Source organism: Achromobacter sp. UBA2119 (genome assembly GCF_002331005.1).
In the GTDB taxonomy this organism is placed as follows: domain Bacteria; phylum Pseudomonadota; class Gammaproteobacteria; order Burkholderiales; family Burkholderiaceae_B; genus Achromobacter; species Achromobacter animicus.
Genome location: NZ_DCYD01000008.1, coordinates 225142 through 281237, shown reverse-complemented (window position 1 = coordinate 281237; position 56096 = coordinate 225142). Strand labels below are relative to the sequence as shown.

Annotated in this window: 58 protein-coding genes and 1 tRNA gene (2 of these 59 only partly in view); 22 read left to right on the top strand and 37 right to left on the bottom strand. The window is 64.8% G+C overall.

Annotated features, from left to right (window positions below; all coding sequences use genetic code 11):
• From B3098_RS05070 to B3098_RS04995, 16 genes are all read right to left on the bottom strand, one after another.
• On the bottom strand, positions 1-1552 hold the 5' portion of the coding sequence (locus tag B3098_RS05070; protein ID WP_175156557.1) for a DNA topoisomerase. The gene continues 992 nt to the left of window position 1, outside the view; only the first 1552 of its 2544 coding nucleotides appear in the window; the start codon lies at positions 1550-1552; the stop codon falls past the left edge of the window.
• 695 nt (positions 1553-2247) lie between these two features.
• Positions 2248-2655: a single-stranded DNA-binding protein gene (locus B3098_RS05065; RefSeq protein WP_254607200.1), complete on the bottom strand. Its 408-nt coding sequence runs from the start codon at positions 2653-2655 to the stop codon at positions 2248-2250.
• A 97-nt stretch (positions 2656-2752) separates the two neighbouring features.
• Positions 2753-3046 carry a hypothetical protein gene (locus B3098_RS05060; protein ID WP_175156559.1) on the bottom strand — a complete coding sequence of 98 codons (294 nt, stop codon included), beginning with the start codon at positions 3044-3046 and terminating at the stop codon, positions 2753-2755.
• Complete coding sequence (locus tag B3098_RS05055) at positions 3027-3602, bottom strand: hypothetical protein (RefSeq protein ID WP_175156560.1); 576 nt, start codon at positions 3600-3602, stop codon at positions 3027-3029. Before B3098_RS05055 ends, B3098_RS05060 begins: the two co-directional genes overlap by 20 nt.
• 12 nt (positions 3603-3614) lie before the next feature.
• Positions 3615-4667 carry a PFL_4669 family integrating conjugative element protein gene (locus tag B3098_RS05050; RefSeq protein ID WP_175156561.1) on the bottom strand — a complete coding sequence of 351 codons (1053 nt, stop codon included), beginning with the start codon at positions 4665-4667 and terminating at the stop codon, positions 3615-3617.
• Between the two features lie 130 nt (positions 4668-4797).
• Positions 4798-6255 carry a hypothetical protein gene (locus B3098_RS05045; protein WP_088588751.1) on the bottom strand — a complete coding sequence of 486 codons (1458 nt, stop codon included), beginning with the start codon at positions 6253-6255 and terminating at the stop codon, positions 4798-4800.
• A gap of 7 nt (positions 6256-6262) precedes the next feature.
• A complete protein-coding gene (locus B3098_RS05040; RefSeq protein ID WP_175156562.1) occupies positions 6263-6721 on the bottom strand; it encodes a hypothetical protein in 459 nt (152 codons plus the stop codon).
• Positions 6718-6903, bottom strand: a complete 186-nt coding sequence (locus B3098_RS05035; RefSeq protein WP_175156563.1) for a hypothetical protein — start codon at positions 6901-6903, stop codon at positions 6718-6720. Before B3098_RS05035 ends, B3098_RS05040 begins: the two co-directional genes overlap by 4 nt.
• A gap of 215 nt (positions 6904-7118) precedes the next feature.
• Positions 7119-7649 carry a hypothetical protein gene (locus B3098_RS05030; protein WP_175156564.1) on the bottom strand — a complete coding sequence of 177 codons (531 nt, stop codon included), beginning with the start codon at positions 7647-7649 and terminating at the stop codon, positions 7119-7121.
• Entirely contained in the window at positions 7646-9289 is a 1644-nt protein-coding gene (locus tag B3098_RS05025) for a hypothetical protein (protein ID WP_175156565.1), read from the bottom strand. Before B3098_RS05025 ends, B3098_RS05030 begins: the two co-directional genes overlap by 4 nt.
• Positions 9289-9513, bottom strand: a complete 225-nt coding sequence (locus B3098_RS05020) for a toxin-antitoxin system protein (RefSeq protein ID WP_175156566.1) — start codon at positions 9511-9513, stop codon at positions 9289-9291. Before B3098_RS05020 ends, B3098_RS05025 begins: the two co-directional genes overlap by 1 nt.
• Positions 9510-9908: a hypothetical protein gene (locus B3098_RS05015; protein WP_175156567.1), complete on the bottom strand. Its 399-nt coding sequence runs from the start codon at positions 9906-9908 to the stop codon at positions 9510-9512. Before B3098_RS05015 ends, B3098_RS05020 begins: the two co-directional genes overlap by 4 nt.
• Before the next feature lie 3 nt (positions 9909-9911).
• On the bottom strand, positions 9912-10763 hold the full coding sequence (locus B3098_RS05010; RefSeq protein ID WP_175156568.1) for a ParA family protein: 852 nt from the start codon (positions 10761-10763) through the stop codon (positions 9912-9914).
• Positions 10764-11210: 447 nt separating this feature from the next.
• Positions 11211-11287 (bottom strand) — tRNA-Pro (locus B3098_RS05005).
• 156 nt (positions 11288-11443) lie between these two features.
• Positions 11444-12409 (bottom strand): octaprenyl diphosphate synthase, encoded by a 966-nt coding sequence (gene ispB / locus B3098_RS05000; protein WP_063952160.1) that lies wholly within the window; start codon positions 12407-12409, stop codon positions 11444-11446.
• A 181-nt stretch (positions 12410-12590) separates the two neighbouring features.
• Complete coding sequence (locus B3098_RS04995; protein ID WP_286892136.1) at positions 12591-13760, bottom strand: fumarylacetoacetate hydrolase family protein; 1170 nt, start codon at positions 13758-13760, stop codon at positions 12591-12593.
• A gap of 239 nt (positions 13761-13999) precedes the next feature.
• Between B3098_RS04995 and B3098_RS04990 the strand changes: the two genes are divergently transcribed.
• The 5 genes from B3098_RS04990 (at position 14000) to proB (ending at position 18137) form a co-directional block, all read left to right on the top strand.
• Positions 14000-14758, top strand: coding sequence for an IclR family transcriptional regulator (locus tag B3098_RS04990; protein WP_286892134.1), 759 nt, complete (start codon positions 14000-14002; stop codon positions 14756-14758).
• A gap of 242 nt (positions 14759-15000) precedes the next feature.
• On the top strand, positions 15001-15312 hold the full coding sequence (gene rplU / locus B3098_RS04985; protein ID WP_006216228.1) for a 50S ribosomal protein L21: 312 nt from the start codon (positions 15001-15003) through the stop codon (positions 15310-15312).
• Positions 15313-15346: 34 nt separating this feature from the next.
• Positions 15347-15607, top strand: coding sequence for a 50S ribosomal protein L27 (rpmA, locus tag B3098_RS04980; RefSeq protein WP_006389959.1), 261 nt, complete (start codon positions 15347-15349; stop codon positions 15605-15607).
• 201 nt (positions 15608-15808) lie between these two features.
• Positions 15809-16945, top strand: coding sequence for a GTPase ObgE (gene obgE / locus B3098_RS04975; RefSeq protein WP_175122093.1), 1137 nt, complete (start codon positions 15809-15811; stop codon positions 16943-16945).
• 55 nt (positions 16946-17000) lie between these two features.
• Positions 17001-18137, top strand: coding sequence for a glutamate 5-kinase (proB, locus tag B3098_RS04970; protein WP_175122092.1), 1137 nt, complete (start codon positions 17001-17003; stop codon positions 18135-18137).
• Position 18138: 1 nt separating this feature from the next.
• Here the strand turns inward: proB and B3098_RS04965 are convergent, their stop codons facing one another.
• Positions 18139-18816 carry a helix-turn-helix domain-containing protein gene (locus tag B3098_RS04965; protein ID WP_286892111.1) on the bottom strand — a complete coding sequence of 226 codons (678 nt, stop codon included), beginning with the start codon at positions 18814-18816 and terminating at the stop codon, positions 18139-18141.
• A gap of 116 nt (positions 18817-18932) precedes the next feature.
• Here B3098_RS04965 and B3098_RS04960 point away from each other — a divergent pair, with 116 nt between their 5' ends.
• Positions 18933-19361, top strand: coding sequence for a helix-turn-helix transcriptional regulator (locus tag B3098_RS04960; protein ID WP_255595293.1), 429 nt, complete (start codon positions 18933-18935; stop codon positions 19359-19361).
• Between the two features lie 145 nt (positions 19362-19506).
• On the opposite strand, the gene B3098_RS04955 is transcribed toward B3098_RS04960, so the two are convergent.
• Positions 19507-20070 carry a SecDF P1 head subdomain-containing protein gene (locus B3098_RS04955; RefSeq protein ID WP_175139481.1) on the bottom strand — a complete coding sequence of 188 codons (564 nt, stop codon included), beginning with the start codon at positions 20068-20070 and terminating at the stop codon, positions 19507-19509.
• Positions 20071-20462: 392 nt separating this feature from the next.
• On the opposite strand from B3098_RS04955, the gene thiC reads away from it, so the two are divergent.
• Positions 20463-22376 (top strand): phosphomethylpyrimidine synthase ThiC, encoded by a 1914-nt coding sequence (thiC, locus tag B3098_RS04950; protein WP_175122088.1) that lies wholly within the window; start codon positions 20463-20465, stop codon positions 22374-22376.
• A gap of 1084 nt (positions 22377-23460) precedes the next feature.
• Here thiC and B3098_RS04945 read toward each other — a convergent pair.
• The 7 genes from B3098_RS04945 to gpmA all read right to left on the bottom strand — a co-directional run bounded on the left by B3098_RS04945 (position 23461) and on the right by gpmA (position 31814).
• On the bottom strand, positions 23461-24873 hold the full coding sequence (locus B3098_RS04945; RefSeq protein ID WP_286892108.1) for an FAD-binding oxidoreductase: 1413 nt from the start codon (positions 24871-24873) through the stop codon (positions 23461-23463).
• Positions 24870-25589 (bottom strand): FadR/GntR family transcriptional regulator, encoded by a 720-nt coding sequence (locus B3098_RS04940; RefSeq protein WP_175139017.1) that lies wholly within the window; start codon positions 25587-25589, stop codon positions 24870-24872. The genes B3098_RS04945 and B3098_RS04940 overlap by 4 nt, the downstream gene beginning before the upstream one ends.
• 235 nt (positions 25590-25824) lie before the next feature.
• Positions 25825-27015, bottom strand: a complete 1191-nt coding sequence (locus B3098_RS04935) for a GGDEF domain-containing protein (RefSeq protein WP_175122085.1) — start codon at positions 27013-27015, stop codon at positions 25825-25827.
• A gap of 104 nt (positions 27016-27119) precedes the next feature.
• A complete protein-coding gene (locus tag B3098_RS04930; RefSeq protein ID WP_286892104.1) occupies positions 27120-27878 on the bottom strand; it encodes a HesA/MoeB/ThiF family protein in 759 nt (252 codons plus the stop codon).
• Positions 27875-29320: a S41 family peptidase gene (locus B3098_RS04925; protein WP_175122084.1), complete on the bottom strand. Its 1446-nt coding sequence runs from the start codon at positions 29318-29320 to the stop codon at positions 27875-27877. Before B3098_RS04925 ends, B3098_RS04930 begins: the two co-directional genes overlap by 4 nt.
• Before the next feature lie 132 nt (positions 29321-29452).
• Entirely contained in the window at positions 29453-31054 is a 1602-nt protein-coding gene (locus B3098_RS04920) for a peptidoglycan DD-metalloendopeptidase family protein (RefSeq protein WP_286892102.1), read from the bottom strand.
• 7 nt (positions 31055-31061) lie between these two features.
• On the bottom strand, positions 31062-31814 hold the full coding sequence (gene gpmA, locus B3098_RS04915; protein ID WP_175122082.1) for a 2,3-diphosphoglycerate-dependent phosphoglycerate mutase: 753 nt from the start codon (positions 31812-31814) through the stop codon (positions 31062-31064).
• Between the two features lie 214 nt (positions 31815-32028).
• Between gpmA and B3098_RS04910 the strand changes: the two genes are divergently transcribed.
• From B3098_RS04910 to B3098_RS04890, 5 genes are all read left to right on the top strand, one after another.
• Positions 32029-32451 (top strand): rhodanese-like domain-containing protein, encoded by a 423-nt coding sequence (locus B3098_RS04910; protein WP_175122081.1) that lies wholly within the window; start codon positions 32029-32031, stop codon positions 32449-32451.
• A gap of 52 nt (positions 32452-32503) precedes the next feature.
• Positions 32504-32761, top strand: a complete 258-nt coding sequence (gene grxC, locus B3098_RS04905) for a glutaredoxin 3 (protein ID WP_175122080.1) — start codon at positions 32504-32506, stop codon at positions 32759-32761.
• Positions 32762-32798: 37 nt separating this feature from the next.
• The gene (gene secB / locus B3098_RS04900) at positions 32799-33329 is read left to right on the top strand and encodes a protein-export chaperone SecB (protein WP_175122079.1); all 531 of its coding nucleotides are present in this window, start codon (positions 32799-32801) and stop codon (positions 33327-33329) included.
• Between the two features lie 17 nt (positions 33330-33346).
• The gene (locus tag B3098_RS04895; RefSeq protein WP_175122078.1) at positions 33347-34420 is read left to right on the top strand and encodes an NAD(P)H-dependent glycerol-3-phosphate dehydrogenase; all 1074 of its coding nucleotides are present in this window, start codon (positions 33347-33349) and stop codon (positions 34418-34420) included.
• A 63-nt stretch (positions 34421-34483) separates the two neighbouring features.
• A complete protein-coding gene (locus tag B3098_RS04890; RefSeq protein WP_279973825.1) occupies positions 34484-35476 on the top strand; it encodes a Bug family tripartite tricarboxylate transporter substrate binding protein in 993 nt (330 codons plus the stop codon).
• Positions 35477-35498: 22 nt separating this feature from the next.
• On the opposite strand, the gene B3098_RS04885 is transcribed toward B3098_RS04890, so the two are convergent.
• Together B3098_RS04885 and B3098_RS04880 are read right to left on the bottom strand one after the other, a co-directional pair.
• Positions 35499-35969, bottom strand: coding sequence for a tRNA (cytidine(34)-2'-O)-methyltransferase (locus tag B3098_RS04885; RefSeq protein WP_056559971.1), 471 nt, complete (start codon positions 35967-35969; stop codon positions 35499-35501).
• Between the two features lie 224 nt (positions 35970-36193).
• On the bottom strand, positions 36194-36871 hold the full coding sequence (locus tag B3098_RS04880) for a ComF family protein (protein WP_349677714.1): 678 nt from the start codon (positions 36869-36871) through the stop codon (positions 36194-36196).
• Between the two features lie 203 nt (positions 36872-37074).
• Between B3098_RS04880 and B3098_RS04875 the strand changes: the two genes are divergently transcribed.
• Positions 37075-38010 carry a methyltransferase domain-containing protein gene (locus B3098_RS04875; RefSeq protein WP_286892193.1) on the top strand — a complete coding sequence of 312 codons (936 nt, stop codon included), beginning with the start codon at positions 37075-37077 and terminating at the stop codon, positions 38008-38010.
• Positions 38011-38121: 111 nt separating this feature from the next.
• Here the strand turns inward: B3098_RS04875 and B3098_RS04870 are convergent, their stop codons facing one another.
• The 7 genes from B3098_RS04870 to rsmB all read right to left on the bottom strand — a co-directional run bounded on the left by B3098_RS04870 (position 38122) and on the right by rsmB (position 47573).
• Positions 38122-39360: a YbdK family carboxylate-amine ligase gene (locus tag B3098_RS04870; protein WP_286892100.1), complete on the bottom strand. Its 1239-nt coding sequence runs from the start codon at positions 39358-39360 to the stop codon at positions 38122-38124.
• Positions 39361-39687: 327 nt separating this feature from the next.
• Positions 39688-41157 carry a TrkH family potassium uptake protein gene (locus B3098_RS04865; RefSeq protein ID WP_191578419.1) on the bottom strand — a complete coding sequence of 490 codons (1470 nt, stop codon included), beginning with the start codon at positions 41155-41157 and terminating at the stop codon, positions 39688-39690.
• Between the two features lie 53 nt (positions 41158-41210).
• Entirely contained in the window at positions 41211-42590 is a 1380-nt protein-coding gene (gene trkA, locus B3098_RS04860) for a Trk system potassium transporter TrkA (protein WP_279973822.1), read from the bottom strand.
• Positions 42587-43282 carry a response regulator gene (locus B3098_RS04855; RefSeq protein WP_175139011.1) on the bottom strand — a complete coding sequence of 232 codons (696 nt, stop codon included), beginning with the start codon at positions 43280-43282 and terminating at the stop codon, positions 42587-42589. Before B3098_RS04855 ends, trkA begins: the two co-directional genes overlap by 4 nt.
• A gap of 11 nt (positions 43283-43293) precedes the next feature.
• Entirely contained in the window at positions 43294-45609 is a 2316-nt protein-coding gene (locus B3098_RS04850) for a sensor histidine kinase (RefSeq protein WP_175122071.1), read from the bottom strand.
• Positions 45606-46196, bottom strand: coding sequence for a DUF4390 domain-containing protein (locus B3098_RS04845; RefSeq protein ID WP_286892098.1), 591 nt, complete (start codon positions 46194-46196; stop codon positions 45606-45608). The genes B3098_RS04850 and B3098_RS04845 overlap by 4 nt, the downstream gene beginning before the upstream one ends.
• A gap of 39 nt (positions 46197-46235) precedes the next feature.
• Positions 46236-47573: a 16S rRNA (cytosine(967)-C(5))-methyltransferase RsmB gene (gene rsmB / locus B3098_RS04840; RefSeq protein WP_286892096.1), complete on the bottom strand. Its 1338-nt coding sequence runs from the start codon at positions 47571-47573 to the stop codon at positions 46236-46238.
• Positions 47574-47668: 95 nt separating this feature from the next.
• On the opposite strand from rsmB, the gene B3098_RS04835 reads away from it, so the two are divergent.
• The 3 genes from B3098_RS04835 to rimO all read left to right on the top strand — a co-directional run bounded on the left by B3098_RS04835 (position 47669) and on the right by rimO (position 50232).
• Entirely contained in the window at positions 47669-48301 is a 633-nt protein-coding gene (locus B3098_RS04835) for a LysE family translocator (RefSeq protein ID WP_286892094.1), read from the top strand.
• 190 nt (positions 48302-48491) lie between these two features.
• Positions 48492-48743 (top strand): helix-turn-helix domain-containing protein, encoded by a 252-nt coding sequence (locus tag B3098_RS04830; protein ID WP_175122067.1) that lies wholly within the window; start codon positions 48492-48494, stop codon positions 48741-48743.
• Positions 48744-48885: 142 nt separating this feature from the next.
• On the top strand, positions 48886-50232 hold the full coding sequence (rimO, locus tag B3098_RS04825) for a 30S ribosomal protein S12 methylthiotransferase RimO (RefSeq protein WP_286892192.1): 1347 nt from the start codon (positions 48886-48888) through the stop codon (positions 50230-50232).
• Positions 50233-50311: 79 nt separating this feature from the next.
• Here the strand turns inward: rimO and B3098_RS04820 are convergent, their stop codons facing one another.
• Positions 50312-50869: a ferritin-like domain-containing protein gene (locus tag B3098_RS04820; protein ID WP_191578425.1), complete on the bottom strand. Its 558-nt coding sequence runs from the start codon at positions 50867-50869 to the stop codon at positions 50312-50314.
• A 234-nt stretch (positions 50870-51103) separates the two neighbouring features.
• Between B3098_RS04820 and B3098_RS04815 the strand changes: the two genes are divergently transcribed.
• The 5 genes from B3098_RS04815 (at position 51104) to B3098_RS04795 (ending at position 54163) form a co-directional block, all read left to right on the top strand.
• Positions 51104-51694, top strand: a complete 591-nt coding sequence (locus B3098_RS04815) for a TIGR00730 family Rossman fold protein (RefSeq protein ID WP_175122065.1) — start codon at positions 51104-51106, stop codon at positions 51692-51694.
• Between the two features lie 36 nt (positions 51695-51730).
• Positions 51731-52297, top strand: a complete 567-nt coding sequence (locus tag B3098_RS04810; RefSeq protein ID WP_175122064.1) for a hypothetical protein — start codon at positions 51731-51733, stop codon at positions 52295-52297.
• A gap of 64 nt (positions 52298-52361) precedes the next feature.
• Positions 52362-52988: an HAD hydrolase-like protein gene (locus tag B3098_RS04805; protein ID WP_175122063.1), complete on the top strand. Its 627-nt coding sequence runs from the start codon at positions 52362-52364 to the stop codon at positions 52986-52988.
• 12 nt (positions 52989-53000) lie between these two features.
• Positions 53001-53627: a pyridoxamine 5'-phosphate oxidase family protein gene (locus B3098_RS04800; protein ID WP_286892091.1), complete on the top strand. Its 627-nt coding sequence runs from the start codon at positions 53001-53003 to the stop codon at positions 53625-53627.
• Between the two features lie 14 nt (positions 53628-53641).
• Positions 53642-54163 carry a class IV adenylate cyclase gene (locus B3098_RS04795; protein WP_286892090.1) on the top strand — a complete coding sequence of 174 codons (522 nt, stop codon included), beginning with the start codon at positions 53642-53644 and terminating at the stop codon, positions 54161-54163.
• Positions 54164-54204: 41 nt separating this feature from the next.
• Here B3098_RS04795 and fmt read toward each other — a convergent pair whose 3' ends face one another.
• Entirely contained in the window at positions 54205-55146 is a 942-nt protein-coding gene (gene fmt / locus B3098_RS04790) for a methionyl-tRNA formyltransferase (protein ID WP_279973814.1), read from the bottom strand.
• A 67-nt stretch (positions 55147-55213) separates the two neighbouring features.
• The gene (gene def / locus B3098_RS04785; RefSeq protein WP_286892089.1) at positions 55214-55726 is read right to left on the bottom strand and encodes a peptide deformylase; all 513 of its coding nucleotides are present in this window, start codon (positions 55724-55726) and stop codon (positions 55214-55216) included.
• 237 nt (positions 55727-55963) lie between these two features.
• Between def and dprA the strand changes: the two genes are divergently transcribed.
• Positions 55964-56096: the beginning of a DNA-processing protein DprA gene (gene dprA / locus B3098_RS04780; RefSeq protein ID WP_286892190.1), read on the top strand. Its footprint extends 980 nt past the window's final position; only the first 133 of its 1113 coding nucleotides appear in the window; the start codon lies at positions 55964-55966; its stop codon lies beyond the right edge, outside the window.

The following is a 56096-nucleotide window of genomic DNA, read 5'->3' as shown; positions in this document are numbered from 1 at the left end:
CGAGACCACGATCGCGCATCGCGTCCCGCATTTCTTCGTCCTCCAGCAGTTTTCCCGCTGTCTCCATTGCACCAAGCAATGTCGCCTCGTTGAACCGAGTGGGCGGCTTCGTCTTTTGCGCTACCAGCTTCATGCCCGCGTTTGAAGCCTTCTCGCCGACCACAAGGGGACAAAGAGATGTGCCATCATCTTCCGAATCGTGTTCCTTGCCGTACACAGCCATCCAACCCGCCTCCTGAAGCACGCGGCCTGATGCAATGAATGCATCGCCGGCCACGACAGTTGTTCGCTCAGTCTTGGCGAAGACTGCTGAGGGATGGAAAGCCGCAAGAAACCTGCGCACGACCAGGTCGAAAACTTTCGCTTCGCCATCGCTCAGCCCTTCCGGAATTTTCCCTGTGGGGATGATCGCGAAGTGATCCGAGATCTTCGCGTTATTGAAGATTCTCTTATCCGGCCGCACCCAACTGTTGTCGACGATGCGCTTCGCGTGCTCAGCGTACGCGCTCGCGCCCAGCGCTTGCACTACAGCTTGTGCTTTGCCAAGGTAGTCTTCCGGCAGCGCGTTGGAATCCGTGCGCGGATAGGTAAGGACCTTATGCTTCTCGTACAGGGCCTGAGTCAGGTCCAACGTCTTTTTGGCGGAGAACTTGAAGCGCATATTCGCCTCCCGTTGGAGCGTGGTCAAGTCGAACAGCTTGGGCGGTGCGCTCGACACCTCCTTGAACTCGTCGCGCACCGATGTGGGCACCGCGCCCCGGCATCGGGTAAGGAGGGCATCAGCCTTAGATTTATCCCATATGCGGTGCGATATATCCGCTCCGTCCGCCCCTTCTACGGAGGCTCCCCGCCAGCGCGCAACATACTCGCCGCCTTGCACGGCGAACGTGCCATGCACTTCCCAGTATGGCCGCGCCACGAAGGCCCGGATGGCGAGCTCTTGGTGAACAACAATCGCGAGTGTAGGCGTCTGGACTCGTCCGACAGAACTACGTTCCCGCCGCTCTGTGAGCGCCTCGGACAATGCAGAAACAGCCCTCGTCCCATTGATGCCAACAAGCCAGTCGGCCTCCGACCGGCTACGTGCTGCATCGCCCAGCCTGGCGTAGGCGGAGGCCGGCCGCAGGCCTTTGTAGGCCTCGCGAATCGCGGTCGCAGTCATGGATTGGATCCACATCCGAAAGACTGGCTTTTGCCCGTTGTGAAACTCGTAAATCAAGTTGAATATCAGCTCGCCTTCCCGGCCAGCGTCGCAAGCGTTGACCACCCGCGCTACGTCCGGGCGAGCGATCAACTTCCCCAGGAGCTTGAGTTGTTCGATAGTTCCAGGGATCGGGCTGAGGGCAAACCGTTCCGGGATCCGGGGGAGCCCACCGAATCCCGCCACCATTGGGCCAGCTTCTGGATCGCCGAGCTGCACCAAGTGACCGATCCCAGAGCTCACGATGAACTGCTCCCCCTCCAACCAACTCCCCGCCTGCCGGCATCCACCAATCGCCGCAGCAATGTCGCGCGCGACTGAGGGCTTCTCAGCAATTATCAGCGTCTTCATTTTTACCCTCCTGAAGAATTTGACGCGGCCACCCGGGGCGCGTTCCAACGTTGCGTTGAAAGTGGGCTCTGGTCATCTCCTCGCGGCCGAGCCGCCGGACTGACGCAAGCGCGCGCCCTGCGAGCAACAAGGCCGCATATGCGATGAGGTATTTGGCGAGTCGTTCATACACGGTCTTACCTGCCGTCGAGGGATGGGCGGCCAAGGCACCCAGGACACCGCAAGACCATACGAGGCCACAAACCATCCACATGATGTGCGGAGGTCTCATCGTCGCATTGCGCGCCCTCCTTAACACGACCGCAATCCCCACGACGAGCTCAACAGCGGGCCTCCGCACCCAGCCCAAGCCTCCGAAAACGCGTTTAGTCATGATGACCCCTATGCTGCGCGAGCCACAGGGCCTGCCCCCACGCCCTTGAGTACGACCACACCACCGCTGAGCCTAAGCAAATCCTCGACCCGTCGCTTCGCGTCCTGGAGCGTGTAGGCCACATCCGTTTTATCGGCCGTCTGCCACCAGTACCCGACAGACCCGACAAGGTCCACTCTGCCCAGAACCCGTTGCTCTTTGCCAACGCGCAGGACGTGCGATTCCCGGAACTGTTCCCACTTCGGCCTTCTCGTGCTGATACGCATCTCTACTTTCTCCACGACAGAGGTGGCCTCGCCACCCCTGGGAATATGAAATTTGGTTAGACCGCGGCCGGCGCCGTATCGGGGGCCTTTTGTGCATCAACCTGCGCCTTGGAGCGATACAACACCGACTCCACCCGTTGAAGCCCCAAGCTCACGCGTTCGGCGTCCATGCACATACCGGCTTCAGCTTGATTAGTTTGCTCATTGACCCAGGGCCGCACGTAAGTAGCCCCGACAACCGTGACCGAGGCGCCGACCCGCACGACTTCATAAACGCGCTTGGCCGTTCCCTCGTGCCAAATCGTCGCCTGAACAGGAAACGTCCGCGCATCGTCCTGCACGTACCCGCCTTGTCCGTCGGATTTGTATTCGGAGCACATCACGCGAAGTTCGCAAACCTGACGGTCTTCGCCCTTCACTTTGACCGTCTTCAAAACGGGGTTCATCAGAACGTTGCCGCTCATTTCGCTTCTCATTGCCATATCACTGCTCCAAAAAAAGTTGGTCCTCGTTAGGTTTGTGAGACGCTGGGACAGGGTCAGTCGCCCCGCTTAAGCGGCATCAAGGTTGCTGGTTTCGTTCATAGGGTTTCGCGTTTTGCCGCAAAACAGTCGCGCGCGCGATCCGATCATCGAATGCGGTGTGGGCCCATGCCGCGAGAACAAGGCAGAGGCACGATCCGACAAAAGGTATGCCCCATATTTCCGCGTCCACCAGGAAAAGGAAGATTGCCCATACGAGCAAGCCGATCGCAGCTAGACCGTTCGCGAACATTGCCGCTGCGAGCAGAAGCAGGATCAGCCGATCCATTGCCGCCCCGCCACCGAGCGTCCCATTAAGCATCGGCTTCACCATTACCCGAGCTGTTTTGCAGCAAAACGGCAGAGGGCTCTCCAAAGCCGGTTCTTTGGCGCAGCGCTCCATTTCGTAAATACGACTCCACTTGGTCGACCGCATGGCGCAATACGTTTTCCAACACATTTAGCTCCGCCGCTCTGACTTCGCAGTTCCGAAAGTGCTCTACGACCGACGGGGGTAGGCCGGCCAGAACGTCGCGCAGTGCTTCGAAGCGCACGTACCGAGCTTGTCCTCGGATGCACCAGCGCAGTCGGGTGCGACCCAGCGCTCCACGTCCGCGCTCCTCGACCAAACGTAGGTAACACCCTGCCTCGAAACGGGTCGTGTCCAGCGCCAGAGCGTCCATGGCATCCCTTGTCTGCGCCACCGAGTTCGCAAACTGCCGCGACAGGGAGCGGAACGCTCCCTTACCCTTAAAGGCTTTTATGTCCACAGATACGGATGAGAACGAATAAGACGGCAGGCCGGCACCCGTTCTCGACACCAGCAACTCATGACGTGCCGAATAACCTGCTTTGGGGTCCCGCGCAGCATTTACAGAGGGTGATGACATGATCGCCTCCACCTAGGCCAGCAAGTTCTTATCTACGCCTGCCGTGACCTCGTCCGTCAACGGCACAGCATCCAATAGGCGCAGCTCTGCCGGCGAGAGGTTCAACCGACGCTTCGTGTGTCGAGGCGCGTCTTCGCCCATGAACACCGCCTTGGGCACGTCTCCGAAGATTTTCTTGACTGCCTGCACACGCTGCTGAGCGACGACATCGGCCCCGGCTACAAAATCGACGCGGCTAAGCGCTACGAGTTCATCCTTCATCAGGTACTTCTGCAAATACAAAACACGCTCGAATACGCTCCGACACTTGTGCTTTACGGATTGCAGCAACGCATGTCCTTGGCGGCCTGATACTAGATCGCGGCGCTGGGCGCTCTTGAGCACGCGGGTGAAATAGTCGACCTCCACGATGAGCAGCGCCACCATGTAGCCGTAAGGAGACGCAAACCCAAGCTGCATCTGCGCTGGCTCGCGCGACTGGAGAACCGAATATGTCAGGCCCTTGCTCTTCATCTCTTCCAGTTTCTGAAGAAGTTGCGCTTGCTCCGCCTTGATGTAAGCACGCACGTCTTCGATCCGAGCCTTCGTTTCAACCAATGCCCAATCAGCATAGGGATTGTCGTTAGACGACAGAGACCAAAGAGAGCGCAGCGCAGCCGCGACCCGCTTTCCGCCCGCGATGGGAGCCCCTTGCTTGCCCAGCTCAACTGCTTTGCCCATAAACAGCCGGAGCGCCTCCAACGTATGAAGGGACATTACGTCTTGGCTTTCCGCGACAAGGGAGGGCAGCGTTCGTATCTGTCGCGCCTCGAAGTTCCCTACCAAGGGATCGGCTCCTGCACGAGCTTCATGAGATTGGCGCATCCGCTTGAACTCCGCTTCTCGCTCGTAGAAGAGCTGCAGGCGCCCGAAGAACGGGTTAGAAGGGTCGGGGTCATCCTCGCCCAGCAAGGGGCCCAGGGTGCGACGTTCGCCATCCAGGTCGTAGCGGTCAGGAAAAGGGGAGGTGTCGGCCGTCGCGAACGCAGACAGGGACGAATCAACCGCCATTTTTTTGGGTGCCATCAGGCGCTTCTCCGTTGTTGAATTTGTTTATTTGGGTGATGCTGGCCCACTCCAAAAGAACGCTGCTCCACCTGACCGTGGTCAACTGAGGAGCGGATTCCTTGGATCGGCTTGTTTTGCTGCAAAACACTCATGCTCGGGCCCTCCGCTCTGCCATCGCTGCTCGCAGTTCTGCCAGGCGGGCGCGGCCTTCTTCTTTCGACGACGGCTGCAAAGCAGGTGCGACGTCACCCGTCACAGCGGCCTCCGCTTCCCTTACCGAGGCGGACACGGCTGCAAGGTTGCGCCGGCGTTGAGCTTCAAGGTGCGCAAGTTCGGGTACGAAACGCCCTTGTTGGGCCAGGAGCACAAGTCGCCGTAGGTACCCGAGAGGGTTAGCGACAGCCTGTCTCCTCGCCCTGGCACCGTACTCGTCCAACAACGTCTGCCGGACAGCGGCCGGGGCATAGCCAAGGATCGACGTCGCACCCTCTCGGCTTCCAGCTGGGAGAACGTCTGGCCACAGTAGGATGTCCACATCAACCACCACGGACGCGTTTTGCAGCAAAACAGCTTCTGGCGCGCGTGCGTGGGTTGTGGTCGTATCTGTTTTCGAAGATGTATTCGTACCCCTTATAGAAGTGGACGAATCCTGCAAACTGCTACGTACTTTTCCGTCTATCTGCAATGGATCTTTCGCGCAATCTGGCTTTCCCGAATGGGAATTCCCAGCTTGCTCGATTCGTACATTGGCCTGCGGAGATCTTTGATTTTGTTGGAGTTGCGCCCCAACACCTGTGGACATTTGAAATGCTTGGTGGCGACGGGTTGTCGCGATACCTGCCACCTCAGCCCTTTTAGCGGCCGTCGCTTGGGAAGCGAACTGCTCCTGCAGCAGCTCACATAACAACGCCGGATCCACCTGCGTGTAGACGCGTTTAGCGCCTCTATTAAGGTGGAATTCCTGGACCAGCCCAAGCTCTTTCAACCGAGCCTTCGCGTTTTCCAGGGACCGTCGATTCAAGGCCAAGTCTTCCTGCCAGTTGAGCGCGGTCAGACTGAACCAGGGATATCCCGATTCGATCGATCGACGTTGCAGCTGCAGCAAGCGAGACAGCAACAGGCCCGCGTTCACTCCACCAGTCAAATCGGCAAGGATCCGATGGTATGCAGTGGTGGGGCCAAGCAAATCGCGTACGGCACGTTCCGGTGCGCGCATGAATTCGAATGTCAGCTCGACCGGTAGAGCCTCCTTTCTGCAGACTTCTAGAGCCCGTGCGATGTTCGGCAGGTTCATTCGGTACCAGAGTGTCGCCGGCCGGCCGGCAAGCGTTTCCTCAACAAAACCTAAGGTGCGAAGACGGCGCCGCGCCGTGTCCAGCTCAGCGCGGGATAGCCCCGTCTCCATCCACCACTGCTGCTGAGTCTTGAAGATCCAGCCGTTGGTCTGGGCAACGTCGCGCCCCGTTCGCGTCCAGTGCGCGAGTTGGGACAGTACGATCGCCGCCTTTGGATTCCCGGTCATGCGTGCTAGAAACAGACCAAAGGCGATCGGCCGGCTTTGCTTCAATGCCAGCCACAGGCGGTCGTAGGCAATATTTGTCGACATACGACTTTCAGCTGCTCAAGACGGGCAAGGGCTGAGCCGAGGCGGCATTATTCGCCTGGATGCGCAATTCCTTGTCTACGGCGAGCCAATTCACGCGCACGGCGGTACGTGGAGGCATTCCTGTCCGAAGGGTCTCAAGGAATCCCTTTCGCTCCAGCAACTTTCTGGCAGTGAGCTGCTCTTTGTAGGACAGCCCAAGACGTGTATGCCAGTCGAGCGGGTCGAGATAGACCCAGTCTCCCGCTAATTCCGAGAGGTCTCCGCGCGCGGCAAGGTCGCTGAGGATCGCTGCGGCGTTTAGACTGCCGGCGAGCTCCACAAACGCCCGATGAATGGTAATTGGTGCGTCCAAGACCCTGAGAAGGTAGTGCTCATTGGCCTGGTCCCGATGAGGCGAGGGGGCAGCCTCCGCTCTAGCGACGAACTGTCTGCCGAATGGGTCAAGCGCGAAGTCCCAGCTAGTCATTGCGGGCTCCCTGTGGGCGATTCACTCCACTCGCCTGCACCGTACTGCGGGTCGTTCGCCGCACTTGTGCGCAGTCCATAGTGACCGAGAGGAAACCAATCGAGCGTCGTGCCGACATACTGGTCGGCAGCGCCTTTCGCCGGCATCACATAGCAGGCAGGTAGCAAGAAGAGCTTATCCACGACCGCTCCTACCCAAGCCCACTCGGCCCGCCATGGCCTTCATGCGCGGTTGGTCCGCTGCCCGCTCCACGACCCGTCGCATTGCGAGCGTGTACGTAAGAGGACGCATCGCCGGCGTGCCTTTGAGCACAGTGACAGGCACGGCGCCTTCATAGCCAGAGGCTTGAGAGACCGTGGAAACCGCAATTTTTTCCGAACTCATCGACCACCTCCGGTTAGCGTTGGTTAAGTGCGGCAAACAGCGTCAGCAGCGTGTGCTGAGGGAACGCATCGTGAAGCGCGAGATATCGTTCACGAACGTCTACAGTGGTGCTGTGCAGTTCTTTCCAGATGCTATGGACGCGCAGGTACTCGTCAGGATCTAGCTCCACGGCTGGTCCGGGCTGACTCAAACGCATTTGCGTGCGGATCTGCTCCACCTCCGCAGCTGGTATTGAGGGAAATAGCGCTCGGATCAGCGACCCGCTTGCTTGGGCGCGGACGAACTTCCGAAGCTGCTCCATATGCTGCTGGCGTTGCTGGTGTTCGCTTTGCTGCGCCACCAGCGCCTCCTGGTCGACGTAGATCCGCACAGTCACTGCCGGCAGCATGGCGTCGAGCCCGCGGTCGCGAAGGCCGGCCATGAGAAGCTCGGCCGTTTGCTCGGGTATTGCGCCGTCGGCATACGCGCGCCGACGAATTTGCTGATTCAGCTCGCGCAACGCTTTGCGCTTTAGCGTCGGATGGGTCAGTTCCAAGAAGTTCAAGACACACCTCCAATCAGCTCCAGAGGCACGCCAACCGAATGCCAAAATGCATCGCTGGATCGCTCGGGAAAGGCTTCATTGAACATGCGCACGGCCTGGATCACCCGGAGGTACAACGGGCCAGTGGCGTCGCTTGGATCGGTCATACGCCTCACGACGTGATAGGACCCATCCGCGTAGACGGGATCGCCGAGCAGCGCCTCGCAGGCTTCCTGCCAGGCGTCGGTACTATCGGCATGCCGTTTAAAGTCCGTGTCCGGAATGACCAGCAGTCCTGCTGGCGTGTTTTGTTGCGACAAGAGCACAAGCCACCACCACGCGTAGTAGCGTTCTGCCTTCTCCCCCCCCTGCAGAGCCTGCTCTTGCAGGGAGCCACGGTCCTGCCCTACGTCTGCGGGGACTTCCACCATGAAACGCAAGGGAAGTTCCTCGATGGCCATGAGGCACCCTTGAAGATGGCTGGCCGCGACAAGGTCCTCCAGGGAGTGCCAGAGCTCGCGCTCGGCCGCTTCGCGGCTATCTGCGCGTCGTTCTGTCGGCTCCGTGGGGGATTCGGAGGACGCACTACGACGGTCGCGTGGTCGGTCGGCGGATGGTGTCTTTACCTCGTCGCGCGCTATCGCCGGGGCGGTATCCGCATCGGTGCTGAGCGACGCCCCTAGCGATGAAACGTTTTCGCCTTGCGTAGTGCCATCCCCGATGGCTGAACCAGGTATGGTCGAACTTGGCCGCTTCGCATCGCGCATGAGGGTGATCGCGTCGATGTCCGAGTCAGCCTGGATGAGTAAAACCGCGCGTTGGAGCTCGTCAGTGGCGAGTTGGGTACGCTGCCCGAAGTTCTCTTCGAGGCGTGCATTGAATGCCGCAAAGTCCAGGGCTCTTGTCGCGACGTAGCGATCGCGCATGTGGTCGACTGCTAGCGTCCATGCCTGTTCCAGAGCGGCGTCGGCGCCGAGCTTGGCCGCAACGGTCGCCAGACGGCTGCGCGCCGGGATGAAGCGGTCCTGTACATCACGCCTAGAGAGATGCGTTGCAGCGCACGCAAGCTCCGAAAGGTGCTTCATGGTGAAGCCGTAGTGACTAAGAAGCGCCGGCGACGCCTGTATACCCTCCTCGGCCTTAAGCAGCTCAGAGAAATCCCGCAGGGAAAGTGGCGATCCTCGCTCGCGTTCCCATTCCTGCTTGAGGTCAAAAGTCGAGCGAGCAGCGTCCCAAAACAGGAGACCAGAACGTTGGTCGTTTTCAACCATGTGCGCGGCGAGCAAGGCGGCTTCGCTACGGTAAGGAACCATAACGAAGTCCATGTGCAGGAATTGGCTTTCGCCCTCGGCGACCAGTTCCTGCAAGATCTCCAGGCGGGTATTTCCGCCCTTGGCCGGGATGTAGTGCTTCTCTCCTGGCCTCTGCGTCACGGAGATCATCTGATCGAGGCCACGCTTGCGCACGGACTCCTTAATTTCGTCGTATTTCTCATTGCGGACCGTACGCGGGTTGCGCTCGTACAGCCGACAATCGTCCCGAACGTTCAGGGTTATGACGTTCGTCAGGGCCGAGTCGATGGCTGCGGGTTCGGGCGACCTCTCGCTCAACCGCGAAGCGATCATCTGGGTGAGGTCGATTCTCTTTGAGGCCGGCTTCATCAGTGCCCCCTCAGGATCGGAAGCTTGTCGTCTTCACCGGCAAGCGCGGTGGCCATGAAGACCAGATCATCTTCGCCAAGCACGCCCAGGTTTCTATACGCACTTACCGCGCCCAGAACGATCCCGAGGTGCAGGGCGCGCTCGGGTGATTCGGGCATTGCACGGTGCAGCAGGCCTAGTTCGGTATCCAAGTGCTGGAGAGCTAATTCCTTGTTTGTAGTCACGGCTCGATCCTCCCGGAGCTAATGGCCGACCACGCGTTCAGATACGGCACAGGGTCGGGCACGATGAATATGGGATGGGGGACGCAGCGGTGGAGGACGGGGTCCTCGAATATGCGAGCTGCTTCACTCTTCGACACGCCCATGCGGCGCATTTCGCTGAAACTGACGACTTCGGCCGGGGCCGTTGCTGCGGGTTCTAGGCCGATCGGTCGCATAGCGAGGAGGGCTGTTTGAACCACCGCAGCGGCGCGCGCGCGGCGCATTTCCAGCGGTGCGTGATCTGGTGACACCGCCACGTAAAAAGTGAGCGGCGGCTGCTCCCCTGCGGCGGGAGCGGTTGCCCGAAACAGGTCACCAATATCGGGCAGGTCGAGCATTCGAGTGGCGGTTTTCATAGCTCAGGCCTCCGCTTCTTCAGCCTGGCCTTGACCGTCCACATAAATGCCGTTCAATGCCGGGAATAGCTCCCAGGCAAGGCGGTGCATCACGTCCCACGGCGCCTTATCGACTTTTCGGCGGTCGTACTGGTGAACAGGGACCCGTGCGGTCGCCGCTGCGGTATAGGCAGCGGCATGCGGCACCACAGTGTTCAGAATTCCTTTGACCTGCTTATGGCCTGCGAAACTACGACGGATCTGATCCGCGACCTGACGTGCATTGTTATTGCGCTCCAAGGCGCTAATCACCACGTACAAGTCTCCGCTGCGGAAGTCGGTACCGAAGTCGGACAGGCTGTTTAACGAGTCCATCATCCTTAGCGTGCCGTCGGCGAATTCAGCCGCCGACAGCACGTCGGGTTTGATGGGCGACAGGATCACGTCCGCCGCCATAGCAGCAGTCTTCTGCAGTTCACCCGCCGCGCCCTGCGTGTCGATGATGATCACGTGGTACTTGTCGACGGCTGCGGAGCGTCGGACCGCTCGGCGCAAAATTAAAAGCCGGTCTTCGCGGTCCTTCAACCATGTCTGCAGATTGCCTGATACCGCGTCCGAGCAAACGATGTCGATACCTGGGATTGACGTCTTGCTGATGCAATCTTCAGTGACGAGGCCGCCACGAGTGACGACGCGCGTCAGGCCATGCTCGGCCCTGTGCTGGATGGGGTAGTACTTGGTCAAGCTGTTCTGTTCATCTGCATCGAACAGCAAGACCTGCATTCCAAAATCGGCAAATATTCCCGCGAGATTGGCGCAGGTTGTCGTTTTCGTGACTCCACCTTTGGTGGACGCGACAGCGATCACGTGTGGCATGGCGTTCCTCTATTTCGGCGTGGGGCCAACGGCCCAGTTGCATACCCGTTCAAGGGCGGTTATCGTTAGCTAAAACACAGTTCTGTGTTACACGATTTTGTGTAATTCAGGGCGACATTACCCGAATCCGTGTAATTCGGCAAGATAGGACTGGCGATGGAATATCAGGAATTCGTAGAAGCTGCGCTCAAGGGGCGCAGCGTGAACAGCATGGCGAAGGCGTGGGGTCTGAAACAACAGACCCTGGATCGCTATGTGAAGGGCACGCACCTGCCGGATTACCGGACTGCTATGCTGATGGCTCAGGAAGCCGGCGTCGCTATCGAGACGACGTTCATCCTGCTGGCGCAGGAAGAGAGCAAACGCAAAAAAGCCGGCGTCGCTTTCGCGATTCCGGCTCTTGCTGCTGGTGTCGAGAACACCACCAAAAATTCGACCACAAATCAGTGGTCGGGGCGAGAGGATTCGAACCTCCGACTCCTGCGTCCCGAACGCAGTACTCTACCAGGCTGAGCTACGCCCCGATCTTGACTACTCATTTAGCGGTGCTCAGACCCACTAAACGCTTCACTGCACTTTCTTCACCGCACTTTCTTCACCGCACTTTCTTCACTGCTTTTTTCACATCAGGCCGTCTGATATTCAGACCCCCTGGATGAATTTCCAACCGCCGTTTTTTGCTAGCGATCTCTATTCACCGCGAAAGCGCAGAATTCTAACAGAGAATTTTGAAAAGGGGAAATGGGGTAGATCGAAAGGGCTTCACGGGCCCGATCTGCCTCGGCCACGGCGGCCAGGCGGGCGTGTTCCAGCGCGTCCGTGGCCTGGATGGCGGCGGCCACGGCAGCGAAGTCGGCGTCGCCCGTCTTGATGGCGTCGCGGATCAGTTGCTGTTGTTCAGGCGTACCCACTTCCATGACACGGATCAGCGGCAGCGTGGGCTTGCCTTCGCGCAGGTCGTCGCCGACGTTCTTGCCCAGCGCGGCGGCGTCGCCGCTGTAGTCCAGGACGTCGTCGACCAGCTGGAACGCGGTGCCCACGTGGCGGCCATAGGCGGCCGCGGCGGCTTCCTGCTCGGGCGTGGCGCCCGCCAGCACGGCGCCCACCTGGGCAGCGGCTTCGAACAGCTTGGCGGTCTTGTAGCGCACCACCTGCAGGTAGCGCTCTTGCGAGACGTCCGGGTCATGCACGTTCAGAAGCTGCAGCACCTCGCCCTCGGCGATCACGGTGGTGGCTTCGGACAGGATGCTCATGATGCGCATCGAGTCGGCCTCGACCATCATCTCGAACGACCGCGAATACAGGTAGTCGCCCACCAGGACGCTGGCCGCGTTGCCGAACACGGCGTTGGCGGTTTCGCGCCCGCGGCGCAGGTCGGACTCGTCCACCACGTCGTCGTGCAGCAGCGTGGCGGTGTGGATGAATTCCACGACGGCTGCCAGCAGTTGGTGATGGGTGCCTTCGTAGCCCAGGGCGCGCGCCACCATCAGCACCATGGCCGGGCGCATGCGCTTGCCGCCCGCTCCAATGATGTAGTCGCCGATCGTGCGGATCAGAACCACATCGGAATTCAGCCGCTCGCGGATAACCGCATCGACGGCTTTCATATCGTCAGCTATGGGGGCAATGAGCGCGGGGAGATTCAAGACGTATCCGACAAGTGTGAAGCGAGCCGCGTGACGGCTCTTACCGCTGGGCCCGCCAGCGGTCGGCGGGGGATTCGACCGTGGATTATACGGGGAGTGCGCAGGAATTCCGGGCGCGCATGCCGCAAGCGGCAAGGCCCGGCGCTGCGGGCCCTGCCCCGGGTCGGATCCAGCGGCGGGCTCAGCGCCCGTACGGCAGCAGCCCCCGCGCGGCCAGGTTGGCGTAAAGCGCGCGCACGCCAAACGTCCAGGGCGGGATTTCGGTGGCCAGTTGCACTTCATTGACCAGTGCGCCCAGGCGCTCCGAGGCGATGACGACCCGGTCGCCGGTCACGTGGGTGAAGCCGGTGCCAGGGCCCTTGCGGTCCTTGGAGGGCGAAAACATGGTGCCCAGGAACAGCATGAAGCCGTCGGGATACTGATGGTGCACACCAAAAGTCTGGCGCACGAGGTCCAGTGGGTCGCGGCTGATTTCGCGCATGTGGCTGACGCCGTCCAGCTCGAACCCGTCGGGGCCTTCGATGCGCAGCGAGACGTCGGCATCGCGCACGCTGTCCAGCGTGAAGCCGCCATCGAACAGCCGGATGAACGGACCGATGGCGCAGGACCCGTTGTTGTCCTTGGCCTTGGTCAGGAGCAGCGCGCTGCGGCCTTCGATGTCGCGCAGGTTCACGTCGTTGCCCAAGGTGGCGCCCACCACTTCTCCCCGGCTGTCGACCGCCAGCACGATCTCCGGCTCGGGGTTGTTCCACTGCGATTCCGGCAGCACGCCGATCCGCGCGCCGAATCCCACCGAAGCCATGGGCGGTGTCTTGGAAAAGACCTCAGCGTCGGGGCCAATGCCCACTTCCAGATATTGCGACCACTGGCCCCGCTCGATCATTTCGGCTTTCAGGCGGATGGCTTCGGGCGATCCCGGGCGCAGCCGGGACAGATCCGAGCCGATCAGCGCCTGCATCCGCACGCGGATTTCCTCCGCGCGGCCGGCGTCGCCGCCCGCCTCTTCCTCGATCAGGCGTTCCAGCAGACTGATGGCAAAGGTGACGCCCGCCGCCTTTACGGGCTGCAGATCGCACGGCGCCAGCAGGCGCGGGCCATCGGCGCCTTGCAGCGTGGCCGCCATGAGGGCGCGCGCGTCGCCCAGGGATTCGCCCTTGGCCTCGCGCGCCACGGCCACGCGGTCGGGATGGTCCAGCAGGTCGGATACGGTCGGCGCCGTGGCGGTGATATCGATCACCTCGCCCGCACGGACAACGACCACGCTGGGTCCGCCGGCAGGATCGGGGCGCCAGACGCGGCCCACCAGCAGGGCGTCGGGCAGGTCGGCGGGCAGCAGGTTGTTGTCGTTCATGGTGTCTCCTCGCGTAATGCCCGATCCGGGTGGCGGGCGCGTGATTGTTTTGCGCCGGGGTACCGCCCGGGCGTCGGTGGCGCGGTCGCATGAGTGGCCGGCGGGCATGGCAGCCCCACGCGCAATCCTGCGGCATGGGCTTCCGGCGCCGAGGCACTCCCATCGGCATCGCGGACCAGTCTAGGAGACTTCATTTATCATGTCCAACATCTTGCATTTACGTCCAACCTATTGGAATCATGGCTGCCGATTACGACGTCCCCGCCATCCGCCGCACCCACGACATCCTGCGCATTCTGGCGGGCCGCCCCACGCCCGTGAAGGCCGCTGAACTCGCGCGGGCCTGCGAGATGCCCAAGAGCACGCTGTACCTGCTGCTCGACTGCCTGGAGCAACGCCGATGGGTCGAACGCCAGGACGGCGGCTACATCATCGGACTGGAATTGATGGCACTGGGCGCCGCCTACCTGCGGCACGATGGTCTGCAAGCGGCCTTTCACCATTCGGCCGCCGCCTTCGTGGACCGCTGCAACGAGGTAGTGCAATTGGCCGCGCTGGATGGCTTTGACGTGGTGTACCTGGCGCGGGAAGATGCACGCCGGCCCGTGCGCCTGGTGTCGGACCTGGGCTTGCGGCTGCCCGCGCACGCCTGCGCGCTGGGCAAGGCGCTGCTCGCCAGCCTGACGCCCGAGGAGCTGGCGGCCCGGCTGCCCAAGACCCTGCCCCGCGTCACCGACCGCACGATCTCGGACGCCGCGCACCTGCATCGCGAGCTGGACGAGGCGCGCCGGGAGGGCCTGGCCCAGGATCGGGAGGAAGTCGCCACCGGCCTCGTATGCTTTGCGGCCTTTGTTGGCGTCACGCCGCTGGGCAAGCGGGTCGCGGTCAGCACGTCCATTCCGACCGACCGGCTGGACGACGCCCACCGGCAAGCGGCCATGGACGGCATCCGCCGGGTGGCGCGCGACATCGCGCTGCGCGTGATCCCGGCCGTCTGAAGCCTTCACGCCACACCTAAGCCCTTAGCCTGCAACAGCTTTTTGACTTTCCAAAAGTCCCGGGCTAATATCTCGGATTCGGTCAGCAATGGCCGAATTACGTCGGTTGTTCGTGTATGCCCCCTGACGTCTTGGTCAGCCCTGAATCTTCGGGCATTTGGCAAGGGCGGTTCAGCAAGGCACCCTCGCCCAGCAGGGCAGGCCACACGAACGAACCCATTTACCTATTTAAGGAACACCCCATGTACGCGGTCGTAAAAACCGGTGGCAAGCAGTATCGCGTTGCCGCTGGCGAAAAACTCAAGATAGAACAGATACCGGCTGACATTGGGCAAGAAATCACCCTGGACCAAGTGCTGTCCGTGGGCGAAGGCGACCAACTGAAAGTTGGCACGCCCCTCGTCTCCGGCGCCGTGGTCAAGGCAACGGTTCTTGCGCAAGGCCGCCACGACAAGGTCAAGATCTTCAAGATGCGCCGTCGCAAGCACTATCAGAAGCGTCAGGGCCACCGTCAGAACTACACCGAAATCCGCATCGAAGCCATCACGGCTTAAGAAGCGACTCGGTACCACTTAGCAGGAGCTAAACATGGCACAGAAAAAGGGCGGCGGCTCTACGCGGAACGGACGCGACTCAGAATCGAAGCGTCTGGGCGTCAAGGCATTCGGCGGCGAACTCATTCCCGCTGGTTCGATCATCGTGCGTCAGCGCGGTACTCGCTTCCACGCTGGCGTGAACGTCGGCATGGGCAAGGACCACACCCTGTTCGCGCTGGTCGACGGCAAGGTTCAATTCGGCTTCAAGGGCGCATTGAACAAGCAGACCGTTTCGATCGTCGCTGCCGAGTAATCGGTTGGCAAGCCCGCGGCCCTCACGTCCGCGGTTGCATACGATCTGGAACGCGGTTCGCCGCGTTTCCCGAACGGCAAAAGCCCTGTCGCGTGCGGCAGGGCTTTTTTGTTTGAAGGCAATTGGCGAGTAAGCTCTCGATTGCCTCCCGGCGGCTCCCTGTACGGACGCCCGCCCTCACCCACTACACGCGCAGACACCATGAAATTCGTAGACGAAGCCACCATTGAAGTGGTCGCCGGTAAAGGCGGCAATGGCGTGGCGAGCTTTCGCCGCGAAAAATTCATTCCCCGTGGCGGTCCCGACGGCGGCGACGGTGGCCGCGGCGGCACCATCTATGCGGTGGCCGATCGCAACATCAACACGCTGATCGACTTCCGCTACGCGCGCCTGCACCGCGCCAAGAACGGCGAAAACGGCCGCGGCTCGGATCAGTACGGCGCTGCCGCCCCGGACATCACCCTGCGCGTGCCGGTGGGCACGATCATCCATGACGCCGACACCGGCGAAGTCCTGTTCGACCTGAACAAGCACGAACAGAAAGTCGTGCTGGCAGCCGGCGGCCAGGGCGGCATGGGCAACATCCATTTCAAATCCAGCGTGAACCGCGCCCCCAAGCAGTGGACGCCGGGCAAGGAAGGCGAGCACCGCTACCTGCGCATGGAATTGAAAGTGCTGGCCGACGTGGGTCTGCTGGGCCTGCCCAACGCGGGCAAGTCGACGCTGATCACCCGCATTTCCAACGCCAAGCCGAAGATCGCCGACTATCCGTTCACCACGCTGCATCCCAATCTGGGCGTGGTGCGCACGTCGCCGTCGCGCAGCTTCGTCGTGGCCGACATTCCGGGTCTGATCGAAGGCGCCTCCGAAGGCGCCGGCCTTGGCCACCTGTTCCTGCGCCATTTGGCGCGCACCCGCGTGCTGCTGCACCTGGTGGACGTGTCCACGCCGGACCCGGACGCCGATCCGGTCGAGCAGGCCGTCGCGGACGCCCGCGCTATCGTCGAAGAATTGCGCCGCTATGACGCCGAACTGGCCGCCAAGCCCCGCTGGCTGATCCTGAACAAGCTGGACATGGTGCCGGACCCCGAGGACACCAAGCGCCGCTTCCTGGAACTCTACGGCTGGACGGGTCCGGTATTCGGCATCTCGGGCCTGTCGGGCGAGGGCACGCAAGACCTGATCTACGCGCTGCAGGACTACCTGGACGCCGAACGCGAAAAGGAACAGCTTGCGCAGGATCAGGCCGAAGGCACCTACGTGGCGCCGGACCCGCGCTTTGACGACACGCGCACCGACGCGGACAAGCCGGCGGCGCCGCGCGGCGGTAACGAATAAGCCATAATCGCAGTCCTTTCGATTACGCTTTTTTTCGCCGCAGCCGGCCGCCATCATGTCTGCTGAATCACCCGCCGTTTCCGTCGTCACCCACGCCCAGCGCATCGTCGCCAAAGTCGGCTCATCGCTGGTCACCAACGAAGGCCGAGGCCTGGACCGCGCCGCCGTCGCGCACTGGGCCGCGCAGATCGCCGCCCTGCACAAGCAGGGCAAGCAGATCGTGCTGGTGTCCAGCGGCGCCATCGCCGAAGGCATGGCGCGCCTGGGCTGGCGCAAGCGCCCGTCCGTCATGCACGAACTGCAGGCTGCGGCGGCAGTGGGCCAGATGGGACTGTGCCAGGCCTACGAGGCCGCCTTCGCGGAACACGGCCTGCGCACCGCGCAGATCCTGCTGACCCACGAAGACCTGGCCGACCGCCACCGCTACCTGAACGCGCGCAGCACTCTGTTTGCACTGCTGCGTCTGGGTGTCGTGCCCATCGTGAACGAAAACGACACGGTCGTGACCGATGAAATTCGCCTGGGCGACAACGACACGCTGGGCGCGCTGGTCACCAACCTGATCGAAGCCGACACGCTGGTCATCCTGACCGACCAACGCGGCCTGTATGACTCGGATCCGCGCAAAAACCCGCAAGCCAAATTCATTTCGCATGCCCAGGCCGGCGAACCCGCGCTGGAAGCCATGGCGGGTGGCGCGGGCAGCGGCATCGGCACCGGCGGCATGCTGACCAAGGTGCTGGCCGCCAAGCGCGCGGCGCACAGCGGCGCGCACACCGTCATCGCCTCGGGCCGCGAACGCAACGTGCTGACGCGACTGGCCCAGGGCGAGTGCATCGGCAGCGAATTGCAGGCCGTGCTGCCGGTGTGGTCGGCGCGCAAGCAATGGCTGGCCGATCACCTGCGGCTGCGCGGCCGCGTCGTGCTGGACGACGGCGCCGTGCAAGCGTTGCTGCGCGAAGGCAAGAGCCTCTTGCCCATCGGCGTGACCGACGTCGAGGGCGAGTTCGGCCGCGGCGACGTCGTGGCCTGCGTGGACAGCAAGGGCGTGGAATGCGCCCGCGGCCTGATCAATTATTCGTCTGCCGACACGCGCCGCATCCTGCGCCAGCCGTCGTCGCAGATCGCGCGCATTCTGGGCAGCATGACCGAACCCGAGCTCATGCACCGGGACAACCTGGTGGTGCTGTAAGTCAGACGCCGTCCGCCACCGAAGGCGTCCTGCCCGCGCCTTCGGGCAGCAGGATGTACCCCCACCCCCGCACCGCCAATAGCGGAAGTTCGATATTGAACCGGCGCGCCTTGCTGCGCAGCCGCGACACGACGACATCCACGCGCCGCGCGCCGTCCAGGGGGTCGCGCGTTTCCGCCGGAAAGAAGTTTTCGCGATGCAGGCAGTAGCCCGGCGCGTTGAACAACCGCATCAGCACGGCGCGCTCGCGCAGCGTGAGCGGCAGCCGCTGACCCGCAGGGCCCACCAGCACCCGCCCCGGCGCAACGACGCGCCACGCGCCCGGTCCGCATCGCGAACGCCGGAACAGGCTGCGCAACAGCGCATCCCATTCCAAGGGCTCCATGCCGGCCGGCACACAGGCATCGACGCCCGCGTCCAGCGCCGCCGCGCGCTCGGCCGCGGTGGCGCTGCCGTCCTGCCACACCACCCGGGCGCCAGGCGCGGCATAGCGCAAATGGCCGACAAGGTCGGCAATGCCGGCGCGCGGCCCCTGCAGCGCCAGCAGATCCGGCGCCTGGTCAGGCAGGTGTTCCTGCAGCGCGTCCACCGATGCGAAGACGCGGGTCTCCCATTGAAACTGGCGCAGCACGGCGGCAAGACGCCACCCCGCCACATTCTCAGATGGCACGATGAACACGCTGCCCCGCTCCCACATGCGACCGCCTCAGAAGTTATCACCCTAGTGTTACTTATATCCACCAACGTGACCGACCTGCAAGCTTCAATCGCCCTGTGAAAACATTCTCAGACCGACTGAAGCATGCGCGTCTTCTTCGTGGCCACACGCAGAAGGCGCTCGCCCGTTTGGTGCGAATCTCCCAAAGTGCTATCGGCAGCTACGAAAGTGGTCTGCGGCATTCGAGCCGATCCGCGCGCAAGCTGGCGCAGGTGTTGAAGATCGAAGTCGAATGGCTGGAGACCGGCAAGGGTCCCATGGAACTTCCCCTGGAAGCCTACGACCTGAGCAATACCTTGCCAGTATCAGGCGTGTCCGACGCCGCGCCGCGCCCTGGCGGCCGGCCCCGCCCGCAGGCGCCTTGGCCCTACCCCAACATTTCGCCCTCGCAATTCGAGTCGCTGACGGCTGACGAACGGGCAATGCTCGAAGCGTTGACCCAGACCTTCATCGAAACCACATTGCTTCGCCGCGGCGTCAAGCCGCGCGGACGCAAGATCGGCTGATTGCGATACAGGCGGGCGGTCGTTCACGCGGAACCATTCATCCCGCTCTTGTTGGACGCCCGCGATGCAAGCGCCGCCCCTTCCGGACAAAAACGCGGCGCAAAAAAACCGGCTACATGAGCCGGTTTTTTTTGCGCGCCCTGAATCAGGGCTTGGCGGCGGGCGCCGGCGCAGGGGCCGTGCCACCTGCCGCGGGAGCGGCGTCGCCACGGATGCGGGCGGCGATCTCGGAAGCGGCTTGAGCCGAAGGCACGCCGAATGCCAGCACGCCGCGGTTGAGCGGTTCGCCGATCAGCGGCGCGGCAACCAGTTCCTGATCGATCACCAGAGCCAGGACGCTGCCGACGTTGGCGGTGCTGACGGTGGTGAGCTTGCGCGTGCCGGCTTCAGAGAAACGCAGGCCAACAAAGTTCTGACCTTGGCGGTCCACCAGTGCGGCGGCATCGGTCAGGTCGGCGCGCGTGAGGACGGGCGTTTCCTGCAGATAGAGCTTGCCGTCCGGGAGGCTGACTTCACGCAGGCCGGCGCCGGGTTCGCGCTTGGCGAGATAGAAATCCACGCGCGCGGCGGTCGCGGGCGTGGCGGCTTGCTGGCCCGCTTGAGGCGTGGTCGCGGCGTCGGACGTCTTAGTCGGGGCGGTCTTGCAACCCGCTAGCGCCAATGTCACGACAACGAGGGCGGGCGCCAAAGTGCGTAGGTTCAGTTGCATGCTCGATTCCTTCTTAAGTGGGCTGATGCCGAACGGTAAGACTCTAAGACTGTACACGCGGCGGGTGGAAAAAAGTGTACCGAACCTGCATGACGGTGTCTGCCTAGACTGAATCCAAATGTAATGCAGTAATACCAGCCTGCTTGAAAAGCCCTATTTACGCGGCTTGCGGCATTCCCAATAGATTGATGAATGCGCCGGGTCTGCTTGGCTCTATACTTAGCGTTCACGCAGGGGTACTCGTCCCGCTTCAGGGCGGCGACGTGTTGAGAGAGTCCCTTCGTACCAGTACGGATAATGCCGATGCTGGGAGCGTATTCCCGCCGCGCGTCTTCGCACGCCTGGACGGGAGTCCATCCCGATCGGCTCCAACCACTCGCTTGGAGCTTTCCATGAACGCCAATCCCAAATTCCTGGCCGCTACCGCCGAAGTCGACGCGGCGGCCGTCGCACCGCTGCCCAAATCCCGCCGCGTGTATGAAGTGGGCTCACGCCCCGACATCCGCGTACCCTTCCGGGAAATCGAACAGGACGACACGCCGACGATGTTCGGCGGCGAGAAGAACCCGCCGCTGACGGTGTACGACTGTAGCGGCCCGTACACGGACCCCGAGGCCAAGATCGATATCCGCCGCGGCCTGCCGGAACTGCGCCGGGCCTGGATCGAGGAGCGCGGCGATACGGAGCTGCTGTCCGGTCCCACCAGCGATTACGGCAAGTCGCGTCTGACCGATCCCAAGCTGACGGCGATGCGCTTTGACCTGCAGCGCCCGCCGCGCCGCGCAAAGTCAGGCGCGAACGTGTCGCAGATGCACTACGCGCGCCGCGGCATCATCACGCCGGAAATGGAATACGTGGCGATCCGCGAAAGCCTGCGCCGCGAGCACTACCTCCAGACGCTGCGCGACAGCGGTCCCGACGGCGAGAAGATGGTCAAGCGCCTGCTGCGCCAGCATCCGGGCCAATCGTTCGGCGCCTCGATTCCGGCCGCGATCACGCCGGAATTCGTGCGCGCGGAAGTGGCGCGCGGCCGGGCGATCATTCCGGCCAACATCAATCACCCGGAAGTGGAACCGATGGCAATCGGCCGCAATTTCCTGGTGAAGATCAACGCGAACATCGGCAATTCCGCGGTGAGCTCGGGGATCGGCGAGGAAGTGGAGAAGATGACGTGGGCGATCCGCTGGGGCGGCGACACGGTGATGGACCTGTCCACGGGCAAACACATCCACGAAACCCGCGAGTGGATCATCCGCAATTCGCCGGTGCCGATCGGCACGGTGCCGATCTACCAGGCGCTGGAGAAGGTGGACGGCAAGGCCGAGGACCTGACCTGGGAGATCTTCCGCGACACGCTGATCGAGCAGGCGGAGCAAGGCGTGGACTATTTCACGATCCATGCGGGCGTGCGACTGCCGTTCATTCCGATGACGGCAGACCGGATGACGGGCATCGTGTCGCGCGGCGGCTCGATCATGGCGAAGTGGTGCCTGGCGCATCACAAGGAGAGCTTCCTGTACGAACGCTTTGAAGAGATCTGCGAGATCATGAAGGCGTACGACGTGAGCTTTTCGCTGGGCGACGGCCTGCGGCCGGGCTCGGGCTATGACGCGAACGACGAGGCGCAGTTCGCCGAACTGAAGACGCTGGGCGAGCTGACGCAGGTGGCCTGGAAGCACGATGTGCAGGTGATGATCGAAGGGCCTGGGCATGTGCCGATGCAGATGATCAAGGAGAACATGGACCTGCAGCTGGAACACTGCCACGAGGCGCCGTTCTATACGCTGGGTCCGCTGACGACGGACATCGCGCCTGGCTATGACCACATCACGTCGGGTATCGGTGCGGCACTGATCGGGTGGTACGGCACGGCGATGCTTTGCTATGTGACGCCGAAGGAACACCTGGGACTGCCGAACAAGAAGGACGTGAAGGACGGCATCATCACGTACAAGATCGCGGCGCATGCGGCTGATCTTGCGAAGGGGCATCCGGGGGCTGCGATCCGCGACAACGCGCTATCTAAGGCGCGGTTCGAGTTCCGTTGGGATGATCAGTTCAACCTGGGGCTGGATCCGGATACGGCGAAGGAATTCCACGACGAAACGCTGCCGAAGGATTCGATGAAGGTGGCGCACTTCTGCTCGATGTGCGGGCCGCATTTCTGCAGCATGAAGATCACGCAGGATGTGCGGGATTATGCGGCGGCTCAGGGCGTCAGCGAGAAAGAGGCGCTGGCGAAGGGGATGCAGGAGAAGTCGGTGGAGTTTGTGAAGAAAGGAAGTGAGGTTTATCACCGGCAGTGAGTTGCGGGTGTGGCTTGCGGCTTGCGGCTTGCGGCGGATCGGGTTCTTTAGACGCCCGGCGCGTCGTGGGCCTGGGGTGGGCGGGGCTCCGATTGCGGTCCGGAGCCTTCGCTCCGGACTGCCCCTTCGTCAACCTCGTACGCCTTCGGCTCCCTTCGGTTTCCCTCGGGCGCATCTAAACGCCCCGCCCACCCCAGGCCCACGCCACACCGGGCTCGAGTTGCTTAATCTTCCGGGGCGTTGGGGCGAGTCGGGTTCTTTAGGTTCTTGCCATCCGCGAGGTGGAAGAGAAGCGTCTTGCGGTGCCCGCCCCCGGGCGGCCGCGCGGGCGGCCTTCGTGGGCTTACGCGTCGTCTTGCGTCGTGGCGATGACGCTTCGCGTGTGGCGGCATCTGGTTGGGATACCGTCTGGCACCGTCGGTTTCGTAAGACCAAGCCGGGTGTCTGACACCGCCATCGGACGAGGTCAGACACAGGCAGCGGCGGACGATCTCGCCAAACTCAACCAGTACCGACGTTAATCGCCACTTGAACTCAAGTGCCCGATGGGCGGCGCGCGTACGGGTCGGCAGGTTGTAGCGGACCGTTGACGCGCGCCGCCCATCACGGCCCCTCCCCCGTCGGCGAGCACCATTAGCAAACCGATCCCCACCGGCGCGCAAGCGCACACCACCCCGACGTCCCACGGGACAGATGCTGGGTTGCCGCCGCCCGGGCGGCAGCAACCCGGCGGCCCCGCAGATTTCCTGCCCTGAACACAGGTCTTGCAGCGCCCCATACCAAAGACCCTAGCAGCACGGCGTCGCGGTCACCGTGGGCGCGAGCGCCGTCGATGCGCCCGAGGGAATCCGTAGGGAGCCGAAGGCGGACGAGGATGACAACGGGGCAGTCCGGAGCGAAGGCTCCGGACCGCAATCGTGGGCGATCGTGCCCACGGTGACCGCGGCGTCGGGCGACCTACGAAGATCTGATATGACCTACGAAGATCTGATGCAGCCTACAAAGATCTGATGCAGCCTACAAAGATCTGATGCAGCCTACAAAGATCTGCTGCAATCTACGAAGATAAAACCCACAAAACCGCCTACAACAACTTCCCAGGATTCATGATCCCCGCAGGATCCATCACCTTCTTGATCTCCCGCATCAACCGCAACTCCACCGCATCCTTGCTATGCAAGAAATGCTCCCGCTTCAACTGCCCGATCCCATGCTCGGCAGAAATACTCCCGCCATACCGATTCACTTCATCCAACACCGCATCCGTGATCGCCGCCCCATGCTCTGCGACCCAGTTGCGGTCTGCGCCTGCGGGGCGGGACAGGTTGTAGTGCAGGTTGCCGTCGCCGAAGTGGCCGAAGATGAAGGGGCGGATGTCGGGGTACAGCGCGCGTACGCGGGCTTCGGCGGTCTGCATGAAGTCGGGGATGCGTTCGATCGGTAGCGACACGTCGTGCTTCAGGTGCGGGCCGTCGGCGCGTTGGGCTTCGGAGATTTCCTCGCGCAGCTTCCACAGCGTCTGCAACTGCGCCAGCGACGCCGAGACCGCGGCGTCCAGGCACAGGCCGCGTTCCAGCGCCGTGCCGATGACGTTTTCGAGCAGCGTGTTCAGGGCGGTTTCGTCCGTCGTGTCGGCCAGTTCCACCAGCACGTAGGCCGGGTAGCGCTGTTCGAACGGTTCCTGCACGCCCTCGGCATGCGTCAGCACCAGGTCCAGGCAATCGCCGGTGAAAAATTCGAACGCCTGCAGGCGCGCGCCGCATTGTTCGAACAGGATCTCGAAGAGTTGCAGCGCTTGCGCGGGCGATTCGACGGCGGCCAGCACGACCGAGCGCACGTCGGTGCGCGGGTAGAGGCGCAGCGCGACGGCGGTGATGATGCCCAGCGTGCCTTCGGAGCCGATGAGCAATTGCTTGAGGTCGTAGCCGGTGTTGTCTTTGCGCAGGGTGCGCAGGCCGTGGAAGATTTCGCCGGTGGGCAGCACCGCTTCCAGGCCCAGGACCAGTTCACGCGCCATGCCGTAGCGCACCACGTTCACGCCGCCGGCGTTGGTGGCGACGTTGCCGCCGATCTGGCTGGAGTCTTCGGCGGCCAGGCTGAGCGGCAGCAGGCGGCCGGCGTGCTGGGCGGCGCGGCGCAGATTGCCGAGGATGGCGCCGGCCTCGGCAACCATGGTGTTGGCCACGGTGTCGATGGCGCGCACGGCGTTCATGCGGTCCAGGCTGATGACGACGTTGCTGGCGCCGCCATCGGGCGTGGCGCCGCCGCACAAGCCGGTGTTGCCGCCGCGCGGCACGACCGGTACGCCGGCTTCCTGGCACAGGGCAAGGCACGTGGCGACCTCGGCCGTCGTACGCGGGCGCACGACCGCCTGGGCCTGGCCGTTGTACAGGCCGCGCCAATCGGACAGCCACGGCGCGATGTCGGCCGGGTCGGTGAAGACGGTGTCGGGGCCCAGGGCTTGGACCAGCCGTTGAGAAAAGTCGGATGCGCTCATGAGATGTGGGATGCGGCGGGAGAGAGAAGATCGAGCTGCAGGCGGCCGGCGGCTTGCTGCAGGTGGCGGATGGCGGCCTGGCGGGCACGGTCCGGATCGCGGGCGCGGATGGCCTCGAACACGGCGACGTGTTCCTGGTGCACGGCGGCGGTCAGGCCGTCTTGCAGGCGGCTGTTGGACCGGGCGGTGCTGACCGCCAGGCGCAGCTGCAGGTTCAGGTATTGCAGCAGGTCCTGGTAGTAGCTGTTGTGCGTGGCGGTCGCGATGGCGACGTGGAAGGCGATGTCATGTTCGACGCCGGCCTCGGGGTGGTCCAGATGGGCTTGCAGCGAGGCGAGGGCTGACGCCATGGCGTCCAGGTCCTCCGGCGTGCTGCGGACAGCCGCCAGGGCGGCTGCGCCGCCTTCAAGTTCCATGCGCAGTTCGTAGACGCTGGCAAGCTTCTTGCGGTCGACCGCGATGCCGGTGGACACCTGAAAGCCTTGCGCCCCGGTGCGCGAGACGACCGTGCTGCCCGAACCCTGTCGGCTCTGGATCAGCCCTTGGGCGCGCAGGCGCTCCGTGGCTTCTCGGATGACGGCGGCGCTGACGCCATATTGCTCGGCCAGCACGCGTCCGGCCGGCAGCTTGGCGCCGACGGCGTGGACACCATCCGCGATGTCGCTGGCGAGCTGGCGGGCAACCTGCTCGGTGAGGGTGAGGCTCTTCGTCAACATGGGCGGATTATAGGCATATTTTTCAGGTTATCTGATAACTTTGTTGTTTCGTGAGGGGGCCGGAGTAACTCACCGGCGGGATCGGGACGTGGGAACGCGTGGCGGAGTCGAAGCTGGAATGCGACCGAAGCGCGGTGGGGTTGCGTCTGGAAAGCATCCGCTGCGCAACGGGCACGCCGCACGCGGCATACAGCGCTGGACCGATTCGGACCAATTCGGACAGCTCCGCTCCCAATCAAGCCGCGACGGATGCGCTCTGCAATCCTTCGCTTTCCGCGATCTGCCCGCTCTGATCCACCACGCAGCAGCGGCCGCCCTGCGCCTTGGCGCGATACAGCGCGGCATCGGCGGAGTCCAGCGCGCCCTGCGGAGTGCGGTTGGCGCCGGACAGGATCGAGATGCCGATGGACAGTCCCACGCAGACGCGATTGCCGTCTGCCAGCGTGATGGGCTGGGAGACGTCGCGCAGCAGGTGTTCGCCCAGCCGCAGTGCGGCGGTGGCGTCGATGCCGGTGACCAGCACGATGAATTCGTCGCCGCCGATCCGCGCGGCGACGTCGTCCACGCGGAGCATGGCGCGCATGCGTTCCGCGATGGTCTTGAGCACCTGATCGCCCCCGGCGTGGCCGTGCGTGTCGTTGATGCGCTTGAAGTCGTCCATGTCCATGTAGAGCAGCGCCGCGGCGCTGTCATGGCCGCGTGCGCTGGAGCACACGCGTTCCAGCGCCGCCTGCAGGCCGGCGCGGTTGGCCAGGCCGGTCAGCGCATCTTCGCTGGCGCGGCGGTCGCTGTCGCGCTCGGCCAACATGGTGGACACCAGGATGCGGTTCAGGCGGTGCGAGGCGATGACCATGCTGATCAGATAGAACGGAATCTGGATGAACACGATCGCCATGACCCATTCGCCGGTGAAGAGCGCGCCCAGGCACATGGGGCCAAGACTCAGGAAAATCATGGCGCCCACCAGGCGGGGCGCGCCGTAGTTCCGGAAGCAGATCCCGCCGGCCATGGCGCCGCAGGACACGCCGGCCAGTGTCGCGGCCAGCCAGTCGCCGTTCAACAGGGTGATGAAGACGCCATAACCCACGCTGAACGCCCAGAACAGCGCCAGCAGGATGTAGAGGTCGGTGTGGGTATTGCCGCCCTTCGGGGCCGCTCGCAGCGCGGATCGCAGGATGACGACGCGCACCAGCGCGAGCACCACCTCCAGGATCAGCCACGAGATATACAGCGGTTCGGGCCGCCGCCACGCGACGACGCCCGAGATCATCAGCGTGTTGATGACCCCGCCGGCAAAAATGGGAAGCGTGCCGAACAGACTGGCGATGAGCGCCGCGCGGATGTCCGCCGGCGTGTCATGCCCGGAATGCGTCAGCCAACGTGTCAGCCGCCACTTGGGCAGGCTGAACTTCAGTCCTGTATCCACGCCGTCATGTCCATGCCCCTCTACCCGAAATCAGTAGGCTGGCTGGCGTTATAGCAGGTATTTGAAACCTTTAGTATTGTTCTTGGGTTCAATACCGACAGACTTCAGGCGTGCCCCCGGTGGCTGCAGACCGCGCATTCGGGGTCACGTTGCACGTTGACGCTGCGCCATTGCATGGTGCGCACGTCCAGCCAGAGCAAGCGCCCGGACAGGCTTTCGCCCACGCCGGACAGCAGCTTCAGGGCTTCGGCGGCCTGCATGCTGCCGATGATGCCGACCACCGGCGCGAAGACGCCCATGGTGGCGCAGTTGGCTTCCTCGACGTCGTCGGCTTCAGGAAACAGGCAGTGATAGCACGGCGCGTTGTCGTCGCGCAGGTCATAGACGCTGACCTGGCCGTCGAACCGGATGGCCGCGCCGGACACCAGCGGCTTGCGGTGCTGCACGCAGGCGCGGTTGATGGCGTGGCGGGTGGTGAAGTTGTCGGTGCAGTCCAGCACCAGGTCCGCTTGCGCGACGGCATCGGACAAGGCCTGGTCCTTCAGGCGCTCGACCCTGGCGTGAACGCGGGTCTGCGGATTGAAGGCGCCCAGCATGTCGCGGCCGGACTCGGCCTTCGGCCGGCCAACGCTTGCGGTGGTGTGCAGGATCTGGCGCTGCAGGTTGCTGAGTTCGACGACGTCGTCGTCGGCCAGCGTGATGTCGCCCACGCCGGCGGTGGCCAGGTAGAGCGCGGCGGGCGAACCCAGACCGCCCGCCCCCACGATGAGCACACGCGCCGCCAGCAGTTTTTCCTGCCCTTCGATCCCGAGTTCGTCCAGCAGGATGTGGCGGGCGTAGCGCAGCAGTTGCTCGTCGTTCATTTGTCCTTGCTGGGCTCGACTCCGGTCGGCGTGATCTTCATGCGCTGGGGCGTTCCGCCGCCGGCCTTGGCGTCAGCCTTGGCCTGGGCGCGGGCCGAGCCCTTCTGCACCGGCTTGCCGGCCAGCAGGTTCAGGGCCTGCTGAAGCTGGAAGTCGTCCTTGCCGCCGAATTCAAACACCTTGGCCGGCAGTTCCACGTTGTCCTGGTCGGCGCTGGACTTGATTTCGTTGGTGGTCTGCTGGTTGGACAGGTGACGTTGCAGGTCGGCTTCGCGCGGCAGGCGGAACAGGTCGCCGTCGGCCGTATCGGCAACGACGTAGTCCGGTTCGATGCCGGTGGCCTGAATGGAACGGCCGCTGGGCGTGAAGTAGCGCGACGTGGTGAGCTTGACCGCGGTGGTTTCGGACAGCGGCAGGATCACCTGCACGGAGCCTTTGCCGAACGTGCGGTTGCCCAGCACCTTGGCGCGCTTGTGGTCCTGGAGCGCACCGGCCACGATCTCGGAGGCCGAGGCCGAACCCACGTTCACCAGCACCACCATCGGCACCGTCTTGGTCCAGGCCGGCAGGCCGGACAGGTAGTTGCTTTCGCCGCGGGCGTATTCCGACGGCGTCGCCAGATACTTGTGGCGGGCGTCCGGCGTGCGGCCGTCAGTGGACACCACGAGCGCATCGGGCGGCAGGAACGCGCCAGAGACACCGATGGCGCTGGTCAGGAGGCCACCCGGGTCGTTGCGCAGGTCCAGCACCAGGCCCTTAGGCGGTTCCTTCGCGCCCAGCTCCTTGAGCTGGCGGGCGAGGTCGGCGCCGGTCTTTTCCTGGAACTGGGCGACGCGCACGTACGCGATGCCGTTGTCCAGCATCTTGCTGCGCACGCTGCGCACCTTGATGATGTCGCGCACGATCTTCACGACGATCGGCTGCGGGCGATCGGCGCGCATGATCGTCAGGGTGATGGGCGACTTGGGCGCGCCACGCATGAGCTTGACCGCGTCGTTCAGGGTCATGCCCTTGGTGGGGGTGTCGTCGATCTTGATGATCAGGTCGCCCGCCATGACGCCGGCGCGGGCCGCGGGCGTGTCCTCGATGGGCGAGATGACCTTCACGAAGCCGTCTTCCGCGCCGACCTCGATGCCCAGGCCACCGAACTCGCCTTGCGTCGCGGTCTGCATTTCGCGGAACGCGTCGGCATCCAGGTAGGCGGAGTGGGGATCCAGGTTCGACACCATGCCGGAAATGGCATTGTCGATCAGGGTCTTGTCGTCGACGGCCTCGACGTAGTTGTTCTTGATGGCGGCAAAGACATTGCTCAGTTGCCTGAGCTCGTCCAGAGGCAGGGGGCTGCCACGCTGGGCGACCGCAGTCACGCCAACACTCAGCAACACACCAGCCACCGCACCGATGGCAATCAGACCGAAACCGCGAAACTTACGAGTGCCCATGCACACTTCCCGAATTTTGTTTTCGCCGATGGGTTTGGTAATTTACCAACGGTATTTTTCCAACGACATTCATTTACCGACAGCGTTTACGCCGATTGCATTCCAGCAAACCGGCTGCACCAGCCGCCACATCTACTGCGCCAGCCATTGGGCCGGGTCCACTGGAGCGCCACGATGGCGAATTTCAAAGTATAGGCCGGATTCCACTTGGCCGCCGGTTGCGCCCACGGTAGCAATAGTATCCCCGCCGGCCACCGCATCGCCCACCCGTTTGAGCAGACTTTGGTTGTAAGCATAGACGGTCAGGTACTGCTGGCCATGATCCACAATGATGAGGTTGCCAAAGCCGCGCAGCCAATCGGCGTAAACCACAGTACCGGGGGCCACCACCTTGACGGGCGTGCCCTCGGACGCGCGCAGCACCACGCCGCGCCACACGCCGCCGTCCGGACGATCCACCCCGAACCTGCCCTGCACCTGGCCGCGCACCGGCATGGCCAGCCCATGACGCAGGCCGTTGCCGCCGCCGACCGGCGGCGCCTTGGCGGTCTGCTGGGCCGATGCACTGCGCGTTGGAGTGGCGGGCTCCTCAACAGGTTCCGCCTTTTTGGGGGGATCCGCGGGTTTTGTTGACGGCGGAGTATCGGCCGGGCCGCCGATGCGGGTCTGCCGCTGCTCGGCGGGACGCAGGCCGGCGGCGTCCGGGTCGGCCACGGCCACCGGGCCGCGGTTCTTCTGGGCTGCCGCTTCGACCTGTTCGCGCGCCTGGGCGGCCTCGCGGGCTTCGCTGTCGCGGCGCGCGCCGTCTTCGGCGGCCTTGCGGTCTGCCTCGGCCTTGCGGCGCGCGTCCTGCGACCGGCGTTCGGCCTCGGCGCGCTTTTTGGCCTCTTCGGCGGCGCGGCGGGCTTCTTCAGCCGCGCGGCGCGCTTCCTCGGCACGGCGGGCTTCTTCGGCGCGCTTGCGCGCTTCTTCGGCCTTGCGGGCTTCCTCGATCTGCTTGGCGATGGCCGCGTCCAGATCGGTGATCAGCCGCGACAGGCGCTGATCGTCGCGGCCGAGCTTGTTGGCCTCGGCGCGCTGGGCGGCGATCTGGCCTTCAAGCTGTGCAAGCAGGCTGGCGCGCTCTTTTTGCTGCGCGACCAGCGCGGTTTTCTGTTCGGAGGTTTCGGCGACCCCCTTCTCGATTTCGGCGCGGCGTTCGTCGGCCTGCGCCTGCAGGGCGGCCAGCCGGTCGATGTCGGTCCGCAGCGCCTTCACGGCGTCGGCCCGGGCACGGGACACGTAGTCCAGATAGCCCAGATTGCGGCCAAGGACCTGGGGATCGTCACCCGAGAGCAGCGCCGTCCAGGGCGACAGGCCGCTGGTGTATTGGGTGCGCAGTTGGTCGGCCAGTTCGACGCGGCGCTTGGCCAGCACGGCCTCCTGCGCGGTGATCTGCTTTTCCAGCGACGCGAGATCGGCCGTCGCCTTGCGGTTGGCGTCGGCCAGTTCCTTCAGGCGCAGGTTGATGCGGGAAATCGACGATTCCGACTGCTTGAGCGCGTCGGCGGCCTCTTTGCGGGCCGCCTCGCGGTCGTCGATGTCCTTTTGCAGACTCTCGATGCGGTCGCGCAAGGCGGCCTGCTGTTTTTCGGCGTCGGACTGACGCCCGGCGAGGTCACTGGACGCGGCGCGCGCAGGCAGCGTCCCACTGGCCAACATGACCGCCAACAACAACCCCGCCGTGCGACGCATAGAGATATCAGTCCTTCTTGGCCTTGCCCTGAGCTGCGACCGCAGCCATGGCCGCCTCGATCTCGGCGGCATCGCCCAGATAATAGTGGCGGATCGGACGCAGGTCATCATCCAGTTCGTAGACCAGCGGCTGGCCGGTCGGGATGTTCAGGTTGACGATGTCGTCGTCCGACACGTTGTCCAGGTGCTTGATGAGGGCGCGCAGGCTGTTGCCGTGGGCGGCGATCAAGACCTTGCGGCCCGAGCGGATGGCCGGGGCGATGGAGTCGTTCCAGAACGGCAGCACGCGGGCCACGGTGTCCTTCAGGCACTCGGTGGCGGGCAGCTGGTCGGCCGGGATCTTGGCGTAGCGGCTGTCAAAGCGCGGGTGGCGTTCGTCGTCCAGCGACAGCGGCTCCGGGGCGATGGCGTAGGCGCGGCGCCAGATCAGGACCTGCTCGTCGCCGTACTTGGCGGCGGTTTCGGACTTGTTCAGGCCCTGCAGGGCGCCGTAGTGGCGTTCGTTCAGGCGCCAGTTCACGCCGACCGGGGTGTACATGGCGTCCATGGCGTCCAGGGCGATCCACAGGGTGCGGATGGCGCGCTTGAGGACCGAGGTGTAGGCCAGGTCGAAGGTGAAGCCTTCTTTCTTGAGCAGTTCGCCCGCCTTGCGGGCCTGTTCGCGGCCGGTGTCGGTCAGGTCGACGTCGGTCCAGCCGGTGAAACGGTTTTCAAGATTCCACTGGCTTTCACCGTGGCGCATCAGTACGAGTTTGTGCATGGTTTGGGGCGCCCGCCGGGCGGGTTAAAGTTGGAGGATGGTTAAGGAATGCGCTCATTTTATAATTGAGTGATTTTGCCCGTGATTTTGCCCCGGCGCACCGCGTCCATGTCCTGGACGCGTCGCATCAGGGTTCGCCCCTACCAGGCTGGCCGGAAGACTTGCCCACCCGCAAGCCGACGTAGCGCCCGCCGACGTACTACAGGAAGCCTTCGTGGACCTTTTGCAATTCTTGCTCGATAAAAACAACATCTTCATCGTCGCCGTCGCCGTGGTTTCCGGCGTGATGCTGATCATTCCCGCCCTGCGAAAGGGCCGGACCGGGTCCGCCATCAGCACGACTGAAGCCATCCAGATGGTCAATCAGCGCAATGCCGTGTGGGTCGACGTGCGCCCCGTCGAGCAATTCCAGGCCGGTCATATCGCTCAGGCACGAAACGTGCCGGCAGCCGACCTCGAGCAGAAGGCCGGCTCGCTGCCCAAGAACAAGCCGCTGGTGGTGGTTTGCGACAATGGCCGCGATTCGGCCCGCGCCGCCGCCAAGCTGCGCGCCCAGGGATTCACCGACGTCGTGCCGCTGGAAGGCGGCATGCGTGCCTGGTCGGCCGCCAGCCTGCCGGTAACCCAGAAGGGTTGAAGCAGGGGGACTCGCCCCCATCTACCTATTCTTGTACCCACAGGAGCGCCCTATGAACAAAGTCGTCATGTACAGCAAGGACTATTGCCCCTATTGCTCCCGCGCCAAGGCGCTGCTCGAGCAGCGTGGCGTGGCCGACCTGGAAATCATCCAGATCGACCGCGAACCGTCCCAGCGCGATGTCATGATCGAACGCACCGGCCGGCGCACCGTCCCGCAGATCTTCATCGGCGATACCCATGTCGGCGGTTGCGACGACCTGATAGCCCTGGACCGCTCGGGTGGACTGACCCCCTTGCTGAACGGCTAATCGCCCCTTTTTGCCTCTCCCACCAACGGAAACACTCATGGCTGATCAAGACCAAAACACCCAGCAAGAAGGCGGCAACGACGCGCCCTCGTTCAATCTGCAGCGCGTCTACCTGAAAGACCTTTCGCTGGAAATGCCGAACGCGCCTCACGTGTTCCTGGAGCAGGAAGCGCCGCAGGTCGAAGTAAGCATCACCGTGGGCGGCCAGCGCCTGGCCGAAACCGTGTTCGAAACCACGGTCACCGTCACCGTCACCACGCGCATCAACGACAAGGTCGTGTACCTGGTTGAAGGCACGCAAGCCGGCATCTTCGAAGCGGCCAACATCCCCGAAGAGCAACTCGACCCGCTGCTGGGCATTGTCTGCCCCACGATGCTGTACCCGTACCTGCGCGCCAACATCGCCGATGCGATCACCCGCACCTCGATGCCGCCGCTGCACCTGACCGAAGTCAACTTCCAGGCTCTGTACGAGCAACGCATCGCCGAACTGCAACAGCAGCAGGCCGCCGGCGCCAACGGCGCCGAATCGGGCATCATCCTGCCCCCCGGCGCCACCCGCCAGTAAGCACCCCGCGGCGCCCCATGAACCAACCCGCCGAGCCGCGCCTGCGCGTCGCCGTCCTGGGAGCGGGCAGTTGGGGCACCGCCTTGGCGGCGGCCGCCAGCCGCCGCCATCCCACCCAGCTCTGGGCGCGCGAAGCCGCGCAAGCGGCCGCCATGGCCGCCACCCACGAAAATGCCCGCTATCTGCCGGGCATTTCCCTGCCCAAGACGCTGCAATATTCCTCTGACCTGGACGCCACGCTGCGCACCCTGCAGGACGACGCCGCGCGCCGTCTGATCGTGCTGGGCGTGCCCGTCGCGGGTCTCACGTCCATCTGCGAGGCGCTGTCGCAACGGCTGCCCGCACTGGGACTGCAAGACACGCCCATCGTCTGGACGTGCAAGGGCTTTGAGGCCGACACGGCCAGACTGCCCCACGAAATCATGCGCGAGGCACTGCCCGGCGCGACCGGCGGCGCCCTGTCGGGCCCCTCGTTCGCGCGCGAAGTCGCACAGGGCCTGCCCGTCGCCCTGACGGTCGCCAGCAGCAGCCCCGCCCTGCGCGAAGCCACCACCGCCGCCTTCCATGGCGCGGCGCTGCGCGTCTACGCCAGCACCGACCTGGTTGGCGTCGAAGTCGGCGGCGCGCTCAAGAACGTCATTGCGGTTGCCTGCGGCATTGGCGATGGCCTTGCGCTGGGCACCAATGCCCGCGCGGCCCTGATCACCCGCGGCCTGGCCGAGATGACCCGCTTTGGCGTCGCGCTGGGCGCACAGGCCGAAACCTTCGCCGGGCTAACCGGCCTGGGCGATCTGGTGCTGACCGCCACCGGCGAGCTGTCGCGCAACCGGCGCGTGGGCCTGGAGATCGGCGCGGGCCGCAAGCTGGCCGACATCCTGGCCAGCGGCATCACCGCCGAAGGCGTGCGCTGCGCCCGCGCCGCGCTGGACCGCGCCCGCGCCATCAATGTCGAATTGCCGATCACCGAAGCGGTGTGCGCCGTGCTGTTCGAAGGCGTTGCGCCCATGACCGCCGTCTCGGCCCTGCTGGCGCGGGATGCGCGCTATGAAGGACTGGGCGCCGGCTCCGGCGAGGCCATCGGCGCCGCCTAGATCGCGCCCGTCCAACCCGCTTCCACAACAAGACACGACACCCACCCCGAGGAGACATCCTTCATGACGCAAACCCGCAAGTTCCGGGTCGGCCCGCTGCTGCGTGGCCTTTGCCTGAGCCTGGCCGCCATCCTGCCCGTTGCCGCCCACGCCGACTGGCCCGAGCGCCCGATCCACATGGTCGTGCCCTTCCCGCCCGGCTCGTCGCCCGACATCCTGGCGCGCACGATTTCCGAGCCGCTGTCCCAGGCCCTGGGCCAGCCCATCGTGATCGACAACAAGCCGGGCGCCGGCGGCAACATCGGCACGCGCATGGTGTCGCAGGCCAAGCCCGACGGCTACACCCTGCTCTACACGATCAACGGCCCGCTGGTCACGGCGCCCACGCTCTATAAGAAGACGCTGGGCTACGACCCGCTGACCGACCTGGAGCCGGTATCGCTGGTCGGCACCAGCCCCAACGTGCTGGTGGTGCCGGGCAACCTCAAGGTCGACAACGTCCAGGACTTCGTCAAGCTGGTCATGGGCCGCGGCAACTCGCTGAACTACGGATCGGTCGGTCCGGGCAGTTCAGCCCACCTGGCCATGGAGATGTTCAAGGAACGCGCGGGCGTGGACCTGGCCCACATCCCGTATTCCGGCTTTCCGCAGGTCATCACCGCCATCATCGGCGGCGACGTGCAAGCCGGCTTCATGGTGCCGGCGATCGCCGTGCCGCAGGCGCGCGACGGCAAGGTCAAGCTGCTGGCCGTGACCAGCCTGCAGCCCAGCGACGCCCTGCCCGGCGTGCCCACCATGGCCTCGCAGGGCTATCCGGACTTTGAAGCCATCTCGTGGAATGCGATCCTGGCGCCGGCCGGCACGCCCACGCCGATCATTGAACGGCTCAACAGCGAACTGGCGCGCATCATCAATAGCGAGGCCGTGCGCAAGCAGCTGGCGCTGCAATACTTCACGCCGGCCCCATCGACGCCGGAAGCGCTGACCAACCGCATCAAGAATGAAAAGGCGCGCTGGGACCAGGTGATCGACAAGCTGAAGCTGTCGCTGGACTGATCTTCAGACCGAGGGGCGGCGTCTATGCGCCCCCTTCGTAGCCCTGCTGGCGCCAGGCCTCGAACACCGTGACCGCCACGGCGTTCGACAGATTCAGGCTGCGCTGGCCGGTGCGCATCGGCAGCCGCAGGCGCTGCTGCGGCGGAAACATCGCCTGATGCTCGTCCGACAGGCCCGCGCTTTCGCGGCCAAACACGAACACATCTCCCGGCTTGAAACTGACATCGGCCACGCTGCGCTGCGCGTGCGTGGTCAGCGCATAGATGCTGGACGCGACGGCGCCGGTGTCGTCCAGCGCCTCCTGCAGCGTGTCGTGCACGCGCACAGGCTGCCACTCGTGATAGTCCAGCCCCGCGCGCCGCATGCGGGCGTCATCCAGCTCGAACCCCAAGGGACGCACCAGATGCAGTTGCGCGCCGGTATTGGCGCACAAGCGGATGGCGTTGCCAGTGTTGGGAGGGATCTCCGGGCAGACGAGAATGACGTGGAACATGGTGCGGGCAAAGGGGGAAAGGTCCGCGGCCGGGAAGCGGCCGCGCGAGCGTGATTGTCGCCGATTTGGCGGCGGGGCCAGGAACCGCGACCCGACGGCGGTCCGGTGAAGGCGCGGATGCGGGCGCGGTTGCAAACGGCGGATGCAGGCCAGGATGCATGCGGGGGCACGGGCGGGGATGCGGGCGGGAAGCCAGGCACGATCCAGACGGCGATGCAGGCAGATCATGGCGTACGCGCGGCCACCAATACCGTCACGCTGGCCGCGCCTGCCGCCATCAGGGCAGTGGCCGCCGCGCCCACGGTACTGCCGGTGGTCATCACGTCGTCCACCACCGCCACATGACGCCCGCGAACCGGGCCGGTGCAGACAAAGAGACCCGCCGCCCCCCGCTGCCGCGCCCGCCGGCCTAGCGTGGCCTGGCGGGGCGTTTCGCGCCGCCGTGCAAGCAGGAGAAGCGGCGCCGGCAGCGCCAGTTCGGCGGCCAGACTGCGCGCGATCTCGGCCGCCGGGTTCATGCCCCGCTGCCGCAGCGACGCCCGGCTGGCGGGAATGGGGACCAGGAGAAGATCGGGCGGCAGGAACCCGGTGCAGCGCCCGCAGTCGGCGGCGGTGTCAGAACCGCTTGATCCGGAGATGCCGACGGCTTGCGCGCCGGACTGCGCCGCCGCCTCCCGCACCGCCTGCGCCATCATTCGCGCCAGCACCGGCGCCATGCTGAGCCGCAACTGCGTCTTCAACATCAGCACCAGCGCATCGCCGGGCGGCGCATAGTCAAACGCCGTGATCGTGCGGCTGAACGCCTGCGGCTGCGCCAGACACGCCGCGCAATGCTGTCCGCCCCCTTGAAGGCGCAGCGCGCATCGCGGGCACCTTGCCAAGCCCCCCGGCGGTCCGGCCATGATGTCCGCCTGACACCCGGCGCACAGCCGCGCGCCCGCAACCCGTGCCCCGCACAACGGACAATCGCATCCCAGGCGCGACAACAACCGTCGCCCCATGTTCAGTAGGGACAATCGGAGCCTGCCGCCGGGATGGGCAATAATGTGAGCCATCCCAGATCAAACCATGCTCCGCCCCGGGAGATCCCGTGAGCGCGACCGAAATGTCCCTGCCAGAAACCGCAACGCCCCCCTCCCTGCCCCTCGTCAGCGCCGACGTGCCGCGCCAGTTCGCGCGCCGCGGCGACCTGGCGGACGCCCAATTCCTCTATGGCGAAGTGGCGCGCCGCATGCTCGGCCGCCTGCAGTACATCCGCGTGCAACCGCAGGCCATGCTGGACGCCGGTTGCGGCGCCGGCGACAACCTGCCGTTGCTGCGCGAACGCTATCCCGACGCGGCCTACATCGGGCTGGACAACTGTGAGCCCTTGCTGGCGCAAGCGCGCCAGCGTCACGCGCCAGCCGGCCTGTCGGCCTGGATCGGCAAGCTGGCGCGGCGCGGCCCGGCCGCCCCCGCGTTCGTGAACGCCGATCTGGCCAACACGGGCCTGCCGCCCGAATCGCTGGAACTGGTGTGGTCGAACATGGCCATGCACTGGCACCGCGAACCGCACGCCGTGCTGGCCGAATGGCGCCGCATCCTGAAAGTGGGCGGCCTGGCGATGTTTTCCTGTCTGGGACCGGCCACGCTGCGCGAATTGCGGCAGGCGCTGGCGGATGCCGGCCTGCGCACGGCCACGCCGTCCTTCGTGGACATGCACGACTTCGGCGACCTGCTGGTGGAAAACGGCTTTGCGGATCCGGTGATGGACCAGGAGATCCTGACGCTGACCTACCGCAGCCCCGAAAAGCTGCTGCAGGATGTGCGCGCCCTGGGCGGCAACCCCGCCGAAGGCCGCCGCGGCGGACTCGTGGGACGCGGCTGGCGCGACCGCCTTTGCGCGGCGCTGGAAGCGCAACGCAATGCGGACGGCCTGATCGTCTTGAGTATCGAAGTAGCCTACGGCCACGCCTGGCGCGCCGCCGCGCATCGGACCGTGGCGGGCGAAACCCGCCTGTCCATCAGCGCGATCGGCGGCCGGCAGCGCGGAACCCTTTGACGACAGGGCCTGCAAAGCCGCCCTGAAAGTTCGGTCTCCGAAAGCAGGCCTGCATGCCGCGCCTGTGAAAAAGGCCCGCCAAGCGGGCCTCGCAAGCACCCCTGCCGCAGCCTAGTGCAAGCGTTCCGGCACGGTCACGCCCGGCTCGGACGCGGACAGACCTTGCATGGGTTCGGACGTTGCCCGGATGCGGCGGCGAAGCACCGCGGTCGGCTCTGCCGGCGGCGCAACGGGCGCCGCCGTACCGCGCCACGCGTTCGACATGGCTTCCACCACCAGCGGCAAGTCGCGCAGGCGATGGTATTGGCTGCGCAGCCAGCGGGCGTCGTTGCCGGCGCGCATGGCGTCGTCGCGCAAAACGGCGATCATGTCGCCCGTACCCAGTTCCTCGGCCACCGGCATCAGACGCTGGAACAGCGCACGCATATGGTCGATCAGGCGCACGCGCTGCCCGTCGGGCGTGACGTAGCTGCCCTGCAGGCCAAAGCGGCAGGCCTGGAAGTGGTTGCTGCGATAGGACAGCCAGGCGTTGTCGCTGGGATCTTCCTCGCGCATCAGCAGCACGGACAGCGCTTGGGCAAACGCCGCCACCTGGCAGGCGCGCTCCACCGTCAGCGGCGTGTCGCAGACCCGGATTTCGACCGTGCCGAACTCGGGCTTGGGACGGATATCCCAGTACAAGTCCTTGATGCTCTCGGCCAGGCCAAAAGCGCGAAGCTGGGACAGGTGGGCTTCAAACTGGTACCAGTCCTTGACCTCGGGCGGCATATGGCCGGCCAGCGGGAAGCTGTTGACCGCATTCAGGCGCGAGCACGAGAACAGGGTGTCCACCCCCTCGCAGTACGGCGACGACGCCGTCAGCGCGATGAAGTGCGGCACGTAGGGCGAGAGTCGGCGCAGCAGCTTGATGGAATCGTCGCCGCTTTTCACGCCCAGATGGATGTGTTGGCCGAACACCGTAAATTGACGCGCCAGGTAACCGTACATTTCGGCCAAGTACTGGAAGCGCGGGGTATCCGAGATGGAGCGCTCTTGCCAGCGCATGAAGGGATGGGCGCCTCCGCCCGCCACCGACACGCCGACCGCATCCGCGGCTTCAACCAGGGCGTCGCGCATCTCGCGCATCTCGGCCAAGAGGCCCATGGGGTGCTCATGCACCGAGGAGTTCAGTTCGATCATGGACCGCGTGATTTCGGGTTTTACGCGGTCGGCAATAGGATGGTTGGCCATTTGGGCCAACAGTTCGTCAGACGCTGCAGCAAGGTCAAAACTGCGGGGGTCGATCAGTTGCAGCTCGAGTTCGATGCCCAGGGTGTTGGGGGCCGACGAAATGAACGGGATTTGTTCCATCTCGGACTCCTTTGAATGTTTGATGAGGGTATGCGCCGTTCGACCTTGAAGCCCGGCAACCTCCCGGGGGGCACTAGACGGCGGCTTGTGAACGCATGATAGCCGCAGGTTTGTGGCAAAACGATTGAAAATCGTGACATTTGTGTGCAACATCGCGAATCATCCGGTTTTTCCCTCTAAGGAAAAGTAAGCAAGCGCTTACCGCCCAGGATTGGCGCGGGTTCTGGGCGAGCGCCCGCCGCGGAGCCAGAAAAGACGGGGATTTCCAAAGGGGGCGGGATAACCCTAATCAGGGTTATCCCTGATGATTCCGAGGCGTGGCGGCGCCTATTTGCGCCAGAAGATCGGCGTGAAGAGCACCAGCACCGTCAGCAGTTCCAGCCGGCCGATCAGCATGGCAAAGGTGCAGACCCAGATCTGGAAGTCCGACAGCACCGCAAAGGTGCCCATGGGGCCCACCGGCCCCAGGCCGGGCCCGGTGTTGTTCACGCTGGCGAAAACGGCCGAGAACGCCGTGATCGGGTCCAGGCCCGAGAGCAGCAGCAGGCTGGTGAACACCGCGATGGACAGGCCGTAGAACAGCATGAAGGCCAGCACGGACGACATGGTGCGCGTCTCAACCGCCCGGCCGTTGATCCGGACCGGGCTGACGGCATGCGGATGCAACATGGTGACCAGCTCATTGCGGGCCTGCTTGATCAGCAGGATGGCGCGGATCATCTTGATCCCGCCCCCCGTCGACCCCGCCGACGTCGCAAAGCCCGACAGCAGCAGCATCGTCAGCGGCGCAAACAGCGGCCATTGGGCGAAATCGGTATTGGCATAGCCGGTCGTGGTAGCCATGGAGATGGTGTTGAACATCCCGTAGCGCAGCGCTTCCAGCGGGTCGGTGTAGACGTCCTTGATGAAGAGGTACACCGAGATGACCAGTCCGACCCCCAGCACGACGACCAGGTACGGGATGGCCTCCGGACAGCGCCAATAGGCGCGCGGACTGCGCTGGCGGAAGGCATTGAAGTGCGTGGCGAAGTTGATGCCCGCGATCAGCATGAACACCATCGCCACCATTTCGACCGCGACGGAGTCAAAGTGCGCGAAGCCGTCGTCCCAGGTGGAAAAGCCGCCCAGCCCCATGGTGGTGGCCATGTGGCACCAGGCCTCGAACCAAGACAGCCCGGCCAGCCGGTACGCAATGAAGCAGAGGATGGAGAACACGAAATAGACCGCGTACAGCGCCTTGGCCGTGCTGGCGATGCGGGGCGTCAGGCGCTCGTCTTTCATGGGCCCCGGAGTCTCGGCCCGCACCACCTGATGCCCGCCGACGCCCAGCAGCGGCAGAATGGCGACGGCCAGCACCAGGATGCCCATGCCGCCGATCCAGATCAGCGTCGCCCGCCACAGGTTGATCGATGGCGGCAAGGTGTCCAGGTTGGTCAGGACTGTGGCGCCGGTGGTGGTCAGCCCGGACATCGCCTCGAAATAGGCGCCCGTGAAGGACAGCGGCAGCCCCGCGCCATGGAAGTACAGCAGCAGCGGAATGGCCGCCAGCAGCGGCAGACCTGCCCAGACGGCCGACACCAGCACGAAGCCGTCGCGCGCCCGCAATTCGCTGCGATTGCGCCGGGTCAGCGCGGCCAGGCCGCCGCCGATGCCGACGGAAATCAGGAAGCCATCGCGGAAGGCGTCGCGCGCCGCGTCGCCGCCCACATAGGCGATGAACAGCGGGATCAGCATGGTGAGGGCGAACATCACCATGGTGAGGCCCAGGATGTACAGGGTGGCCAGGACGCGCTTCATGGAGGCTTATCCGGCCGCTCGCGGCCCACGCAAGGGGTGAACGGGGCGGCGCATCAGAAAAACGAGGCCGAAACCTGGAACAGCTTTTCCACGCGCGGCATCTGCTGGCGCGAGGGCACGAAGACGATGACGTGGTCGTCGGTTTCGATGACGGTGTCGGCGTCCGGCAGGATGATTTCTTCGCCGCGCACCAGCGCGCCGATGCTGGCGCCCTTGGGCAGGCTGATCTTGCCCACCGCGCGCCCCACCACCTTGGACGTGGAGCGGTCGCCGTGGGCAATGGCCTCCAGCGCCTCGGCCACGCCCTGGCGCAGCCGGTGCACGGCCACCACGTCGCCGCGGCGCACGTGGCGCAGCAGTTCGCTCATGGTGGCCTGCGACGGCGACACGGCGATGTCGATATGACTGCCCTGCATGAGTTCGCCGTACGCGTGGCGGTTGATCAGCGCGATCACCTTGCGCGCGCCCAACCGCTTGGCCAGCAGCGACGACATGATGTTGTCTTCGTCGTCGCTGGTCAGGGCCAGCCACGTGTCCATGTCCTCGATGTTCTCGCGCTCGAGCAGCGCCTCGTCGGTGCCGCTGCCGTGCAGGATCAGCACGCTGTCCGGAAGCTGGGTCGCCAGGTATTCGCAGCGCTTCAGGTCGTGCTCGATGATGCGGACGCTGTACTTTTCCTCGGCAAGCTGGCGCGCCAGGCGCAGGCCGATGTTGCCGCCGCCCGCAATCATGACGCGGCGCACCGCGCGCTCGGCGTCGCGCAGCTTGCGCACGGCGCGCCGCGCGTGGTCGGAATCGACGACCAGCACGACTTCATCGCCCGGGGCGATGACGGTGCCGCTGCCCGCCCGCAGGGGACGGCCGTCGCGCAGGACGTCGATGACGCGCGCCTTCACGTCCGGCCAGACGTCGCGCAGCTTGTCCACGGACGAATGCGCCATCGGGCTGCCATGCCCCACGCGTACGGTCACGACGCTGACGCGGCCTTCGGCGAATTCCACGACCTGCAGGGCCTCAGGGAATTCGATGAGGCTTTGCAGGTAGGTGGTGACGCTGCGTTCGGGGCTGATGAGCGCGTCGATGCAAAAGCCTTCTTCGCTCATGAGTTCCGGATACTCGGGAAACTCAGCGGAGCGGATACGGGCGATGCGGCGGGGGATGTTGAACAGCTGGCGCGCGACCTTGCACGCCACCATGTTGGCGGTGTCGGAGGCCGCACAGGCGATGAAGAGATCGGTGTCGGCGGCGCCGGCATTTTCCAAAACAGAAACCTGCGAGCCGTCACCCAGGACGACACGCAGGTCAAAGTGTTCTTGCAGGTATTGCAACTGGGCGGGGTCGGAATCGATGACCGTGATGTCGTTTTGCTCGGACACCAGGTTTTCCGCCACGCTGGTGCCTACGCGACCAGCGCCCATGATCAGGATCTTCATGTGCTGCGCTTGCGCGCGGACTCGATGCCCAATTGCTTGAGCTTGCGGTAGAGGTGGGTGCGTTCCAGCCCGGTACGTTCGGACACGCGCGTCATGCTGTGGCTTTCCCTGACCAGGTGGTATTCAAAGTAGATGCGCTCGAATTCGTCGCGCGCTTCGCGCAGCGGCTGGTCCAGCGAGATGCTGCCCAGCTGGCCGTTGGACGTGGCCGGCACATCGTTGGCGGACACGGCGGACAGCGCGGCGGGCGGATCCAGTTCGTCTTCCAGCGCCACGATCGGGCTGGCGACGGCCGGATTGGCGGCGGCGGGCGCCGCATGCGGCACGCGGCCACGCGCCAGGCCCGCGGCAACGGTCTTGAGCAGACGCTGCAGCGTAATGGGCTTTTCGAGGAAATCCATGGCGCCGATGCGCGTGGCTTCGACCGCCGTGTCGATGGTGGCGTGGCCGCTCATCATGATGACAGGCATGTCCAGCAAGCCTTGCGAGCCCCACTCCTTGAGCAGGCTGACGCCGTCGGTGTCGGGCATCCAGATGTCCAGCAACACCAGATCGGGACGCATGCGAAGACGGGCAGCGCGCGCTTGCGCCGCGTTTTCGGCCAGCTCGACCGTGTGTCCCTCGTCGTAAAGGATTTCCGACAACAGTTCGCGTATACCGACTTCGTCGTCAACCACCAGAATTCTGGCCATAAAGCATCCACCTATTGCGTAGCCGCATTATCCTTTTCTTGCGCGGTGGCGTCCATAGTGTCGGACCCGGGCGCGAGCCGGGTCAACAGGATGGAAATCCGCGCCCCTCCTTCCTTGCGGTTGGCAAGGTCGATACGTCCGCCATGCTCTTCCACGATCTTGCGGACGATTGCCAATCCTAACCCAGTCCCGTGGGACTTTGTGGTTACGTAGGGCTCAAATGCGCGTTGCATGACCTGCGGCGGGAAGCCGGGACCCGTGTCCGCCACCGTGAAACGCAGCGCCTGATGCGCCACACGATCAGGCTGTTCGCTGCGCATGAGCTGGGTCGTCACGCTGACGCGGCCCTGCCCGCCCAGTTCCGCGATCGCATCGCGCGCATTGGAAAGCAGGTTGTGGATCACCTGCCGGAGCTGGGTCGGATCGCCTTCGATATCGGGCAGGTCGGCGCCAAGGTTGACGTCCAGATTCAAGGCCTTTTCCGTCAGGCGCGACGGGGCGCCCTCGGGTTCCCAGCCATAGAGCGACAGCACGTCCGCCACCAGCGCGTTGAAATTGATGCGCTGCATGACGGCCGGCGGCGTACGCGCATACTCGCGGAAGTCGTCCACCATCTGCTTGAGCGACGCCACCTGGTTCACGATCGTGTTGGTGGAGCGCGCCACGATCTGCGCCTCGGCGGGCGGCAGCTTGCCTTCCAGCTTCATGGCCAGGCGCTCGGCCGAGAGCTGGATCGGGGTCAGCGGATTCTTGATTTCGTGGGCCAGGCGGCGCGCCACCTCGCCCCACGCCACGGTCCGGTTGGCGGAAATCACTTCGGTGATGTCGTCGAACACCACCAGATAACCGTTGCCGCGCCCATCGACGCGCAGGTGCGTGCCCCGCGCCAGCAAGGTCAGCGGCTGGGATGCGGTCTCGCCTTCGGTCTGGGCGGGCGCAATTTCAAATTGCTGTTGCCAGTGCTGGCGCTCGGAGCCGACCGCCGCGTGTGTGGAAAACGCCTGGCGCACGATATTCGCAAATTCCAGCATGCCGTCCGCGGTTTCGAGCGGGCGGCCGATGACCGAGCGCAGGTCCGCGCCCAGGATGGTCTGGGCGCCCTGGTTCACGGTGGTGACGCGGAACGCTTCGTCGAACACCAGCACGCCGGAAGACAGGTTGGACAGCACGCTTTCCAGATAGACGTTGGAGCGTTCGAGCTGCTGGCGGTTGCTTTCGACCATGCGGCGCGCTTCGTCGAGCTGGCGGGTCATGGCGTTGAACGACCGCGTGAGCTGGCCGACTTCGTCGCGTTCCGGCGGCTCGGGCAGGGGCCGGTAGTCGCCCACGCCCACCGCCTGCGTGCCGCCCGCCAGGCTGAGCAGCGGGCGCACCAGCCGCTTGGACAGGGACAGCGCCACCGCGATGGCGCCAAACGCGGCCAGTAGCAGGGCCAGCGTCAGCGTGATGCCATAGAGCTTGCGCAGGCCCAGCCGCGACAGCGCCAGTTCCTGGTAATCCCGGAAGCCCTGCTGCACCAGGTTGGCGTTGTGCGCGATCTGCTCGGGCACCGGCTGCAGCAGTTGCAGCCAGCGCGGCTCGGAGGCCGGACCCAGCAGGTTGTCGTAGCGGTCCGGACCGTTCAGCGGAATCACCACGCGCAGATGCAGGCCGCCTTCGGCGCCCGCGGTAACCGGATCGTCGGCTTCGGCCGCGGAATAACCGCGCGCCAACCGCAGCTGGTTCATCACCGTGGAAGGCGGCATCGCCGGCAGCAACTGGCCGTACTGGCTGGTCGAAAACGCCACCATGCGGCCGCTGCCCGTGAACACCATGGCTTCCTGCACGCCGTTGGCCTCGCGCAGCCGGGTCAGCGCCAGCGTCACGCCGCTGTCGGTGCTGCGGTTCAGTTCCACGGCCATTGAGCGGGCCCGGGCGTCCAGGTCGGCCAGCAGCGAGTCCAGGGCGGCGCGGCCCAGGTTCAGGCCGGCTTCCAGCGCCGTGTCCACGCGCACGTTGAACCAGGATTCGATCGAGCGCGACATGAACTGCACCGACACGGTGTAGATGAGCGCGCCGGGCACCACGCCGATCAGGGCGAAAGCCAGGGAAAAGCGCGCGGTGAGCCGCGCGCCGAACTGCCGGCGCCGGATCTGCCGGGCCAGCCGCACCGTCAGCGCGACAACCCAGACAAAGAGCGCCAGCGCAAAGATGCCGTTCAGGACCAGCAGCGTGTCGTAGTAGCGCGCAAAACGCGAGGCGTTTCCGGTGGACCAGGCCAGAAGGCCCAGCAGCGCCAGGCCGCTCACGGCGCCGACCATCAGCGCCAGCCGAAGCAAAAGCCTCATGAGGGATCTTTCTCCTTGTCGCCCAACATGAACGAGAAGTCCATCCACGGCGTCGCCTGCGCCCACGAGCTGCTGTTCAGGGCGTTGACCTGAAACGGCCTGGGCAACAGCGACGTATCCAGCCGGAGGCGCAACTGCCCGTTGTATTGCGACCCCGCATCAAACTCGCCGGCCTTCGCAACCCGCCAATTGCGGATATGCCGGATGGCGCTCATGGCGTCGTCCAGCGAGGCCACCGGAAAGGACAGCTCGCCCACGCCCGCCCGCCACTGGCGGGTCAACGCGTTATAGACCACACGCCAGGTGCGCGATGTGTCCACCAGCGACTCGTCGAACCAGTACCAGCGCTCTCGGGTGATGGTCAGGTCAGCCGTGAAATACAGCGCGACGCCGCGCTGGGCGGCGTCGCGCAACTGCTGGTTCAGCTCGAATTCGATGTCCGCGTCGATTTCCAGGTTGCCGTCGCGCACCACCGGCTCCACGCGCGTCACGCGCGGCTCGGACGCGTGAGCCACACCACCCGGCGCAGTCAAAAGCACGGCAGATACCAGCAACAACCCAAGAATTACGCGCGAAATAATGGACATACGGCACCGGAACTACGTCACGCCCCTATTCTTCGGGATTCAGGACTGCTTGGCAAACAAGGCGTAGAAAAACCCGTCGTGTTGCGCCGCGGGTGTTGCATCGACCGCAACTGGCAGCAATTGGCCGGGCGCGTCCAGGCGGGTCGCGTCGGGATGGCGCTGCAGGAATTCCAGGGCCTGGCGCGTGCCTTCGATCGGGAACACCGAGCACGTCACATAGAGCAGCCGGCCGCCGGGGGCCACGGTGGACCACAGCGCGTCCAGGATCCGGGTCTGCAGGCTGGCGGTGCGGCGCAGGTCGTTTTCGCGGCGCAGCCAGCGGATGTCAGGGTGGCGCCGGACAATGCCCGATGCCGTGCACGGCACGTCCGCCAGCACGGCGTCAAAGGGCTTGCCGTCCCACCACGCGTCCAGGTCGGCGGCGTCGGCCGCCTTCAGCCGGACATGGCCGCCGCCCAGGCCCAGCCGTTCCAGGTTCTGTTCGACGCGGCCAAGACGGTCGGCGTCGGCATCCAGGGCGAGCAGGTCGATATCGGCAATTTCAAGCAGGTGTGCCGTCTTGCCCCCGGGCGCCGCGCAGGCGTCCAGCACGCGCATGCCGTCGGCAGGGGCCAGCAGTTCGGCCGCGAGCTGGGCGCCCGCATCCTGCACCGACCACCAGCCCTCGGCAAACCCCGGCAACTGCGTCACCGGTTTGGGCGTGGCCAGCACCACGCCCGACTGGCCCACGGCTTCTGCCGCCAAGCCCGCCTCTTCAAAGGCGGCCAGCACCTGCTCGCGGGTGGCGCGGCGGCGGTTGACCCGCAAGGTCAGCGGGGCCGGCAGATTGGACGCCGCCAGGATCTCGCGCCATTGCTTCGGATAGGCCACGGTAAGTTGCTTGACCCACCAGCCTGGATGATTGAATTGCGCCTCGGGGCTGTCGGCCACCGCGGCCGCCAGCGCGGCGCGTTCACGCAAGAAACGGCGCAAGCAGGCGTTGAGCATCCCCTTGTAGGACGCCAGGGCGCGCGACCCGGCGGCCGCGGTCACCGCCTGGTCGACGACCGTGTGCGGGGCGTAGACCGGCATGCCGGGCAGGGCGACGGCCGCATCGCCCTCTTCCTTGAGCAGCGTCAGCGACACCAGCAGCAGGGATTCGAACAGCACGCTGGGGTAACGCTGCACCATCTCGCGGCCGACGGCGTCGGCCCAGCCCAGGTAGCGCATCGCGTGGAACGACACCGCCTGCGTGGCCGGACGCAGCGCGCCATCGACCTCGGCCAGCGCCTCCGTGAGCGAGCGCCCGTCGAGCACGTCCTCCACCACCCCCGCGCTGCCAAGAAGTACGGAAGAAAGCGGGGGGGCCAGATTGGGGGAGTCAGGACGGGTGGACATGGTGCGAAATCAAAGAGTAAGACCGCTATGGTAGCCCGGACCTGGACGGACGGCGGCCCGCGCGGCACACTGGCTCCCTGCCCTGGAGCCCCGTCATGACCCTCGCCACGCTGCTGCTGTTTGTCCTGGCCTCTGCCGTCGCCATCGTCACGCCCGGACCCACCACGCTGCTCGCCATGAGCAACGGTTCGCGCCACGGCGTGCGCGCCGCCTGCTGGGGCATGGGCGGCGCGGTGCTGGCGGATCTGGTCCTGATCGGCGCCGTGGCCTGCGGCCTGGGGGTGCTGCTGGCCGCCTCCGAGGTCGCCTTCCAGATCGTCAAATGGGTGGGCGCCGCGTACCTGGCCTGGCTGGGCTGGAAGCTCCTGCGCTCGGACGCGGCGCTGACGCTGCCGTCCGAACACGCCCGCGATAGCCGCCCCGCCGGTCTGTCGCTGGGCCTGCGCAGCTTCGTCGTGGCCCTGACCAATCCCAAGGCCCTGCTGTTCATGTCGGCCTTCCTACCCCAATTCATCAACCCCGCCGCTCCCCTGCCCGCCCAATACACCATCCTGGCGGCCGTCCTGGCGCTGCTGAACGTGGCGACAATGCTGGCTTATGCGGCGCTGGGCGCACAGATGGTGCGCGCCTTCCAGGCAGGCGGCCTGCGCTGGCTGAACCGGATCTGCGGCGGCATGCTGATCGGACTGGCGGGCACACTGGCGCTGTATCGCCGCACTGCGGCCTGATACGCGGATCCCGGTTCCACGCGGCTTTCCGTCCCCCGTTGCCGGACGGGCCCCACCATCCCGTGCTATCCCCGCCTACGGCAATGCCGTATAATCCTGCGCTGCCCCGCTATCCCCATCGGTGCGGCCGCCGGCCGAATGCCCGCCGGCGCGAATGAATGCCGCACCGCCCCCTCCCAGTGATTGAGTTATGAAGAAGGCTGTACCGCCTGCCCGGTCCGTCCGGTGGCAGGCGTCGCATATCAGCGAAGCGCGCAATCGCGTGGGCCTGCCGCAGGCGGATTTCGCGGAGTTGTTGGGCGTAAGCGTGCGCACCTTGCAGGATTGGGAGCAAGGCCGGCGCAACCCCTCCGGCGCCGCGCAGACCTTGCTGCGCGTCGCCATGCTTCATCCGGAAACGCTGCGCCACCTGTCCTCCCAGGACGCTCCGGCCTGGCCCTGAATCTTTGACGATGACCCCGCCGCACGCCGAATGCCCGTGCGCGAACCTACGGTGAATTAGATTGGAAGCTATTGAACATTCCCGCCCCGGCAAAGGCGCCGGCGCTGCCCCCAGCAACGGCAACAACGCCACGCTCGATGCCATCACGGCCGCCGCGCAAGAGGCCAACCCCGGCCGCGCGCCGCGCGTGGGCTTCGTATCGCTGGGCTGTCCGAAGGCACTGGTCGACTCCGAACGCATCCTGACCCAGTTGCGCACCGAAGGCTACGAAGTCACGCCCGAGTACAACGATGCGGACGTGGTCGTCGTCAACACCTGTGGCTTCATCGACAGCGCCAAAGCCGAATCGCTGGAAGCCATCGGCGAGGCCCTTGCCGAAAACGGCAAGGTCATCGTGACCGGCTGCATGGGCGTCGAAGAATCGGTGATCCGCGACGTGCACCCCAGCGTACTGTCGGTGACCGGCCCTCAGCAATATGAAGAGGTCGTACGCGCCGTGCACAGCGCGGCGCCCCCGCGCGCGGACCACAACCCCTACGTGGACCTGGTGCCGCCGCAGGGCGTCAAGCTCACGCCGCGCCACTACGCCTACCTGAAGATCTCCGAAGGCTGCAATCATCGCTGCAGCTTCTGCATCATCCCCTCGATGCGCGGCGACCTGGTCAGCCGTCCCGTGGGCGACGTGCTGAACGAAGCCGAGCGTCTGGTGAAGGCGGGCGTCAAAGAGCTGCTGGTGATCTCGCAGGACACCAGCGCGTACGGCGTGGACATGAAGTACCGCAGCGGCTTCTGGAACGGCCGCCCGGTCAGGACGCGCATGACCGAGCTCTGTATGGCCTTGTCTGAAATGGGCGTCTGGACGCGCCTGCACTACGTGTATCCGTACCCGCACGTGGACGAAGTGATTCCGCTGATGGCGGAGGGCAAGATCCTGCCGTACCTGGATATTCCGTTCCAGCACGCCAGCCCGCGCATCCTGAAGCTGATGAAGCGCCCGGCCTTCGAGGACAAGACGCTGGCGCGCATCAAGCGCTGGCGCGAGATCTGTCCGGACCTGACGATCCGCTCGACCTTCATCGTGGGCTTTCCCGGCGAAACCGAGGAAGACTTCCAATACCTGCTGGACTGGATGCAGGAAGCGCAGCTCGACCGCGTGGGCTGTTTCCAGTATTCGCCCGTCGAAGGCGCGCCCGCCAACCTGCTGGACGATCCGGTGCCGGACGACGTCAAGCAGGACCGCTGGGAACGTTTCATGGCGCTGCAGCAAACCATTTCAGCTGAGCGCCTGGCGCTCAAGGTGGGCCGCGAGATCGACGTGCTGATCGACGAGGTCGACGAAGACGGCGCCGTGGGCCGCAGCGCCGCCGACGCGCCTGAAATCGACGGCTGCGTCTACGTCAGTTCGGACAAGGCTCTGCAGCCGGGCGACATGGTGCGCGTGCGCGTCACCGACTCCGACGAATACGATCTCTGGGCCGACGTGGTCTGATCCAGGGCGTCTTCAGAACATACGCCGTCCGGCGCATCGCGCGCCGGACGGCGTTTTGCTTTGGCGGATCAGCGCCGCGTCACTTTTCCAGGAAGTCCGACAGATCGTCGGCGTGTTCCTCTTCAACCGCCAGGATTTCTTCCAGCAGACGGCGCGTGGTCGTGTCCTGTTCGCCGATGTACTCGATCATCTGGCGATAGCTGTCGATGGCGATCCGCTCGGCGATCAGGTTTTCCTTGATCATCTCTTCCAGCGTGTTGCCTTCGACGTATTCCGAGTGGCTGCGCTCCAGCAGCCCCTTGGGCGACAGATCCGGCTCGCCGCCCAACTGCACGATACGCTCGGCCAGCTTGTCGGCATGCTCCTGTTCCTGCGTTGCATGCTCGGCGAACTCGGCGGCGACGGGTTCGGCATTCAGGCCACGGGCCATGAAGTAGTGGCGCTTGTAGCGCAGCACACAGACGATTTCCGTGGCCAGCGCTTCATTCAGCAGCTTCAGCACGGTTTCGCGGTCTGCACGGTAGGTGTCCGTGATGGCGCCGGATTCGATGTCCTTGCGCGCCTTGGCGCGAATCGCCTGCACATCCATGTCGAAGGGACGTTTGGTTTGCTGCGGGGTGCGGGTTGCTTGTTCCATATCGTTAGCTCCTCTAGTCAGTGAAAGCAGCACGACGCTGGACTTCCAGTCGTTTTCGCAATATTCAGTCTACCGGCCATGCCGGAACATGCTGTGTCCAAACATTGCCCGTGCAGCGCGGCCGGACCGCCCCCGCCGCAAAAAGGCTCCTGCGCAACCTTGCGTAAACTATCGGCTTCGCGAAAGGCATCGTGACGCAATCTGTAACGCGGCCGGCAATTTCCCACCGTTTTTATGACCCTGAAGAATATCTGCGTGTATTGCGGCTCCAACCCGGGCACGCGCCCGGACTACATCGAGCAGGCCCGCGTGCTGGCGCGCGAACTCGTCAAGCGCGACCTGGGCCTGGTGTACGGCGGATCGATCGTCGGCATCATGGGTGTGGTGGCCAATGAAGTGCTGGCCGGCGGCGGCCGCGTGATCGGTGTGATTCCCGAACTGCTTCTGAAAAAGGAGCAGGCGCACCTGGGGCTGACGGAACTGCACATGGTGCAGAACATGCACGAGCGCAAGGCCATGATGATGGAGAAGTCAGATGGCTTCATCGCCTTGCCCGGCGGCGCCGGCACGCTGGAAGAGTTCTTCGAGGTATGGACCTGGGCGCAGCTGGGCATGCACCAGAAGCCCTGCGGACTGCTGAACGTCGCCGGGTACTACGATGCCCTGATGCAATTCATCGACCACACCGTGGAAGAAGCATTCATCCGTCCCCAGCATCGCGACATGCTGGTGGTGGAAGAAGACCCCGCCTTGCTGCTGGATCGCTACGCCATCTACGAGCCGCCCAACGTCTCGAAATGGTTCGATCCGGTCAGAAAGCCCTGACACCGACGCTTGAGACCTGAACGGAAGCCCCCCGCAATGCCCACCGATTCGTTGTTCCCCGCCTGCACCGAGTCCGTATTGCGCGACTATTTTCACGCGAAGGACGAGAACCGCCCGCATTACATGGCCCGTGCCTTTGCGCCCGACGCCGTGCTGAAGATGGCCCTGCGCACGCAGGCCATCGCCTTTCCGCCCGAATCGCATGGCCTGGCCGCCATCACCGACACGCTGGTGCGCAAGTTCGGCCAGACCTACGACAACGTCTACACCTTTTACCTGTCGCGCCCGGACGCCGATGCGCGCCTGTCCGAATACCACTGCGACTGGCTGGTCGGCATGACGGAAAAAGCCACCGGCAACGTGCGCGTGGGCTGTGGCCGCTACGACTGGGCGTTTCAGCCCGACCCGTATCGCGCCAAACGCCTGACCATCACGATCGAAACCATGGTCAGCCTGCCGCCCGCCAATTCGGCCGCGGTGTTCGGCTGGCTGCTGGCCCTGGACTATCCCTGGACCAGCGCGGCGCGCGTGGTCGCCGGCGCCCCGCCGCTTGAAGACCTGGCGCCGGTCGTGCACTATCTTCTTCACCCGCACGGCGTGTAGGGCTCGCGCAAGGCGCCTGTGAAACGGGCGTCCTTGACCGGCCTGCCGGCACTGGATTCAAGAATTGAAATACGACATCGCAGCCTTCGACTTTGACGGAACCCTGGCAGACACCATGCCGTGGTTCAACTCCATCCTCAACACCGTCGCGGACAAGTACAACTTCCGCCAGATCGACGCGGCCGAGCGCGAGCAACTGCGCAGCCGCGACGCGATGGAGATCCTGAAGTACCTGAACATCCCGCTGTGGAAGCTGCCCGCGATCATGACGCACGTGCGCACGCTGATGCAGGACATCGACCCCAGCGTCCAGTTGTTCGACGGCATCCCCGACGCGCTGGCCCGCCTGAAGGCGAGCGGCCTGCGCCTGGCGGTGGTCAGTTCCAACTCCGTCGAGAACGTGCAGCGCGTGCTGGGCGAAGAAACCGCCGCGCTCTTTGACGACTACGAATGCGGCACCGACCTGTTCGGCAAGGCCGCCAAGATCGACCGCCTGCTCAAGCAGCACGGCACCGCGCCGGAGCGCTTCCTGCTGGTGGGCGACGAAATGCGCGACATCGACGCGGCCCGCAAGGCGGGCGTGCGCGTCGGGTCGGTCGCCTGGGGCTATAACCACCCGGACGCCCTGCGCGGCCGCGGCCCCGATGAACTCTTCCTGACGGTCGAAGACCTTCCCAACGCACTGGCGTAACGCCCAGATCCCATGCACACCGATCCCGCCCACCTGATTACCGACGCCGACGCCCTGCAAGCGCTTTACGGTTCGCCCGGCGAAGCCTCACTGAAAAAGGAGGTTGACCACGTGCATCCGCACTACCGCGCGTTCATCGAAGCCGCGCCCTTTGCGCTGCTGGCGACCGCGGGACCGGACGGGCTGGACGCCTCGCCGCGCGGCGACCCCGCCGGGTTCGTCGTGGTGGAAGACGAAAAGACGCTCTTGTTGCCCGACCGCCGTGGCAACAACCGCGTGGACAGCCTGCTCAACGTCATCGCCGATCCGAGGGTGGCCCTGCTGTTCCTGGTGCCGGGCGTGGGCGAGACGCTGCGCGTGAACGGCACGGCGCGCATCAGCGTCGACCCCGCACTGCTGGCGCGCTTCGAGATGGACGGCAAGCTGCCGCGCTCCGTGCTGATCGTCGACGTGCACAAGGTCTACTTCCAGTGCTCGCGCGCGCTGCTGCGCTCGCGCCTGTGGGATCCAGAAACGCAGATTCCCCGCACCGCGCTGCCCAGCGTCGGCCGGATACTTTCCGACCTGACGTCCGGCACGTTTGACGGCGTGGCCTACGACCGCGACCTGCCCGCGCGCGTGGCCAGCTCGCTTTACTGAACTCCGAGGCGCCCATGGCACGCAACGTCGAAATCAAGGCGCGGGTCGACAGCCTGGACGCCATCGAACACCTGGCCGCGGCGCTGTCCGGCCAGGAACCGGCGTTCATCGACCAGGACGACACCTTCTTCACGTGCGCCAATGGCCGCTTGAAACTGCGCGCCTTCGCAGATGGCTCGGGCGAGCTGATCTTCTATCAGCGCGCCGACGACAGCGGTCCCAAGGAGAGCTTCTACGTCATTTCGCCCACGGACGAACCCGACACGCTGCGCGAGGCGTTATCGCACGCCTACGGCGTGATCGGCCGCGTGAAAAAGCACCGTACGGTCTTCGTGGCCGGACGCACCCGCATCCATCTGGACCGGGTGGAAGGCCTGGGCGAATTCCTGGAACTGGAAGTGGTGCTGCGCGAGGGCGAGACCGTCGAGGCGGGAATGGAAGAAGCCCGCACGCTGATGGCCGGGCTGGGCGTCGCGCCCGAGCAGTTGCTATCGGGCGCCTACCTGGATCTGCTGGCGGCGCGCCACAAGGGCTGATGCCTCGCGTGCCGCCGGGCGTGATCCGTCTTGGGGCAGGTTCAGGCCGGCTGCCAGCCGCGCACGAACACATCCACGGGTTGGCGCTTGCCGCCCGCCTTTTGCAGTTCAAGCAAACGCAGCACGCCCTGACCGGTGGCAATGTCGATGCCCGCCGCGTCGGCGCGCAATACGCTGCCCGGCGCGGCCGTGGTGGCCTCGTCCAGCGCCTGCGCACGCCAGACCTTCACCGCATCGGGCAGTCCCGGCAGGCGGATGCTGGCGCCGGGCACCGGATTGAAGGCGCGCACGCGGCGCGCCAGCAATTCGGCCGGCTGAGTGCAATCGAGCGCGGCTTCGGCCTTGTCCAGCTTGGCCGCGTAAGTCACGCCGTCTTCCGGCTGCTTGCGCGCGGTCAGGCCGCCCTTGGCCAGCGCGTCCAGCGCCTCGACGATGGCTTCGCCACCGGCCTCGGCCAGCGCGTCGTGCAACTGCGCCGCATTGGTATCGTCCGAAATCGGCACGATGCGTTCGAGCAGCATGTCGCCCGTATCCAGGCCCTCGTCCATCTGCATGATGGTGACGCCGGTGCGCGCATCGCCCGCTTCGATCGCGCGCTGGATCGGCGCCGCGCCGCGCCAGCGCGGCAAGAGGCTGGCGTGGATGTTCAGGCAGCCCAGACGCGGCAACTCCAGCACCCATTGCGGCAGGATCAATCCATACGCCGCCACCACCATGACATCGGGCGCCACGCTTTCCAGCAGGGCGCGCGCTTCGGCGGCCTCGTCGGGATAGCGGCCATCCAGGCGCAGGCTGCGCGGCTGAGCGACGGCGATGCCGGCGTCCAGCGCGGCCTGCTTGACGGGGCTGGGCGTGAGCTTCAGGCCCCGCCCCGCCGGCCGGTCCGGCTGCGTCATGACCAAGGGGATGTCGTGGCCGGCGGCCCGCAGGGCGTCGAACGCGATACGGGCGAATTCCGGGGTGCCGGCAAAAACGATGCGCATGAGGTGGACTGCTGAAGAGGTGAACGAAGGCGCGAGGGCGGGAATGGGCCGAAGTCAGGCCCCGGGATCAGGCGCGCAGCGCTTCCCGCTCCGCCTTCTTGAGCCTCGTTTTGATGCGGTTCTGCTTGAGGTTCGACAGGTATTCCACGAACACCTTGCCTTCAAGATGATCCAGCTCGTGCTGCACGCACACGGCCAGGAGGCCGTCGGCTTCGAACTCGAACGGCTTGCCGTCGATGTCCAGCGCCTTGCAGCGGATGCGCGACGCGCGTTCCACGTCGTCGTACACGCCGGGAACGGACAGACAGCCTTCTTCGTAGATCTTGTAGTCGTCGCTGCGCCAGGTGATCTCGGGATTGATCAGCGTCAGCAACTGATTGCTGTCTTCGGACACGTCGATCACGACCACGCGCTCATGCACGTCGACCTGGGTCGCGGCCAGACCCACACCCGGCGCGTCGTACATGGTTTCGGCCATGTCGCGCACGAGTTGGCGGATGCGGTCGTCGACCTCGGCAACCGGCTTGGCCTTTTTGTGCAAGCGCGGATCCGGGTAGCGAAGGATGGGAAGTAAAGCCATTGAATGGGGATGCCAGTAGGAATGCTTGTCCGAGAGTTTAATTCATTAGAGTCTTGATTTCTAATAGTTTTCGGCTAATTCCGGCATTGCGGACATTGCTACGGCACCCTTTTTTCGAGCATTCCGGCGACAGCTCGCTGCGCGCGTATCGATCCACCCGTCGCCCGCCGCGGCACACGACGCATGCGACACTCTCGGACCCCCGACGCGTTTTCCGCGTCCTTTTCCGCCCGTTTCATGCCGCTGACGCAATCCTCCGACGAACTCGCCGCCTGGCTGCGGTTGTCCATCGAACCCAACATCGGATCGGCCACCGCCTGCATGCTACTTAGCGCGCTGGGTCTGCCCGACCAGATCTACGCGCAGCGCG

Bases quoted from the DNA above. Each gene is read 5' to 3' on its own strand.
- B3098_RS05065 (WP_254607200.1), bottom strand. From the start codon at position 2,655: ATGAGCGGCAACGTTCTGATGAACCCCGTTTTGAAGACGGTCAAAGTG.
- B3098_RS05060 (WP_175156559.1), bottom strand. From the start codon at position 3,046: ATGGTGAAGCCGATGCTTAATGGGACGCTCGGTGGCGGGGCGGCAATG.
- B3098_RS05055 (WP_175156560.1), bottom strand. From the start codon at position 3,602: ATGTCATCACCCTCTGTAAATGCTGCGCGGGACCCCAAAGCAGGTTAT.
- B3098_RS05050 (WP_175156561.1), bottom strand. From the start codon at position 4,667: ATGGCACCCAAAAAAATGGCGGTTGATTCGTCCCTGTCTGCGTTCGCG.
- B3098_RS05045 (WP_088588751.1), bottom strand. From the start codon at position 6,255: ATGTCGACAAATATTGCCTACGACCGCCTGTGGCTGGCATTGAAGCAA.
- B3098_RS05040 (WP_175156562.1), bottom strand. From the start codon at position 6,721: ATGACTAGCTGGGACTTCGCGCTTGACCCATTCGGCAGACAGTTCGTC.
- B3098_RS05025 (WP_175156565.1), bottom strand. From the start codon at position 9,289: ATGAAGCCGGCCTCAAAGAGAATCGACCTCACCCAGATGATCGCTTCG.
- B3098_RS05015 (WP_175156567.1), bottom strand. From the start codon at position 9,908: ATGAAAACCGCCACTCGAATGCTCGACCTGCCCGATATTGGTGACCTG.
- B3098_RS05010 (WP_175156568.1), bottom strand. From the start codon at position 10,763: ATGCCACACGTGATCGCTGTCGCGTCCACCAAAGGTGGAGTCACGAAA.
- B3098_RS04995 (WP_286892136.1), bottom strand. From the start codon at position 13,760: ATGAACGACAACAACCTGCTGCCCGCCGACCTGCCCGACGCCCTGCTG.
- B3098_RS04990 (WP_286892134.1), top strand. From the start codon at position 14,000: ATGGCTGCCGATTACGACGTCCCCGCCATCCGCCGCACCCACGACATC.
- rplU (WP_006216228.1), top strand. From the start codon at position 15,001: ATGTACGCGGTCGTAAAAACCGGTGGCAAGCAGTATCGCGTTGCCGCT.
- rpmA (WP_006389959.1), top strand. From the start codon at position 15,347: ATGGCACAGAAAAAGGGCGGCGGCTCTACGCGGAACGGACGCGACTCA.
- obgE (WP_175122093.1), top strand. From the start codon at position 15,809: ATGAAATTCGTAGACGAAGCCACCATTGAAGTGGTCGCCGGTAAAGGC.
- proB (WP_175122092.1), top strand. From the start codon at position 17,001: ATGTCTGCTGAATCACCCGCCGTTTCCGTCGTCACCCACGCCCAGCGC.
- B3098_RS04955 (WP_175139481.1), bottom strand. From the start codon at position 20,070: ATGCAACTGAACCTACGCACTTTGGCGCCCGCCCTCGTTGTCGTGACA.
- thiC (WP_175122088.1), top strand. From the start codon at position 20,463: ATGAACGCCAATCCCAAATTCCTGGCCGCTACCGCCGAAGTCGACGCG.
- B3098_RS04945 (WP_286892108.1), bottom strand. From the start codon at position 24,873: ATGAGCGCATCCGACTTTTCTCAACGGCTGGTCCAAGCCCTGGGCCCC.
- B3098_RS04940 (WP_175139017.1), bottom strand. From the start codon at position 25,589: ATGTTGACGAAGAGCCTCACCCTCACCGAGCAGGTTGCCCGCCAGCTC.
- B3098_RS04930 (WP_286892104.1), bottom strand. From the start codon at position 27,878: ATGAACGACGAGCAACTGCTGCGCTACGCCCGCCACATCCTGCTGGAC.
- B3098_RS04925 (WP_175122084.1), bottom strand. From the start codon at position 29,320: ATGGGCACTCGTAAGTTTCGCGGTTTCGGTCTGATTGCCATCGGTGCG.
- B3098_RS04920 (WP_286892102.1), bottom strand. From the start codon at position 31,054: ATGCGTCGCACGGCGGGGTTGTTGTTGGCGGTCATGTTGGCCAGTGGG.
- gpmA (WP_175122082.1), bottom strand. From the start codon at position 31,814: ATGCACAAACTCGTACTGATGCGCCACGGTGAAAGCCAGTGGAATCTT.
- grxC (WP_175122080.1), top strand. From the start codon at position 32,504: ATGAACAAAGTCGTCATGTACAGCAAGGACTATTGCCCCTATTGCTCC.
- secB (WP_175122079.1), top strand. From the start codon at position 32,799: ATGGCTGATCAAGACCAAAACACCCAGCAAGAAGGCGGCAACGACGCG.
- B3098_RS04895 (WP_175122078.1), top strand. From the start codon at position 33,347: ATGAACCAACCCGCCGAGCCGCGCCTGCGCGTCGCCGTCCTGGGAGCG.
- B3098_RS04890 (WP_279973825.1), top strand. From the start codon at position 34,484: ATGACGCAAACCCGCAAGTTCCGGGTCGGCCCGCTGCTGCGTGGCCTT.
- B3098_RS04885 (WP_056559971.1), bottom strand. From the start codon at position 35,969: ATGTTCCACGTCATTCTCGTCTGCCCGGAGATCCCTCCCAACACTGGC.
- B3098_RS04880 (WP_349677714.1), bottom strand. From the start codon at position 36,871: ATGGCCGGACCGCCGGGGGGCTTGGCAAGGTGCCCGCGATGCGCGCTG.
- B3098_RS04875 (WP_286892193.1), top strand. From the start codon at position 37,075: ATGTCCCTGCCAGAAACCGCAACGCCCCCCTCCCTGCCCCTCGTCAGC.
- B3098_RS04870 (WP_286892100.1), bottom strand. From the start codon at position 39,360: ATGGAACAAATCCCGTTCATTTCGTCGGCCCCCAACACCCTGGGCATC.
- B3098_RS04865 (WP_191578419.1), bottom strand. From the start codon at position 41,157: ATGAAGCGCGTCCTGGCCACCCTGTACATCCTGGGCCTCACCATGGTG.
- trkA (WP_279973822.1), bottom strand. From the start codon at position 42,590: ATGAAGATCCTGATCATGGGCGCTGGTCGCGTAGGCACCAGCGTGGCG.
- B3098_RS04855 (WP_175139011.1), bottom strand. From the start codon at position 43,282: ATGGCCAGAATTCTGGTGGTTGACGACGAAGTCGGTATACGCGAACTG.
- B3098_RS04850 (WP_175122071.1), bottom strand. From the start codon at position 45,609: ATGAGGCTTTTGCTTCGGCTGGCGCTGATGGTCGGCGCCGTGAGCGGC.
- B3098_RS04845 (WP_286892098.1), bottom strand. From the start codon at position 46,196: ATGTCCATTATTTCGCGCGTAATTCTTGGGTTGTTGCTGGTATCTGCC.
- rsmB (WP_286892096.1), bottom strand. From the start codon at position 47,573: ATGTCCACCCGTCCTGACTCCCCCAATCTGGCCCCCCCGCTTTCTTCC.
- B3098_RS04835 (WP_286892094.1), top strand. From the start codon at position 47,669: ATGACCCTCGCCACGCTGCTGCTGTTTGTCCTGGCCTCTGCCGTCGCC.
- B3098_RS04830 (WP_175122067.1), top strand. From the start codon at position 48,492: ATGAAGAAGGCTGTACCGCCTGCCCGGTCCGTCCGGTGGCAGGCGTCG.
- B3098_RS04820 (WP_191578425.1), bottom strand. From the start codon at position 50,869: ATGGAACAAGCAACCCGCACCCCGCAGCAAACCAAACGTCCCTTCGAC.
- B3098_RS04815 (WP_175122065.1), top strand. From the start codon at position 51,104: ATGACCCTGAAGAATATCTGCGTGTATTGCGGCTCCAACCCGGGCACG.
- B3098_RS04810 (WP_175122064.1), top strand. From the start codon at position 51,731: ATGCCCACCGATTCGTTGTTCCCCGCCTGCACCGAGTCCGTATTGCGC.
- B3098_RS04800 (WP_286892091.1), top strand. From the start codon at position 53,001: ATGCACACCGATCCCGCCCACCTGATTACCGACGCCGACGCCCTGCAA.
- B3098_RS04795 (WP_286892090.1), top strand. From the start codon at position 53,642: ATGGCACGCAACGTCGAAATCAAGGCGCGGGTCGACAGCCTGGACGCC.
- fmt (WP_279973814.1), bottom strand. From the start codon at position 55,146: ATGCGCATCGTTTTTGCCGGCACCCCGGAATTCGCCCGTATCGCGTTC.
- def (WP_286892089.1), bottom strand. From the start codon at position 55,726: ATGGCTTTACTTCCCATCCTTCGCTACCCGGATCCGCGCTTGCACAAA.